Genomic DNA, 56892 nt, shown 5'->3' with positions numbered 1-56892 from the left:
CACCCGCACGGTCTTCGGCAAGGCGGAGGTGGTGCTGCTGCGCGTGACGGATGACACGTTCCGCGTCGAATGCTGGCGCTCCTTTGCGGACTATGTGTTCGGTTTGCTGGACGAGGGTTCGCGGGACGCTTGAGGCGCGCGCTGAGGCATTCAGAGCGCCCTAAGTCGTTGAAAAGATGGATCCTCGGGCCGAGCCCGAGGATGACGCAGGTTGGGTTTTGCCCCTAGAGCGTCTCCTTGTTAAATAGAAACGTTCTGCCGGAGCAGGTTTCCGTCAGGGCAAAGGCGATTGGCGAAGGGCATACCTAAAGGTACGGTCGAGCCGATCGCCTTTGAGCCTGGCGGAAAAATGCCCGGCCCTTCGGGTTGGTTGAAACGGGCCACCTGCTTGCCCAGACGGCTTGGCCGTATGCTTTGGCTACGGCGCGCGCCCTCCGGACAATCAGTCGATCCCGTTTGAACCAACAGAACTGTTTCTATTTAACAAGGAAACGCTCTAGTCCTGACGAGCAGCCTTTTCCCGTTTTTTCTACTGCCTTGATCCAAGCGCCAGCCGGCAGGCGAGCCCGGCAAAGACCCCTGCCAGCAGATATTGTGGCAGTCTGGGAAAGCGGCGGATACCGGAAAGCCGCTGGCGGATATTGCTGCCGAGAAGGATCACGGTGCCATTCACCAGAAAACCGATGCCGTTCAGGATGGTGGCGAGGATCATCATCTGGAAGACGAGCGCATTGCCATCCGGATTGATGAATTGCGGGAAGAGCGCCAGGACGAAAAGCGCCATTTTCGGGTTGAGGATGTTGGTGGCGAGACCTTCCAGAAAAATCCGTCTAGATGACAGCCGTTTCAAGCTTGCTGTCGGCGAAAAGCCTGAGCCCTGTGAGCGCAAGGTTTTGACAGCAAGATAGAAGAGGTAGGCGCAACCTGCCCAGCGGACGATCTCATAGGCGACCGGCACCGTCAGAAACAATTGCGAGAGGCCCAAGGCCGCGGCAATCGCGTGGCAATAGGTCCCGGCGGCTATTCCGGCATAGGTCAGAAAACCTGCGGAGCGGCCCTGGCTGACACTGCGCGAGGCAATCAGCAGCATATCGGGACCGGGTGTTGCCGTCAGCACCAGGGCTGCGGCGGCAAAGAGCATGAGGGTGGGGAATTCCGGCATGGTATTTTCCTTTTGAAAATGAGGCCGGAATTCCGATCTATCATGGGCGACGCAGATAGCAAGCGTTGTTGTGCCGCTAAGCCGACTTCGCCTGTGCCCGCATGAAGCCCACCGTTGCTGCCCAGAGAACGACGCCGATCAGGAGCAGCACTGCCGCAATCGAATATTGCACCGGATCGCGTCCGGTCCATGGGCCGACGAGGAAGAAGCAGCTGATGGCGCCCAGCACCGGCAGGATGGTTGGTGTGCGGAAGTGCTTGTGCGCCACCTTGTCCTTACGCAGCACCAGCACCGCGACATTGACGATGGTGAAGACGCCGAGCAAAAGGAGAGCCGTTGTACCACCGAGAGCCGGAATGCCACCGGCAAAGGCGATGAGACCAACCGCGATCAGCGAGGTGAAGATGATCGCCACAAAGGGTGTGCGGCGGCCGGAATGGACCTTGCCGAGCGCTGGTGGAAGCACGCCTTCGCGGCTCATGCCATAGATCAGGCGGCTTGCCATCATCATGTTGATCAGGGCGGAATTGGCGACCGCGAACATGGTGACGACGGCGAAGATGCCGATCGGGAAGTTTGGCGCACCCGCCTGCACCACTTTCAACAGCGGCGTTTCGCCTTCGCCGAGCTCGGCAGCGGGGACGAGGGTGATGGCGGAAATGGCAACCAGAATATAGATGACGCCGGTGATGACGAGGCCGCCGAGCAGCACTTTCGGGAAGATGCGGGCGGGCTGCTTGCACTCTTCCGCCATGTTGACGGAATCCTCGAAGCCGACCATGGCGAAGAAGGCAAGCGTCGTTGCGGCCACCACCGACCAGATGACGCCATGCTCGCCCGCCGGCTGGAAGGTCCAGGCGCGCGACACATCGCCCTGACCATTGCCGATCGCCCAGAAACCGATGCCGATGATCAGCAGCAGGCCCGTCAGTTCGACGACGGTCAGTACCACATTCATCTTCACGCTTTCACCGACGCCGCGGAAATTGATCAGCGCGACGGCCACTATGAAAGCAATGGCAATGCCGGTCACGCCAAAGCCGCCGAAATCAAAGCCGGTGACGGTGGCGAAGTTGGCGGCGAAGGCGCGGGAGGCTGTCGAGGCGGAGGTGACACCGGACGACATGACGGTGAAGGCGACGAGGAAGGTGATGAAGTGAACGCCGAAGGCCTTGTGCGTATAAAGCGCAGCTCCTGCAGCGCGTGGATATTTCGTCACCAGTTCGAGATAGCTGCAGGCGGTCAGCAGCGCGACGCCAAAGGCAATGAGGAAGGGCAACCAGACGACCCCGCCAACTTCGGCCGCGACCTGCCCGGTCAGTGCGTAAATGCCGGTCCCGAGGATATCGCCGACGATGAAGAGAAGAAGCAGCCCCGGCCCCATGACGCGTTTGAGCTCCGTGCTTTGCTCGCCTGCATCATCCGGTTGCGTGACGTTGTGCGCCATATGGAGTTCCCCCGAACAATAATGGCGGTAACGCAAGGAAAGGCGTGAGAGTTCCGGGGCCCTAAGAACAAATCACTTCAAGTGCTTATGCTCGGCATGGTCGGCGCACAGGTGTGGTGGCCGCATAACGCAACTGCAGCTACAAGATGAACCGCGGCTTGTTTCGGTCCCTCCATCGGCTACCAGCTGAAGCGCTCATTTCACCCATCCGCGCCATTCCACCCAGCGACCGTGAAAGTCCGCTCGGCCGATCTCCTGCTTCTCACCCGTGGGCCAGATTTGCAAGGTGAGGGCTGCACCTCGCTGTTGGCCGTCGCCTTCCATCTGGAGGCGGGCGAGAGGGGCATCTGTCGTTGCGCGGGCTCCGGCCTCGGCGATCAGCGCTTCACCCTTCTGTTTGAGGGCGTCGGGGAAATATTGCCAGGCGACGGAGTGGAAGACGATGTGGGCCGCACCTGTTTTTGGGGTTTCCAGCCGCTTTGCCAGCCAGTCGATGGCGTCTGCCTTTTCCACCTGTAAGCGGTTTTCCGCAGCGATGCTGAGCGCATTTTGCGTGCGCTCAAGCCGGTCTTTCTGGTCGGCCCAGATATAGGAGAGCTGGCGCAGGCGGTCGTCGGGCGACGAAGGGTTCAAGGGGTTGAGGTCGCAGCCGGCGCGGTCGAGGACGGTGAAACTGCTCGGGGCCGATGGCACCGTACCGCGCCATTCGGGAGAGAGGACAACGGCGCTTTCCGGTCCCCATTCCGTTTCGCCGAGGCGGTAACGATAGCGGTCGAGCTGGAGATTGAGGCCGACGCTTGCGCCGACTTCGGAGAGGATCAGCGGTTTGCCGATGCGCTCTGCGACGATGAAGAGGCCGGGCAGCAGGGCGGCGGAACGGCGGACTTCGTTGGTCTGGGGTGGCGATGTCAGACGCTCGAGGATGAAGGCCTCGTGCTGCTGGAACGCTTCCTGAACGGCGGGCCAGAGGGCGTTGTCGGGGAGTTCGGTGAGCGGGCTTATTCTTTCTGAGAGCACCAGCGCATGCAGCGCGCCTGCGATGCGCAGCGGCACGGAATCGTCACTGGGGCCGGGTGGGCCGGGCCAGGTGAGGAGGGTATGGGCGATGGCGCCCTGGGTGGTTTCCAGCTTTTCGGAGAGCAGCCGGCACAGCCTTGCGGTAAAGGGTGAGCCCAGGCCGTCGCAGGCGTCTGCCTGGGTCAGGAACGCCGCTCGAACGATTGCTTCGGGCATGACTTCTCCGTTGAACGTGTTGGTCAGTCTTCCGGCCTGTCCTTCGGGTCGAACTGGGAAATGGTGATCCAGCGGGCGGTGAGTGCAGGCTTCTTTTCGTTTTCGATCTCGACCGCCACGTCATAGGTCATCATCAGCATGGCGCCGCCGCGAAAGCGGGCCTCGGCCAGGGTGAAGCGCCCACGCACACGCGCGCCGCTCTTGACCGGCGAGACGAAGTTGATTTTCTCGAAGCCGTAATTGATGCCCATGGTCTGCTCACGGATATTCGGCAGGGCACTGTAATTCATGGCAGAGAGCAGCGAGAGTGTCAGGAAGCCATGGGCAATCGTGCCGCCGAAGGGGCTTTCAGCCTTGGCGCGTTCCGGGTCTGTGTGGATGAACTGGTCATCCAGCGTTGCCCGGGCAAAGGCATCGATCATGGCCTGGTCGACGGTGATCCAGTCCGACACGCCCACTTCCGTGCCGACCAAACCCTTTACCTCAGCAAGCGATACGTCTTTCACGGCAACTCTTTCTTTTAAAAATCGAATTCCGTTATAGGACGGCCTTGAGGCGGCAATCAATCACCAAGATAGAAGACGACGGAGCGGGGCGGCAGCCAGGCGGGCACGCCGAAATCAACGCCGAGCGGCTTCCAGCCGTCACCCTTGAGGGTGAAGGGAATGGCGCTGCGGCTGCGGTTGAAGAGGGTGGCGAGGCGCACCGTCTTGCCGGTCTCTCTGTCAAGCGTCTTCAGCACCATGGCGAAGGTCGTGGCATCGGCGCGGTTCCAGTCCTCGTCGCGCATGGGGTCGCCCAAGGGGGAGAGCCATTCGATCTCGCCGCTTTCGGGCGAGAAGAAACTGCTTTCGCTGAAGGCTGCGAAGCGCTGGCGAAGCTTCGCCAGAAAGGCAGTGTGATCAATCAGGTCCGGCGACATCGCCGCCCAATCCACCCAGGTGATCTCGTTATCCTGGGCATAGGCATTGTTGTTGCCACGCTGGCTGCGCCCGCCTTCGTCACCCGCCGTCAGCATCACCGTGCCGCGCGTCACGAAGAGGGTGGCGAGCAGCGCCTTGATGTCCGCGACGCGGGCGGCGTTGACTGAGGCGTCGTCGGTCAGGCCTTCGACGCCGTTGTTCCAGGAGTGGTTGTCATTGTGCCCGTCGCGGTTCTCCTCGCCATTTGCCTCGTTGTGCTTGTGGGCGTGGGAGACGAGATCGAAAAGCGTGAAGCCGTCATGGGCGGCGATGAAGTTGACGCTGCGGGTTTCCATTTGCCCGTTGCGCGAAAAGAGCGGGGCGGAACCGGCCAGCGCATCGGCAAGCGCCCCCATTGTGTGATCGTCACCTCGCCAATAACGCCGGATATTGTCACGGGCCCGATCGTTCCATTCGAGGAAGGAGGGGGGAAAGTTGCCGAGCTGGTAGCCGCCGGGGCCGATATCCCAGGGTTCGGCGATCAATATGCGATCGGCAAGAAGCGGGTCCTCGTGCATCTGGCGCAAGGTTTCACTTTGCGGATCGAAGCCCTGCGCCGTGCGGCCAAGCACGGGAGCGAGATCGAAGCGGAAGCCGTCGATGCCCGCATGGGTGACGAAATGGCGGAGCGTTTCGATGACGAGATGGCGGACCTGTGGGTGATCGCAGGCGAGCGTATTGCCGGTGCCGGTGTCGTTGATCAGCGTGCCGGGATCGTTCGGCAGAGGGCGATAATAGGTCAGGTTGTCGAGGCCGCGTAGCGACAGCGTCGAGCCGAAGCGGTCGCTCTCTCCGGTATGGTTGAAGACGAGATCGAGGATGGTGCCGATGCCTGCCTCGTGCAGTTTGGCGACCGTATTACGCAGTTCCGCTATGCCGCCGGGGCAAAGCCGCGGGTCGAGCGCCATGAAGCCGACGGGATTGTAACCCCAGCCATTGGTGAGACCGAGCGGCGGTAGGTGCCGCTCGTCAATCCAGGCGGTGATCGGCATGAGTTCGACGGCGCTGACGCCGATCTTTTGCAGATGCGCAATGATGGCGGGATGGGCAAGCGCTGCGACCGTGCCGCGGATCGCTTCCGGCACCTCAGGATGCAGCATGGTGAAGGGCTTGACCGCGACTTCGTAGATGAGGCCGGTGCGGGTGAAGCGGGGTGGTTCCGGCGTGACGGGCATGTCGTTGGAGACGATCGCCTTGGGCATGACGGCGGCGGTGTCTTCGCCAAAGGTGAAGAGGCTTTTGTGGTTCTGGAACGGACGATCGATCGTGGTTGCGTAAGGATCGAGCAGCAGCTTGGCCGGGTCGAACCAGAGGCCCTGATCCGGGGTATAGGTGCCGTGGGCGCGGTAGCCGTAGCGGGTGCCGATTGGGGCCTGTGGGACGGTGAGACGGTGGATGCCGTCTTCGCCCCGTTGCATGGGGAGGCGGGCGGTTTCGGTGTTGCCTGTCGCGTCGTAGAGGCAGAGCTCGATCTTGGTGGCGTGCTGGGAGTAGACGGAGAACTCGGTGCCTGCGGTTAAGGGGACTGCACCTTGGGGGAAAGCGGCTTGGTTTGGCATGGGCTGGTCCCTTTGGTGGTTTGTGGGTGGGGGCTTGCGCCGCGGTCTTGTTGGTGGGGCAGTTGCGTCGGGGCTGATTCTTTAGGACCCCCTCTGTCCTGCCGGACATCTCCCCCTCAAGGGGGGAGATCGGGTTGGGGTTGGCCACTCGCTTTTCTCGCTACCTCCGTGAGGAGGTTTCTTCACTCACCAAGCTCGATATGAGGCGGGAGCTTGCCTTTGGCCGATCTCCCCCCTTGAGGGGGAGATGCCCGGCAGGGCAGAGGGGGGCGGCCACCCGCAAAAGGGAGGCGGACTATAACCCACCCCGCCAGCCGCAGATCAGGTAATCACCGTCGGCGCGTCGCGGCCCGTATGCTTCTTGATCCCGGCAATCGTATCCGCCGCGGCAATCAGGTCGGCAAGCGCTTCCTGGGTTTCGATATTGTGGCGGGCCGCATCCGGTTCATAGCGCTCGACATAGAGGCGCAGCGTGGCGCCCGAGGTGCCGGTGCCGGAGAGGCGCAGCACGATGCGGGAGCCGCCGGTGAAGAGGATGCGGATGCCCTGGTTCTTGCTGACCGACTGATCGACCGGATCGTGATAGGCGAAATCGTCGGCCTTTTCGACCTTCAGATTGCCATAGGTGGTGCCGGGAAGCGTCGCGAGCTTTTCGCGCAGCGTTGCAACCAGCGTGTTGGCGGCGTCGCTGTCGACTTCTTCATAGTCGTGGCGCGAATAGTAGTTGCGGCCATATTCGGCCCAATGCTTGGTGACGATGTCCTTGACGCTTTCCTTGCGGGCAGCGACGATGTTCAGCCAGAAGAGCACGGCCCAGAGACCGTCCTTCTCGCGCACATGGTTGGAGCCGGTGCCGAAGCTTTCCTCGCCGCAGACGGTGACCTTGCCCGCATCGAGCAGGTTGCCGAAGAACTTCCAGCCGGTTGGCGTTTCATACATGCCGATGCCGAGCTTTTCCGCCACGCGGTCTGCGGCAGCACTCGTCGGCATGGAGCGGGCGATGCCGGAAATGCCGGAGGCATAGCCCGGTGCGAGCTTGGCGTTGGCGGCGATGATCGCAAGCGAGTCCGACGGTGTGACGAACATGCCCTTGCCGACGACCATGTTGCGGTCGCCATCGCCATCGGAGGCGGCGCCAAAATCCGGGCCTTCCGGGCTCATCACGTCGTCATAGAGTTCCTTGGCGTGAACGAGGTTCGGGTCCGGGTGATGGCCGCCGAAGTCCGGCAGCGGCACGGAGTTGCGGACAGAGCCTGCCGGTGCGCCAAGACGCTTTTCGATGATTTCGACCGCATAGGGGCCGGTCACCGCGCTCATGGAATCGACCACAACCTTGAAGCCGCCAGCGATCAGATCGCGGATCGCGCCGAAATCGAAGAGTTCTTCCATCAGCGTGGCATAATCGGCCACCGGATCGATGACTTCCACCTGCATGCCGGCAACGTCGCTGGTGCCGATCCGGTCGAGATCGATATCGGCGACCTCGGCGATGCGGTAGGTCTCGATGGACTTGGTGCGGGCAAAGATGGCGTCGGTGATCTTTTCAGGGGCCGGGCCGCCATTGCCGATATTGTACTTGATGCCGAAATCTTCGTTCGGGCCGCCGGGATTGTGGCTGGCCGAGAGCACGATGCCGCCGAAGGCTTTGTATTTGCGGATGATGTTGGACGCGGCAGGCGTGGAGAGAATGCCGCCCTGGCCGACCAGAACCTTGCCGAAGCCTGCGGCTGCGGCCATCTTGATCGCCTTCTGGATGACCTCGCGGTTGTAATAGCGGCCATCGCCTCCGATCACCAGCGTCTCACCGGCAAAGCCTTCGAGACTGTCGAAGATCGACTGGATGAAGTTTTCCGCGTAGTTCTCCTGCGCGAAAACCGGCACTTTCTTTCGAAGGCCGGAGGTTCCGGGTTTCTGATCCTGAAATGGCGTGGTCTGGACGGTCTTGATCGACATTCAATGGCCTTTCGACGTAAGTTGGGTGTAAAGCGCGGCGTAAAGTCCTGCGCTCTTTTCCCAGGAAACATCCGATTTCATCCCCTGCTTCTGCAATTGCGTCCACAGTTTCGGGTCTCGGTAATATCGCATAGTGCGGCGGAGCGCCTGGCGCAGCCCGTCCTCGGTGACGGACGAGAACTGGACGCCGGTCGCGACCTTCGCGGAAACAGCAGCGTGATTGGCATCGATCACGGTATCGTTCAAGCCCCCGTTGCGCGCAACGACGGGAATGCAGCCATAGCGCAGCGCATAAAGCTGGGTCAGGCCGCAGGGCTCGAAGCGGGAGGGAATGATGATGGCGTCGCATCCGGCCTGCATGAGGTGCGAGAGCGGCTCATTATAGCCAACGGCGACGCCGACGCGTCCCGGATGGCGGGTGGCCGCCGCCATCAGTGCGCCTTCCAGCGCGATTTCGCCTGCACCGAGCACCACTAGACGACCGCCCATCTCGACGATGTCATCGGCGACTTCGGCAATCAGGTCGATGCCCTTTTGCCAGGTGAGGCGGGAGATGACGCAGAAGAGCGGGCCGCTATCGTGGTCCACGCGGAAATGGTTGGCAACGGCGGCCTTGTTGATGGCGCGCAGTTTGAGGTTGGCGGCTGAGTAATTTTCCTGGATCAGGTGGTCGATCGCCGGATCCCAAACCTCGGCATCGATGCCATTGACGATGCCATGCAGCACATGGGCGCGGCTGCGGATCACGCCATCGAGCCCCATGCCGTAATCCGGGGTCAGGATTTCCTCGGCATAGGACGGGCTGACGGTGCTGAGCGCCGTCGCCGTCTGCAAGCCACCCTTCAGGAAGCTGATATCGTTATAATATTCGATGCTCTCGGTGGAGAAAGCGTGTGCGGGCAGGCGCAGTTCGGAGAAGATATTGGCGCCGAACTGACCCTGAAAGGCAATATTATGGATTGTCAGCAGGCTTGGAATTTCCGGCGTCTCTGCATAGCGCATATAGACCGGTGCCATGGCGGCCTGCCAATCATGTGCATGAAGAAGATCCGGTTGCCAGCCCTGCAGCTTGCCTGCGGCGATTTCGGCAGCGGCAAGAGAAAGGGCCGCGTAACGCTTCCAGTTGTCGGCAAAATCCTTGCCGGTGGAATCGAGATAGGGCCCGGAGGGGCGGTCGTAGAGCGAGGGAATGTCGAGGATCAGGAGGTCCAGACCCTCATGCTCGCCTGCCAGAATATCGGCATGTTCGCCCAGAAGATCGGGAAATTCCCCGACCTTATGCGCATCCTTGACCGTGGATTTAACGGCGGGGTAGCCGGGGATCAGCGAGCGGGTGTGCACACCGCATGCTTTCAGCGCGATGGGAAGCGCGCCGGAAACATCTGCAAGACCGCCGGTTTTGATCAGCGGATAGATTTCGGATGTGACCGAAAGAACATTCATGAGGCTCACAGGTCCAGCTTGTCGATCATCGATTGCGTTATCAGGCAGATGCCGTTGTCCGTGCGGCGGAAGCGCTTGGCATCGAGTTCCGGGTCTTCGCCGACGATCAGCCCTTCCGGGATGACGACGCCGTGGTCGATGACGACGTTGCTCAGCTGCGCGTGACGACCGATCTTTACACTCGGCAACACGACGGCATTCTCAAGGCGCGAATAGGAATTTGCGCGCACCCCGGTAAACAGCAGGCTTCGGTTCAACGAGGCACCGGAGATGATGCAGTCGCCCGAGACGACGGAGGAGACCGCCGAACCTCTGCGGTTTTCATCGTCATGGACGAATTTCGCCGGTGGCGTGATCTCGGCATAGGTCCAGATCGGCCAGGACTTGTCGTAGATGTCCAGATCCGGAACGATATCTGTGAGGTCGATATTGGCCTGCCAATAGGCATCGATGGTGCCGACATCGCGCCAGTAGGGCCCGTGTTCGAAATCGGAGCGGACGCAGGAGGAGGCGAAGCGGTGGGCGACGGCCTTACCGTGTTCGACGATATAGGGAATGATGTCCTTGCCGAAATCGCGGCTGGAATTGGGGTCGCTGGCATCGCGGCGCAGGCATTCCATCAGGAACTTGGTGTGGAAGACGTAGATGCCCATGGAGGCAAGGGCAAAGTCTTCATTGCCCGGAATGCCCGGAGGATCGGCGGGCTTTTCTATGAAGGCGATGATCTCGTCCTTTTCGTTGACATGCATGACGCCGAAGCCGGTCGCTTCCATGCGCGGGACTTCCAGGCAGCCGATCGTCACATCCGCGCCGGAATCCACATGCTGTTGCAGCATGTATTCATAATCCATCTTGTAGATATGGTCGCCGGCGAGGATCACCATATACTCAGGATTGTGGCCCTCGATGATGTCGATGTTCTGATAGACGGCATCTGCGGTGCCTTCATACCATTGCGTTTCCGAAACGCGCTGGGAGGCGGGCAGAATATCGAAGCTTTCGTTACGCTCGGGACGGAAGAAGTCCCAGCCGCGTTGCAGGTGGCGGATCAGCGAATGCGCCTTGTACTGCGTGGCGACACCGATGCGGCGAATGCCGGAGTTCAGCGCGTTCGAGAGCGCGAAATCGATGATGCGCGCCTTGCCGCCGAAATAGACCGCAGGCTTTGCCCGGCGGTCGGTCAGTTCCTTCAGGCGGCTGCCGCGCCCGCCTGCGAGGACGTAAGCCATTGCATCACGTGCCAGAGGCTGAATTCTCTTTTCACTCATCGCTCGAGTCCTCCCATAAAGTACCACTGTTCCCTGTGTCTTACACGTGCAGGAAGTTTTTAAGGTTTCCACCACGTCTTCATTCTTGTCGGCCTCACGTCCCTGCGACGGGAAGCGAAATCAGTTCTCTAACTCCAGCATGATGACGGCGAGCGGCGGAAGTGTCAGCGTCGCACCGATGTTGCCACCGGCATCCACTGCCTGAACGCGCCCGCCATTGCCCTTGCCGGTGCCGCCATAGATCTCGGCATCGGTGTTGAGAATTTCGCGCCAGCGTCCGGCAGCCGGAAGTGGCACGTAAAAATTCTCGCGATAGACCGGCGTCAGGTTGGAGATCACCGCCACCGGCTTTTCGCCCGGTGTACGGCGCAGCCATGCCAGCACGGAATTGTCGTGATCGTCGGCCATCAGCCATTCGAAGCCTTCCGGCTCGCAGTCGCGCGCATGAAGAGCGGCCTTGGAGCGGTAGGTGAAGTTGAGATCGCGCACCAGGCGGCGCATGCCCTCATGCATGTGATATTGCAGCAGGTTCCAGTCGAGCGAGACCTTCTCGCTCCATTCGCTCCACTGGGCAAATTCCTGGCCCATGAACAGCAGCTTCTTGCCGGGATAGCCCCACATGAAGGCGTAATAGGCGCGGAGATTGGCGAATTTCTGCCAGTCGTCGCCCGGCATCTTGGCAATCATCGAGCCTTTGCCATGCACCACTTCGTCATGCGAGATCGGCAGCACGAAATTCTCGGTAAAGGCATAGAGCAGACCGAAGGTCAGTTCCTGATGGTGGAACTTGCGATGCACGGGTTCGCGGGCAAAATAGCTCAGTGTGTCGTGCATGAAGCCCATGTTCCACTTGAAGCCGAAGCCAAGTCCGCCTTCATGCACGGGCTGGGAGACCTTTGGCCAGGAGGTGGATTCTTCCGCAATGGTCATGACGCCCGGATGGTTGCCATAGACCAGCGTGTTCATCTTCTGCAGGAAGCGCACCGATTCCAGGTTCTCGCGTCCGCCATATTCATTGGGGATCCACTCGCCTTCCTTGCGGGAATAATCGAGATAGAGCATGGAGGCCACCGCATCGACGCGCAGGCCATCGAGATGGAATTTCTCCGCCCAGTAGAGCGCGTTGTTGATGAGGTAGGACATGACCTCGACGCGACCGAAATTGTAGATCGCGGTGTTCCAATCCGGGTGGAAGCCCTGGCGCGGATCGGCATGCTCATAGAGCGCGGTGCCGTCGAACCATTTCAAGCCATGCTCGTCGGTCGGGAAGTGGGCAGGCACCCAATCGAGGAGGACGCCGATGCCGACCTTGTGGGCGCCATTGACGAAGCGGGCAAAGCCTTCCGGCTCACCGAAGCGGGCGGTCGGCGCATAAAGGCCGGTGGTCTGGTAGCCCCATGAGGGGTCGTAGGGGTGTTCGGTGATGGGCAGGAATTCGATATGGGTGAAGCCCATGTCGGCGCAATAGGGGATGAGCTGGGCCGCCAGTTCGTCCCAGGTCAGCATGGAGCCGTCCTGATGCTTGCGCCAGGAGGCCGCGTGGACCTCATAGATGCTGATCGGCTGGCGACGCTGGTCGATGCTGGCCCAATGCTTGCGGTGCGCCTCGTCTTCCCATTGCTGCACGAGTTCCGGCGTGGTGACGGAGGCATTCTTCGGGCGAAGCTCGGCGCGGCGCGCATAAGGGTCGGCCTTCAGCGGCAGAAGCTCGCCATGGGCGCCGATGATTTCGAATTTGTAGGCGCAGCCGGCATAGACATCGGGTGCGAAGATTTCCCAGATGCCGGTGTCCTTGCGAAAGCGCATGACATGGCGGCGGCCATCCCAATTGTTGAAATCGCCGACGACGGAAACACGGCGCGCATTCGGCGCCCAGACGGCGAAATGGAAACCTTCGACGCCTTCAAGCTTCAGGGGATGTGCGCCCATCTTGTCGAAGAGGCGCAGATGCGACCCTTCGCGCACCAGATAATCGTCCATCGGACCCAGAACCGGGCCGAAACTATAGGGGTCGGTGACGGCCCATTCGGCATCATCGCGAAGCGCGCGATACCGCACGGGCTGGCGTTTGGAAATCGTGATCGGACCTTCGAAGAAGCCGTCGGCGTCGACGCGGGTCAATTCGCCTGCAACGTTTCCGTCTAAAGTCATCACCGTCACTTCGTCGGCGCCTGGGATAAAGCAGCGCGCCACAAGACCGCCCGGCGTCTGGTGGACGCCGAGCACTGCAAAAGGATTGGAATGCAAACCGCTCTTGATTGCCTCGATTTCGGCCGTGGGTATGGGATTGAAGGTTTTATCTTCGGCCGAATTGAGCGGTTTTTTCATCAGGCTCTCCAGATTTCGGTGGCGTATTGGCGGATCGTCCGGTCGGACGAGAACCAGCCCATGCGCGCAGTATTGCGAACGGTTTTTTCATACCAGCTGGAGGGGTTGCTCCAGATGGTGTCGACATCGCGCTGGGCTTGCGCATAGGCATCGAAATCGGCGGCAACCATGAACCAGTCATTGTTGTAGAGACCGTCCATTAGTCCGGTGAAGCGCGAGCGATCATCCGGCGAGAAGACACCGGATGCGATCGATGACACAGCCTGGGACAGTTCGACCGAATTTTCGATGATGGCGCGGGGGTTGTGGCCTTCGGCCCGGGCTTTCGCGACTTCATCGGCGGTCTTGCCGAAGATGACGATATTGTCTTCGCCGACATGCTCGAGCATCTCGACATTGGCGCCGTCGAGGGTACCGATGGTGAGCGCGCCATTGAGTGCGAATTTCATGTTGCCGGTGCCGGATGCTTCCATGCCCGCGGTGGAAATCTGCTCCGAGAGGTCGGCCGCGGGAACCATGATTTCCGCCAGCGAAACATTGTAATTCGGAACAAATACCACTTTCAGAAGCCCACGCACTGCCGGATCGTTATTGATGACGCGGGCGATATCGTTGGCGAGCTTAATGATAAGCTTGGCGTTGTGATAACTCGGCGCGGCCTTACCGGCAAAGAACTTAACGCGTGGAACCCAATCGAGTTCCGGGTGAGAACGAATTTGGTCGTATAGAGCAACCGCCTCGATCAGATTGAGGAGTTGGCGCTTATATTCGTGAATGCGCTTGATCTGGATATCGAAGAGCGCGGACGGGTCGACGCGGATGCCCATGCGCTGCGCGATGGTGCTGGCAAGGCGCACCTTGTTCTGCCGCTTGATCTCGGCAAACTTGTCGCGGAAGCTGGAATCTTCGGCGAAACGGTCGAGATCGAGAAGTTTCTCGGCATCGTCCATGAAAGCGTCGCCAATCGCGTCGCGGATCAGGCTTGTCAGGCCTGGGTTGCACTGCATCAGCCAGCGGCGGGGGGTAATGCCGTTGGTCTTGTTGTTGATGCGGCTTGGAAACAGCATGTGCAGGTCGGAGAAGACCGTTTCCTTCATCAACTCGGTATGAAGTGCCGACACGCCGTTGATGGAGTGCGAGCCGATAAAGGCGAGGTTGCCCATGCGCACCCGGCGCTCGCCGCCTTCGTCGATCAGCGAAATCGAGCGGATCTGACCGTCCGTCAGCTTCTTTTCCTTGCGAGCGAAGATCAGGGTGTTGGCATTGATCGCGTAGATGATCTGCATGTGGCGCGGGAGAAGCCGCTCGAGCAGCGGCACCGGCCAGCTTTCTAGCGCCTCGGGCAAAAGCGTGTGGTTGGTGTAGGAGAAGGTGCCGCGCGTGATCGTCCAGGCCTGTTCGAAATCCAGGCCATGCACGTCGCACAGAAGGCGCATCAGCTCGGCGATGGAGATGGCCGGATGCGTATCGTTGAGCTGGATGGAGACCTTGTCCGGTAGATTGGTGAAATCCGGATATTGCTGCAGGTGACGGCGCAGAATGTCCTGAAGCGAGGCGGACGAGAAGAAATATTCCTGGCGCAGGCGCAGTTCCTGGCCGGCCGGGTTGGCATCCGCCGGGTAGAGGACGCGGGTCAGTGCTTCGGCCTTGTTGCTTTCGCGCAGCGCGCCGATGTGGTCGCCGGCATTGAAGGCGTCGAGCAGGATCGGGTCGATCGGCTGGGCCGACCAGAGGCGCAGCGTATTGACGCGGGTGCCGCGCCAGCCGACGACGGGCGTATCATAGGCCATGGCAATCATGCGCTCGGCAGGCTTCCAGAGGAAGCGCTGCGGCTCTTCATAGCCACCGATCGTGTCCACCGAGCCGCCGAAGCCGATTTCATAGGCGCTTTCGCGCCGCTCGAATTCCCAGGGGTTGCCATGGGCAAGCCAGGTCTCTGGTAGTTCCACTTGCCAGCCATCGGCCATCTGCTGGCGGAACAGGCCATGGACATAACGGATGCCATAGCCATAGGCGGCGATATCGACAGTGGCCATGGATTCCATGAAGCAGGCGGCGAGACGGCCAAGGCCGCCATTGCCAAGGGCTGCATCCGGCTCCAACGCGGCGATCACGTCGAACTCGACGCCAAGCGAGGTCAGCGCCTGGCGGATTTCTTCCATGAGTTCGAGATTGGAAATCGCGTCGCGCATCAGCCGGCCGATGAGGAATTCCAGCGACAGATAATAGACCCGCTTGGAATCGTTCTGATAGGCCTTGCGGGTGGATTCCATCCACTTGTCGATGATGCGGTCGCGAACGACGAGAATGGTGGCCGTCAACCAGTCATGTGGCTTTGCCACCTTTACATCCTTGCCGATGCGGTAGGTCAGGCGCTCGATGATTTCGGAGGCAAGCACATCCGGTTCGGAACTGCGCGGGGCGGGGCGAGGAAGATCGTTGGTGGCGAGTTTATTGATCATGGGTCGTCAGCACCTTGATGGGAGGAGAGGGCCTGATGTCGTCTGTCGATCAAAGCGCGTTGCGATCCTTGGGAGCGGTTCGTCACGCTTTCGATCCTTTCATTGTCACATGTCGCGATCGCAAATTGCCCTGCGGTTACACGACATGCTGCACTGCTTCGATTGCAGTTTATGCATCGATAAGCGGCTGTGGCAACAGCCCTTTTTGCAAGAGAAGCGATTGCCTAGAAAGGGGCCAGAGCGGTGGCAAAAACGCTCTTGGAAAAGGCAAAAAGCGCGCAGCTTTCGCCACGCGCTTTGCAAATTTATCGAGTGGATCGGATGTCAGTTCGTCAGGCGGGTGGGGACACTCGCGGCCTTGCGGGCGATCTCGCCGAAGGCTGAGACGATCTCTTCCATATTATCCGGCTCGAAGTAATTGTCCGGGCTGCTGGCACAATATTTCAGCAGAGACTTGCCCTTGTCCGGTGCCATGAAGGCCACGGTGAAGATCTTGATGCCATCGGCCTTGATCGAAGAGCAAATGGAACGCACCTGTCCGTCGATGGTCGAGCTGCTCATTTCACCATCGGTCATCAACAAGATATAGCGCTCAAACATCTTGTTACCCTTGCTGTCATGCTGCGAGCGCTCGTTCGGATTGGCGCTCTTGAGCGCATCGAAGGCGATCGTCAATGAAGGGTAGGCGTTGGTGCCTCCCGTTGGTACCTGAGGAATGGAGTCGACATAGTTCTTGGCGGCCGAGGTGCCCCAGTCGAGCTTCTGAGCAGGGAAGGTCTCCGAATTATAAGCTACGGCGCCGGTGCGGATGAGTTCCGATTCCGGGTGGGCTTTCTCTTTATAGGACGGATCCGCCTTGTTGAGCGTGTCCACCAGATAGGAGACGGCTGCCTGCAGCGACGCCATCTTCTTGACGTAGCAGGGCGTGGTGAAGGCCACTTTCGGCCAGGATTTTTCCGTATAATTGTCGCAGTACTTCTTTGACTTATCGAGTGTATCGGTGATGAAGGACATAGAGCCGGAGCGATCGAGGATCAGATAGAGGGAGAGAGCAGCACCCTTGCTGAAGCTGCTTTCGGCCGTGCTGCTGACGGAGATCGTGACGGTATCGACACCGATGAAGCCGATCAGCGGATTGAGAGGCACCTGACGGCTGACCGAGCCGGAAATCTTGAAGCTTGTCCCCTTTTTATTGTCGTTACGGCTCGCAGTCACATCGATTTTGGCTTTGTCTTCCTCTGAGTCTTTGTCATCCTTGCCCTTCATATAATCTTCGACAAACTTCTTGACCTCGTCCGCATACTCCTGATCGGTCTTGCGACCCTCATCAAGACGAGCATGTGTTGCTGCTGCGAGCGTAGCGCTGTCGAGCGCGGTCTGCATGTCGTTTCTCACCTGCATGACGCGTGTTGCTTCCATGCCGGCACCGGCCGCACCGAAGAGCAGCGGCAGGCCAAGTGCTGTCAGAATTGCGAAATTACCACGCTTGTCGGCGAGTAAAGTTTTAAATGCCCGTGCAATCATCGTTCGGCCATCCCCCAGACTACCGCCTTGATCTATAAAGGCACAGCCTTACTGCCGCTTTATTGATGCTTCCCTAATTCAGTGAATTTGGTTTGAGTTAAAAAGGCATTTTATCTGAAAATAATTATGATTTTGACGCTTTTTGCCTGCAGTTTTTCTGTTTCATGAAACTCTTGATTGCAGATCTTGTAGCGTTTACCCCTTTGCGAGGAAACGTTACAAGCGGATCCTAAGGGCGATCAACTGACCGGAACGACGTCGACCGCCTGCGTGATCTTCTGGTTGCCGTAATTTTTCAACACGCCGATGACAGGCGCCACATCGGCATAGTCGCGGCCGTAGCCGACGACGATGTGGTCGCCGCCGGCAACGATGTCGTTGGTGGGGTCGAGCTCGATATAGCCGTCCGCTTCGCCGCACCACACGCGCACCCAGGCATGCATGGCGTCGGCGCCCTCCAGCCGCTCCTTGCCGGGTGGGGGAATGGTGCGCAGGAAGCCGCTGACATAGCCGGCCGGAATGCCGAGGCTGCGCAGTGCCGAAATCATGATGTGGGAGAAATCCTGGCAGACCCCGCGCTTCAGCTTGAAGGCCTGACCCGGTGTCGTATCCACCGTCATGCCGGGCTTTGCCGTCTCGCGGGCATAGGCCGCAATCGCCGAATCTTCACTGATGCGCGGACTTGCCGCTGCCAGATGGTGGGGGCACTGCCTCGATAGCGTCCGAACCGCCAGAACTGTCTCTACAGTTCCTCAAGGGTGAGAGTGTTCCACTCACTTCGTCAGACGGACGAACTTGCCATTAGGGGCGCATGTCGTGGTGACGGTGTAGAAAAAGTCCTGACGTGCGAAGCCGCCGCCGTCTTCCCAGGCGTGATTGGTGGTTTTGTCGCAGACGAGAATGGATGAGAGCGGGCTTTCCACCCCTTTAGGAAGCTGCTTTCCTTCCACAAAGAGATAGTAGCTCGTGGACGGTTCGTCCGTGCGCAGGACGAGATTGTATCGCGCGTCTGCCGGGTCGTCGCTCAGACTGCATTTCACGGCTAATCCGACGACAGTTGCTCTTTGCCCTATTGCGCATCCGTCATATTTGATGTCCATCTGAAGCACGAGCTTGGTGTATTTGCCGAGATCGAATGTCTGTGTGGGCCGGACGGTCATGATCCCCTGACCGCCATTGTCATGGGTCGTCGGCTGATAGTCGATCGTTCCCAGAATGGTCTCGACCGTACTTCCCGGTCTTACAACCCGCACCGTGACTTTCTTGTAGTAGTATCCTTGCGATTTATTCGGCTTGAAGTTGATGGTCTTCGGTTTCATGGGAGCGATCGCTTCCGATCTGGTACTGAGATCGATAGTGGCGATCCCCGCCATTTGCATGAAGCTGTTGTCGTGCTTGCTCTCGATCGTCACCTGGATCGTCTGGCCGACCATCTTCACATCGAAACTCGTGCCCGCTCTAAGGCGACCTTTCTCGGCTTCCACGAACTGCCTAGCCGTGGCGATCGAGGCAGCCGAGTTTGTCCCGTCATAGATCGCGCCACCCGCAAGAGCCGCGCTATCGCCAATGTTTTGAATGACTTCCTTCTCCTTGTGAGCCATGGCAAGGTCGATTACGCTGCCCGCCGCATAGAAAAGCGGGATCGCGATGATGGCTGTCATCATCGCGAAATTGCCTTGCCGATTTGCAAGAAGCGCCCTGATCAATCTCATTGCCTAGCCCAACAATCCGTGTCACCGCCTGCGAGTTTACCTCGGCTTCATGGACAATCAGGTAATGGGGATTGCCGGATTTTAAGTAAATTGCGCGCAATGGGCTGGTTGCGCGAGGATATCTACCCTTTAAAGCGTGTCGCGATCTCTTAGATTCGCGCTTTAAGCTTGAGGTCGTTGTTTTGTCGCATGCCGTTATCGCAAAACCGGTGACCACTTTTGCACGACATGCTTGTCTTATGACTATTCTTTCTTCTTGTGAGAAAAAGAAGCGCCGGCTCGGGTAGGGACCCTTGCCGGCGATGGGGGATGGATCGAAGACACGCGGGCCACCATTTTGAATACCGGGCCGAGCTAAAGTTTGATCACCCCCATCTTTCCAATCGTCCTGAACGGATAGCTTTAGCGTTCGTTACCGCCTCATGCCTTAACCGGAACGACGTCGACCGCTTGCGTGATCTTCTGGTTGCCGTAGCTTTTCAACACGCCGATGACGGGGGCGACATCGGCATAGTCGCGGCCGTAGCCGACGACGATGTGGTCGCCGCCGGCAACGATGTCGTTGGTGGGGTCGAGCTCGATATAGCCGTCCGCTTCGCCGCACCACACGCGCACCCAGGCATGCATGGCGTCTGCGCCCTCCAGCCGCTCCTTGCCGGGTGGGGGAATGGTGCGCAGGAAGCCGCTGACATAGCCGGCCGGAATGCCGAGGCTGCGCAGTGCCGAAATCATGATGTGGGAGAAATCCTGGCAGACCCCGCGCTTCAGCTTGAAGGCCTGGCCCGGTGTCGTATCCACCGTCGTGGCTTCGCCATCATATTTGAAATCCTTGTAGATGCGCTTGCACAGCGCGAAGGCGATTTCGCGCACCGTCATGCCGGGCTTTGCCGTCTCGCGGGCATAGGCCGCAATCGCCGCATCTTCACCGATGCGCGGACTTGCCCCTGCCAGATGGTGGGGGGCCTGCGGGTCGAGCGAGTTGATGCTGGAAAGCTCGGCCTGGAGCTTATCGAGTTGCGGGGAGAGATCGGCCGTCAGCGACGGGCTATCCACCTGAACACGGGCCTGCATGCGGATGTCGAGCTTGTCATGCGGAGCTCTGAGATAGATCGAGGTGGCGCTCTGGTGAAAGAAATCGTTGAAGACGGTGCGCTCTTCGGGCACCGGCGAGACGGTGAGAGCGGAGGCGACGAGCCTCTGTCTGTCTGGAATCGAGAGTGGGGTGACACGGATGATGTGGCGTGCGCCGGACGCCAGCGTGTCGTAGAGATAGCCCATATGCAGCGAGAGATCGTAAAGCATCGACTATCCGAGATAGGTTTGCGCGAGAATATCGGAAAGCCGTTCGAGATCCTTCTCCAACTGGCGGAAGACATCGCCGGAGAGATTTTCCGAGGTCATGACCGCCAGGGTGGAATGAATGCGCATCGCCTCCCGGTAGAAAGGCGACATCTGGCCGTTGACGAAGGCGTTGGGCAATTGCTCCACCTCGGCACGGATTTCATTCAGCTGGAAGAGGATGGAGCGCGGGTTGAGCGGATCGAGCGCCAGAAGATCCATGACGGTCAGTGCGGCGGTATTCACATTGTAACGGCGCCGGTGGGTCATGACGCTGTCGCCGATTTCGAGCAGCATGTCGAAGGAGCCATCCGGCGCGTCGGGCCCGCCCATATGGGCCAGGAGCCGCGTCATGTGCAGGCCGCGCTCCAGATAGCGACCGATGGCCAGGAAGCGCCAGCCGGTGAAGCGATACATGTTTTCATGCACCAGACCGGCAAAGCCCGCGACCTTGCGCAACAGAATGGTCATGGCATGGGTGGCGTCATCACCTGCATGAATCTTGCTCTGGAAGCGGCGCGCGGTCTTTGCCAGATCGTTCAGCGCCAGCCAGCCATCCGGCGAGAAACGGTCGCGAATGTTGCTGGCGGAATAGATGGAGCTGTTGATATTGGCGATCAGGCTGGAAGGGATGGCCTCTTCCACGTCGATATCGACGGTTTCCAGATAGTCCGTGACATGGGCGAGCAGCGGCTGCTTCGGATCGGCGGATTCGGCATAGCGTGCATGCCAGGCGCGCAGGATCCGCAGCGCCCCTTCGGACCGCTCGATATAACGGCCAAGCCAGAAGAGATTATCAGCCGCACGGCTTGGCAAGCTGCCCGGCATATTGCGGATGAAGTTTTCCTCCGGCGGCAGAAGCGTGGTGCGCTCCACCGGCTTGTCGCTGACGATCCAGACGTCGGCCGCGCGGCCACCAGCCTGCATGGCGATGGCGGCGACATCGTTGCTGCGACCGATGCGGGCAAAGCCGCCCGGCATCACCTGCCAGCCATCCTGGGTTCTGGCGACGAAGACGCGAAGGCTCATGGGCCGTGGCACCAGCTTGCCGTCGACGAAAGCGGGCGTGGTGGAAAGTGTCACGACTTCCTGACCGACGAGCTTGTGGCCGTCGGTTGCCAACCAGTCGCTGATCGAATCCTTGGCGGTTTCGCGCAAGGTGGAGCCGAGCACAGACTGGCCGTTATCGTCGAAGAAGGGCAGCCGCGAATAGGCGGGGCCGATGACCATGCGCTCTATATTGCGGGCCACCTGCTCACGCTCGGTCGGCTGACCGCACCACCATGTGGCGATCGATGGCATGGCAAGATCTTCGCCAAGGATATGGCGACAGATGGCGGGCATGAAGGCGAGCAGAGCGCGGGTTTCAAGAATGCCGCTGCCGAGCGCATTGACCATGTTGAGCGAACCGGCGCGCAGCGCCTGCACCATGCCGGGCGTTCCGATATGGGAGTTCTGGTCGAGTTCCAGCGGATCGGCATAGGATGCATCGAGACGCCGCCACAAGACGCCGACGGGTTTGAGACCGGCAACGGTGCGCACCATGACGCGGTTATTGACGACCGTCAGGTCTTCGCCTTCCAGCAGCATGAAGCCGAGATAGCGGGCGATATAGGCATGTTCGAAATAGGTTTCGCTGGCAGGGCCAGGCGTCAGGACCGCGATGCGGTCATCCACATGCTGCCGGTGCGATTGCAACGTATCGCGAAACGCGCCGAAGAAGGAGGCGAGGCGATGGACATGTGCCTCGGCATAGATATCGGAAAAGGCACGCGTGGTCGCCACGCGGTTTTCCAGTGCGAAGCCCGCGCCGGAGGGAGCCTGCGCACGGTCTGCCAGAACCCACCAGTTGCCATCCGGCCCGCGTCCGATCTCGAAGGAGCAGAAGTGCAGGTAATGGCCGCTCGCGGGTTTGACGCCCACCATGGGGCGCAGAAACTCCGGGTTGGAGGCAATCAGCGCTGGCGGCACGTATCCCTGCTGCACCAGGCGGCCTTCGCCATAGATATCGGCGACCACCGCTTCGAGAAGATTGGCGCGCTGGATCAGACCCTTGGAGACGACTTGCCATTCAGCATCGTCGATCAGCACCGGCACGTGAGAGATCGGCCAGTTGCGTTCGCTGCTGCCGCCGCCGCTTTGCGCGCTGTAATCGCGGTAGAAGACGCCAGCATCGCGCAGATAACGGTCGGTACGCGAGAAGCGGTCGTGCAACTCGCGCTCGTCCATGCGCGAAAGCGCATTGACGAAGGGCTGCCAGACGGGACGGATATGTCCATCTATGTCGAGCATTTCATCGGCAACACCCGGCAGCGCGCGATAAGCCAGCATGGAGCCCATGCCGGTTTCTCCGGTCTTGCGTTCCGTTGCCGGTGTCTTCGCCACCTTATACTCCTTGCGGGCGTCGCAGATCGAGTGTCAACGGAAATTCCGGCGACACGGCTTCTGGCCACAGTGTGAACTGGCCGCCCGTATGGCCCCACGGCTCGAAACGGGCAAGACGCCGCGCTTCCGCCTCGTTTCCATTGACGGGAAAGGTGTCATAGTTTCGCCCGCCCGGATGGGCAACATGATAGATGCAGCCGCCGATCGAACGGTTCGACCATGTATCATAAATATCAAATGTCAAAGGCGTGTTGACCGGCAAGGCAGGATGCAGGCCGGCCGCTGGCTGCCACGCCTTGAAGCGCACGCCCGCGACCGAGACGCCGGAGGTTTCCGTTTGCTTCAACGGCACGGCGCGGCCATTGCAGGAGACGGTATAGCGGCTGGGATTGGTCGTTTCGAGGCGAACCTGAAGGCGCTCGACGGAGGAATCCACATAGCGCACCGTGCCGCCAATGGCGCCCTGTTCGCCCATCACATGCCATGGCTCAAGCGCCTGGCGCAGTTCAAGCTTCGAGCCCTCATATTCCACCTCGCCGAAGAAGGGGAAGCGGAATTCAAGCTGGGCGGCAAACCATTCCGGTTTCAGATCGAAGCCGTGCTGGCGAAGATCGGCCAGAACATCGAGGAAATCCGCCCAGACATAATGCGGCAGCATGAAGCGGTCGGCAAGGCTCGTGCCCCAACGGACGAACTTGCCGCCGATCGGGTTCTGCCAGAAGCGGGCGATCAGCGCGCGCACCAGCAGTTGTTGGGCAAGCGACATACGCGCATTCGGCGGCATCTCGAAGCCGCGGAACTCCACAAGACCAAGGCGACCCGTCGGGCCATCCGGCGAGAACAGCTTGTCGATGCAGATTTCGGAGCGGTGGGTGTTGCCGGTGACATCGACGAGCAGATTGCGGAACAGGCGATCGACCAGCCAGGGCAAGGGGGGCGCGCCTTCGCCCGGAGCCGGCACCTGCGCCATGGCGATTTCCAGCTCGTACATGCTGTCATGACGCGCCTCGTCGATACGCGGCGCCTGGCTGGTGGGGCCAATGAAGAGACCGGAGAAGAGATAGGAGAGCGAGGGGTGGCGCTGCCAATGCAGCACGAGGCTCTTCAGCAGATCGGGACGACGCAGGAACGGGCTGTCATTGGGGTTTGCCCCGCCGACGACCACATGGTTGCCGCCGCCGGTGCCGGTGTGGCGACCGTCGATCATGAACTTGTCGGCGCCCAACCGCGACTGGCGGGCATCCTCATAGATAGCGGTGGTAATATCGACGCATTCCTTCCAGCTTGCGGCCGGATGGATGTTGACCTCGATGACGCCAGGATCGGGGGCGACGCGAATGACGTTCATCCGCTCGTCATGCGGCGGCGCATAGCCTTCGATATGGACGGGCAGGCCGAGATCGGTGGCGGCAGCCTCGGCGGATGCGATGAGATCGAGATAATCCTCGATGCGTTCGACCGGCGGCATGAAGACGCAGAGCCTGCCATCGCGTGCTTCGACGGAAAGCGCGGTGCGCACCGTGCCGGCAATATCGCTGATCACTTGCTCGTTGCGGCCGGGATTGGGCGCATCGCCCGCCTGGAACGAGGCTTCCGGCATACTGCGTGCCGAAGGCGATGGGGCATGGGCCGAAGGCGGCAAGGCATCCGGCAGCGGGCCGCGCGGGATGGAGGGATCTGCCTCGTGAATATAAGGGAAGGCCGACGGCGGAATATAGGGGAGCGTTCCAAGCGGCAGGCGGTAACCGACGGCGCTATCGCCCGGCACCAGGAAGATCTTGCCGCGCCGTGTCTTCCACCGCTCGCTGACCCAGCGCCTCTGACCGGAGCTTTGTGCGTTCCATGCCTGGACGGGCAGAATATAGCCGGTCGGTTCCGTCAGGCCGCGTTCGAAGACGCGGGCGATGCGGTTGCGCTCTTCCGGGTCCTTGAGTTTGGAGTTGGACGGATCGACATTGTCGGGAAGGTTGGCTTCCTTGATCAGCCATTCCGCCGGATCTTCATAGGCCGGCAACACCAGATCGGGCTCTATGCCGAGATGGCCGGCAATGGAGGTGAGAAGCCGATTGGCATCCGGGGAGCTGACGCCGGTATCGTGCCCTTCCTGGGCCACCAGATCTGCATTGCGCCAGACCGGCTTGCCATCTTTGCGCCAATAGAGCGAGAAGGTCCAGCGCGGCAGGCTCTCGCCCGGATACCACTTGCCCTGACCGTAATGCAGGAAGCCATTCGGCGCGAAGCGCTCACGCAGCTTGCGAATCAGAATATCGGCCTTCTGCCGCTTGGTGGGCCCGACCGCACCGGTGTTCCATTCTTCGGATTCGAAATCGTCGATGGAAACGAAAGTCGGCTCGCCGCCCATGGTGAGGCGCACGTCCTGCGCCTTCAGCACCCGATCCACCGTCTCACCCAGCGCATCCAGCTGTTCCCAGCTTTCATCCGAAAAGGGCTTGGTGATGCGCGGATGTTCGGCAACACGGGAGACCTTCATGTCGAAGGCGAATTCCGTATTGGCCTGGCCGAAATAACCGCCGGAAATAGGCGCTGCGTTGCGATAATGCGGTGTGGCGGACAACGGAATATGGCTTTCGCCGGTCAGAAGCCCCGATGTCGGGTCGAAACCGACCCATCCGGCACCCGGCAGATAGACCTCCGCCCAGGCGTGAAGATCGGTGAAATCCACCTCCGTGCCGGACGGACCGTCCAGCGCCTTCAGATCCGGTGCCAGCTGGATGAGGTAGCCGGAGACGAAGCGTGCGGCAAGGCCAAGGCGGCGCAGCACCTGGACCAGCAGCCAGCTGGTATCGCGGCAGGAGCCCTTTCCAGAAGCGAGCGTTTCTTCCGGCGTCTGCACGCCCGGCTCCATGCGGATGACATAGCCGATTTCCTGCTGAAGCCGTGCATTGATGCCGACCACCATATCGACCGTCGTCTGGCCCGGGGTCTTGTCGATGGTGGCCATCAGCGCATCGAACAGCGGTCCCGTTTCCTCCGGCGTCCTGTAGATCGAAAGATCGTCCTTCAGCGTGTCCGGATAATCGAAAGGCCATTTGGTGGCGCTTTCCTCGACGAAGAAATCGAAGGGATTATAGACCGTCATATCCGCAACGAGATCGACCTCGATCTTGAACTCGGTGACCGGATCGGGAAAGACGAATCGGGCCTGGAAGTTGCCGTAGGGATCCTGCTGCAGATTGACGAAATGATTGGCGGGCGTGACCTTCAGCGAGTGGCTGATGACCTTGGTGCGCGAATGCGGCGCCGGTTTCAGTCTGATAATCTGGGGTCCAAGGCGGACCGGCCGGTCATATTTGTAATGCGTCAGATGATAGATGCTCGCCTTGATCGACATGTATAACCTTATTTACCGGCATTTGCGGATTGTTCCGCCCCCTCTGTTGCATCGACTTTGTGCAATGCACGCGAATAAAGCAAGGAACATTTCGGCGCTGTCGCGCATTCGTCGCCGCGGGATCTGAAAGGGCGCGTCAGGGGTGTCCGTGGGGTTATGTGGACAAGTATCGGCTTAGTGATATTGCTGTCATCGCAAGGGCGGAGACTTCATCTCTGTCAGCCTGCGCGATTCTACGATTTTAGAAAGTGGCAATGAGTTGAAAACGCAAGGAAATTCTCCGGAGGAGATGGCTGCTTACGCGCGCTTCGATCTCAATTTCAGAGCGCAGATGCGGATGATGGGCAGTGCCTTCTGGACATCTCCGGTGCGAGGACGGCTGATCCTTCTGGCCTGCGGCCTACTGACCATTATCCTTGTCACAGCCTATGGCCAGGTGAGGCTGAACGAATGGAACGCGCCCTTTTATAATTCGCTCGAGCGGCGCGATCTCGGTGCCTTCCTCCATCAGTTGGAAGTCTTCACCATCATCGCCGGGTGCCTGCTGCTTCTCAACGTCTTCCAGACATGGCTGAACCAGATGACGGCGCTGAGCATGCGCGAGGGGCTGGCCAAGGACATGGTGGAGCAGTGGCTGAAGCCCGGCCGCGCCGCCAAGCTTGCAAGCTTCGGCACCATTTCCATCAACCCCGATCAGCGCCTGCATGAGGATGTGCGCAACCTGGCCGAAAGCAGCACGGCACTTGCCATTGGTCTCGTCAACGCCACCATTATTCTCGTCAGCTTCATTGGCGTTCTCTGGGGGCTCTCGGCCGGCTTTGCCATCGAGATCGGCGGCAAGATGGTGGCGATTCCGGGCTATATGGTTTGGGCGGCACTTCTCTATGCGGGATCGGCCTCGCTGCTTTCCAACATTGTCGGCTACCGGCTGGTGCCGCTCAACGCCGAGCGCTATTCTAAAGAAGCGGAGCTGCGCTTCTCATTGATGCGGGCGAGCGAAAATCTGACGGCCATCACCCTTTCGCGCGGCGAGAAGAACGAGCGGCACCGCATCCGCCAGGATATCGACGCGGTGCTTGCCGTGATTCGGGGGCTCGCCATGGGGCTGACGCATCTGACCTGGGTGTCTGCCGGTTACGGCTGGCTTGCCATCGTCGCGCCGATCCTGATCGCGGCGCCCGTCTACTTCTCCGGCAACCTGACCTTCGGCGGGCTGATGATGGCGGTGGGCGCCTTCAACCAGGTGAATACGGCGCTGCGCTGGTATATCGAAAATTTCGGCCCGATTGCCAGCTGGAAGGCGACGCTGCAACGCGTGTCGATCTTCCGCAACGCCCTGATCCAGATGGACAGCATCGAGCGGCACGAGAACGCCATCGAGCTCGATCGCTCCGCAACCGAGATCGTGCGGCTGTCATCCGTGGAAATCAGCCCGGAAGCCGGGGGCAAGGATATGACGCGCAGTTTCAAGCTGCGTGAGGCCCCTGTCGAGATCACCGTTGGCGAGAGGGTGATGATCGACGCAGAGCATGGTGTGAACCGGCGGCTGTTCTTTGCGGCGATTGCCGGGCTGTGGCCTTGGGGAAGCGGCAAGATCACCATGCCGCCGCGCGAGGAGACGCTGTTCATTGCCCAGCACGGCTATATGCCGGCGGCGCCATTGCGCGAAATTCTCTCCTATCCGCGTGCGCCGCAGAAATTCACCGAAGAAGAGTTTCTGGCCGCCATGGAAGCCTGCGGCCTTGGCCACATCATTCCGCGGATGAACGACAATATTCGCTGGGACCAGAAGTTCGATTCCGACGAACAGGCCTGTATTCGGGTCGCCAATGCGCTGCTGTTGAAGCCGCGCTGGCTTTTCATCGACGATCTGCTGGAAGGTCTGGAGAAGCACACCATCGACCGGCTGGTGGAGGTGCTGAGCGGCATGAAGGATACTGCCGTGGTCTATATCGGCCGCTCGGACGCGGTGATGCAGGTGCTGTCACCGCGCGTTCTGCATCTAGATCTGGTTACGACCGCGCGAGCTGAATAGAGCGCATGTCTTCCATGACGACCGGGGAGCGGGTTTCGATCCGCCCTCCATTCGGTGTCTGTGTTTCGAAGCGAAGCATGAAAGGTGCCGTCACCGCAATCGACACGATGGCCAGCAACGCGACCACGATCAGGCGGTCGTAATGCCTCTGTTTGATGTCATTCCCACTCCAGTCATATGCCATTTTCGAGCCTCGCCCTGCATCTGGAAGTATATGAAATTAACCTAATGAATTAAGAAGCTGAGCCGTTATAGTTAATGAAACCTTAGCGAAGCTTGGTAAATTGTCGTGTTTTGGTTTTTGACTGTATTTTAATGTGAATTATTGTTGGTGTGGGCGGACTTCGAACGCCGTTTCCTGATTTTGGGCGACATGCTGGAAATGAAGACCAGCCAAGACGAAATCGCTCTTTTCCAATGGTCAGCGAATAGGCTATCGCGACACCGGGAGGCGCGCGATCAAGAGGTTTATGCTGATGAACAACCAACCGCCCCCCGATATGGAACTGACCCTGCGCACGCTGGCCATGCCGGCCGACGCCAACCCTGCCGGGGATATTTTCGGCGGCTGGGTGATGTCGCAGATGGACCTTGCCGCCTTCGTGCGCGCCAATGACGTGGCGGGCGGCCGCACCGTGACGGTTGCCGTCAACGAGATCGTCTTTAAGAAGCCGGTGAAGATCGGCGATACGCTGTGCGTCTATACCCGCATCGAGAAGGTGGGTCGCACATCGATCACGCTGAAGATCGAAGCCTGGACGCGCCACTATTCGCAGCAATCCCGCGACAAGGTGACGGAGGCCGTGTTCATCATGGTGGCGGTGGATGATGCGGGGAACCCGCGGCCGGTGAAGGGGTGAGGGGGCGTCACACTCTCCTCCGTCATTCTCGGCCCAGAGCCGAGAATTCATTTCCTTGAGAGCCCGTCGTGCGGGTGGCGCAGCGCCGGATTGCTGTTAAGTCTTTGAAAAGGTGGATCCTCGGGTCAAGCCCGAGGATGACGGCAGTGGGTGGGGCAGAGACGACGCGCAATAGGCCAGCTCGTAGATGAGGCCCAGATTGTGTCGCGTCTTCTGGCGTGCCGCGGTTCCACCGAGAGCGCCCGTTACCCGGCCCGCATCGTGAATAACGATATGGCTTAGAATTTTACGCCGAGGCCGAGGCGGACGCCGTGTTGGTCGATATCGGAGTTCAGCAGCGGGCCGGCGTTGTAGTCGTAATTCTGGTCGCCGAAATTGGTGTAGCGATATTCGACGCGGCCGAAGATCATGTCGGTGAAGGCGTAATCGACGCCAGCGCCGACGGTGAAGCCGTTGAAGGTTTCCTTTTCGGTGCCAGCACCGGGGACCGTCATATAGCCGCGGCCGATCGCCCAGCCTGCCGTGCCGTAAACCATCGCCCGGTCAACCGCATAGCCGACCTTGGCGCGGACCGAACCCTGCCAATCAAATCCATATTGATAGAAGTCCGGCGCGAGAACCGTGAGCTTGCCATCGCCCCAATTGCCTTCGAAATCACCTTCAATGCCTGCGACCCAGTTGTTGGAGAACTGGTAGTTATAGCCTGCGAAGCCGCCTGCCATGCCGGTGTTGAAATCGGCACTCACCGTGCCGGACGGTGCGATGCCGAGGATGTCCTGTTTGTTCCAGCCATATCCAACCTGAATACCTGCGTCAAAGCCGGTCCAGGAAAAGGCCGGGTTTTCAATCGCCACCGGTGCTGCGGGAACGTCCGAGACCGCATCCGCAGCAATTGCAGAGGTTGCGGCAAGAACAAAAGCGGCGGCGGCAAAGACAGTGGTTTTCATCGGAAGTATCCTGGGCTTTAATGCCGCTATCGATAGCGTATTGGCGGCGAAATGCTGTAGCCCCGGAGCAACAATCGGGACATCTTGCGCGGCTGCGACCCGGAGCGACATCCTGGCTCTTGGCTCTTGGCTCTTGGCTCTTGGCTCTTGGCTCTTGGCTCTTGGCTCTTGGCTCTTGGCTCTTGGCTCTTGGCTCTTGGCTCTTGGCTCTTGGCTCCTGGCTCGCTTCCGCGAGAGTATCTGTGTCGCGGGGATGTTGGCCCGTGCTTGGTAAGGCTGCCTATGCCCGTGACTGGATGCCCTGCTGCGTGTGGTTCAGGGTGTTGTAAAGGCCGGTGCCGTGCCGCAGGCGGCGTTGCTCTGCCATCTCGTGCCGCGCATCATGTTCCTTGCGGTCTTCCTCGCGTTCGGCAAAAGGGCGGATATCGAAATCGTCGGCGATGGACATGCCCTTTTTGGCCGTGACGTCATAGAGATCGACGCCGATCACCGTGCAGTTTTCGGAGGTGGTCTCGTCGATCAGGGCCTGGATCTCCTGCGCCTTGTAGACGCGCACCGGCATTTCCAGAAGAACCGTATCGCCATCGTGCCAGCGGGTGACGATGAGCAATATTTCGTCTCTTCCAATAATGTCGTCAGGCACGGTCATGGGAGATTATCCTCGTCTTCGCTGCCTTCCCGGGGCCGGGTTACTCCGTTTGGGTCGTCAATTGCGTGCCCGAACGCAGATCGATTTCTACTATGATACTAGTATCACGGTCAACAAGAAAACTAGTATAAATGAGAACAAAGAAAGAATCAGTTTTAATGCTAGGCTGGCTGTGAGGGATGGTGGCTGTCAAGCGGCGCAGTTGACCCGCTTGGTCGGGGAGAGCGTTTGCCCGCTTGGGTTACATATTGATGATCGAGCGGCGGACGCGGCCGACGATGATGGGGTCGTTGTCCGGGAAGATCGGTTCATGCTGCGGGTTGGTGGAGACGGGCTCGAAGCGCATGGGGCCGGAGCGATAGCGCTTGTAGGTGGCGTTGCCTTCCACGTCCGAGATGACGTAGCAGCCATTGGGAACGAGGTTGCGGTCGTTGCGATCGACGAAGATGATGGAGTCGGGCGGAGAGATCCTGTCCATGGAATCACCGCTGACTTTCAAGGCAATCCAGTCCCCTGAGGCCGGTAAATCCGCCACGCGGATGAGGCCGAGGGCTTCATCGGCAATATCGTCGCGGATCATGGCGCCAGCGCTGACCCAGGCGAGATAGGGCACGATCAGGGTGGGAACGCCCTCCGCATCCGGCGTGTAGGATGGGTCGAGCTCATGGATGCCGACGCCCAGCGCCTGGGCAAGGGCGGGAAGCTCGGTGGTCTTTTCAGTCAAGCCGGTCTCGAGCTGCGAGATGAGCTGCTGGCTCACACCCGACAGTTCCGCAACTTTCGCCTGCGAAAGATTTTTGATCTTCCTGATCGATTTCAGATTTTCGCCAATAATTCCCATGGCTTAGTTTTTACCAGAACGCTTGTGGAAAAGCACACAAGGAAACTAGTTGACGGACGTCAGAATTTTTACTAGTTTTCTTGTATGGATAGATTTCGTCATCACACCGAATGGGCCGCTGAGGCCGGTGGCTTTCGGGCCAGGCTTGCAGGGGCAAGGGGTTGCTTCGAGCAGCCCGTTTCCTGGCGGCAATCCGAGGCCGGGCAGGGTGGCGCGGCACAAGCGGTTGCGGTTGAAACGGCGTTTGTCTTGCGAATGGCGGGGGATGGGTTTGTCCCTCGTCTGGACCTGCGCCCCGATGTCTTTGGTGAGCGGCAGGCAGCGGAGCGGAGGAGCGATGTGTCCTTCGCCGCGCTGGCTGCTCCCGGCATCGGGGCGGGGCAAAGGCGGCTTTTGACCTTGAAGGAGGATCTCTTCGCATGAGTTCTGTCCGTATCGAAGCATCTTCGCAGGCGCGCCGCGCCGCGTTTCAGACAAGCTATATCGGCTGCCGCGAATGCCGGCGTCCGCTGTCTATCGAACACCAGATCGAGCGGTTCTGCGATGCTTGCGGAGCGGTGACGCCGGTCGAAATCCGGGAAGGAAAGAAGGATGACTGATGTTCTGGAAAAGCCCGGCTTTGGCGTGGCGCGCTGGAAGGCGGTGGCCGAGTATCGAAGCCGAGCCGGTATCGTCGATGTCGAGCACGCGATCGAGGAGCTGGACGAGCTTCACGATCTGATCGAGCGCGGGCCGGACTGGAACACGCTGGTCAAGATCACCGTGACCTTTGCCCGCCCGGTTTCCGGGCTGCTGACAATCGAGGAGGCAGCGCGGCTATGACCAACGGCACCAGCAGCATGCTGCCCGTAGCGACGGATGACGATGAGGATACAAGCTTCGATTTCGAGGCTTTCGAAGCCGAGCTTCTTTGCGAGGTAGACCGCATCAATGGCGAGCGACTGGCGGCCTGATGGGCGATGGGTCGCCGCATGACTGAGGTCCACGTTTCGGTGGTTCTGCCGCCGGATCGAAGATTTTGATCGCTCCTCCTCCCTGGCGATCAAAAACGGGCTGGCGGCTTGTCCTCCCCGGGCCGTCAGCCCAACCCACCCTTCCTCGAAGCCTTTGCCGTCCCAAGGGGACGGTTGGACGTGCTTGTCGGGATACAACCCTGGACGGAAGCGCTGAGCTTTCGGCCTCACAGCTCTCGACCGCGCTTTGAAGCGCGGCGGAACTCACCATTGCCAAGACCAAGCCTCATGTCTGCGCCTGCGCGTCAGACGGCAGGCGAACTTTGCCGCCTGATGGCGAGGAAGCGGGAACACGCATGAGCAAGGCACTGACACTTTTTCGCTCCGGCTATGACACAGCCGAGATCGCCTACATTCTGGGGCGCACGGAAGCGGATGTTTACAACGAGCTTGCGCGGCTTCGCGAAGAGAGCCGGGCGGCGAATGTGGCGGTGATCAAGTATCATCCCGGCAAAGATGCCTGGGGCACGCCGCCGATGCGCGCGGAGAATGCCAATGGCTAATCTGCCTTTCATGCCGTTCTGGACCGATGCCTATCTCGCCGACACGGTGCATCTGACCACCGAGCAGCATGGCGCCTATCTGCTGCTGCTCTTCCAGGCGTGGCGTTCACCCGATTGTTCGCTCGCCGATGACGACGAGTTGCTGGCGCTGCAGGCCAAGGTTTCGCCGGCCAAGTGGCGGGCGATGAAGCCGGTGGTGATGGCGTTCTGGAAGCTCGACAAGCGGCGGAAGAAATGGGTGCAGAAGCGCCTGCGGATCGAGCGCGAAAAGGCCATGGAGCGCAAGGCGAAAGCCAGAGATAGCGCCGTAACCCGCTGGAAAGGCAAAGAAAAGACCGATGCGAAGGCATTGCGACCGCAGAGCGAAGGCTCTGCTTCCAGAGTCACACCCATAGAAGAAAAATCTGGCGATTTTTCCAAAGGCGCTCGCGCGCCGAAAAAATCATCCCGCGATTTGTTGATGGAGGCGTTTCAGGATGTTTGACCTCATTGCTAAGGATCAGTTCGACCGGCTGCCGGAGCGGTACCGTGAGCGTGCACGGCAGATTGCCCTGCGGGTGCAGGAGATCGACCGGCTGCTTGCGCCCGGTTCGCCGGAGACCATTCGCGATACGGCGCTTCGGCTGATCGGCCAGTTTCGCCCGCAGCCGGGCATGGATGTGGCGGCGTTTGGCCGCGAGTTTCGCGGGGTCTGCGCCGATCTGCCGGAATGGGCAGTGTGCGAGGCGGCCAATGACTTCATTGCCGGGCGGATTGCCAACCACACCGGCCAGTTCGTGCCGACCTGTGCGGAGTTCGGCAAGCAGGCCAGAGCCATCATCGCGCCTTTTCATGCCGAACGCTATGCGCTGCGCATTGAAGCCTCGCGGCTGTTCGACCGTGCGGCGGATGAGAAAAGGCGAGCGATGATTGCCATCGAGCGGGCTGATCCGGCGGTGAAGGCGCGGGTGCGAGCGATTGTGGCGGAGGCGCGTGCAGGGGCGCCGGCGAGGGTCGGGTTCCTGCATGGCTCTCTCGACCCGCAGGTGCAGGCGACGCTGGATGCGATGAAGAGGACGCCGCAGCACCCATCGAAAATTTCAAAGACCCGCATCGGCAAGGACGACAGACGATGAGCTATCCGCAAACCGAACTGACTATGACCCTGATCCAGACGAGCCGCGTGGACGGATTTTTGCGCCTCGTCAGCCCGCTGGAATACCGGGCGCGCGACAGCATGGCGGATGCGGCGCGCCACCTTCTTCAGAAATACCCCGACGCCACGCTGCATCTGGTGCGCAGCGATGTGCGGGCGCGCTGGCTGGTGAGAATCCGGATGGAGATGGTGGTGCATTTTCGCGATGCGCTGGGCAAGACCTACCCGCAGATCGCCCGTTTCATGCGCCGCGACCACACCTCCATTCTGCATCTCTACCGAAAGGCGAAGGCACAAGCTTTGGAGGGCGGGGCGTGACCGGCGCAATTCCACAGGCGATCCACCAGGCAAAGGCGGCGGCATCGGAACGCAAGAAGCGAGAAACGGCGATCCACCGCATTCTCGACCAGTATCAGCAAGGCCGCGGTGCATCGGCCTGCATGGACGACATCAAGCGCATTCTGGCGCGCAATTAACAACGGAAAAAGGACCAGCAGCATGACCAGCAAGGCGGAAAAACTGAAGCAGAAGCGCGGACGGCGTAAGGTGATCAATGTGGCGCGTGAGCCCAATGGGCGTATCTCAAGATCCGGCCGCGCCCACGCGCCGGCAGACAGCGTGGCGCTGAAGGCGCGGGCAAGCCGCATGGGCGTGACGGTCGAAGAAGCGCGTGATCCGCGAGCGGCAACCTATATCGGCACGCTGAACATGCTCGGCAAACGCGATGGCCTGAGCGACGACCAGTATGAGGGCGCGGTGCGGTTTCTGGAACTGCGCCAATCCTACATGATGGCGATCAAGGCGCCGGATGGCGAACGCGACAGAAGCGAGCGCAGCACGCCGAGCCAGACGATCAGCGAGGATTACGAGAAATGGTGCAAGGCGGTGATTGCCCGCTATGACGGCTGCCGCAAGACCATCCAGACCGCACAGAACGAGCTTCGTCAAAATCTCTGGGCGGCGCTGGATTTCTGCGTGATCAAGGGCGAGCGGCACCACCATATGCTGGGGGATCTTCGCGTGGTGTGTAATGTGTTGGCACGGTTTTTTGGGGTTTGATGTGGGAGACGTCTGCGGTGATGGCGCCGCGACGGTTCCCGACAGTCTCGGGCGTGGCCCGAGACTGCGATGTAATTGGCTCATGGATGGTCGGGTCGAGCCCGACCATGACGGCGGAGAGGTTTGAGGCTCACGGCTCCATGCGACGCTGCTTCGACTCGACCGCCGTTCACGAGGTCGAAGTCGGGGTCAGCGTGCCTTGGACGATTGTTTTTCTTCAACCAACTCGTCGCCTGGATCAGGCTCCGCGTCCGGTGCGCGATCAAGGATCGATAGCGCGGCATCCACATCGCCGCGTGCTGCACGTTTTTGCAGACTGAGAATCGCGCGGCGGTGGCCGATACCATCGGCGATGAAAGCCGATAGCAGCTGGTTGAGCGAAACATTGTCTTCCGCTGCCGCCTGCTTTGCCTCTTCCATGACATGGTCTGCCAATCTGAGAGGGTAGGTGCTCATGTTGATTGTCTCCTTCTCGTCAATTCCGCCGCAAAATCTCCAGCTCTCATAACCGATATGCCGAACGCCTTGACCGCGGGATGGTCGAAATGCCGGTCACTACTGACAATATAGGTCGCGCCAGCTGCCAAAGCGCATTCTATATAAATATCGTCGTTCGCATCCGGCAGGAATGGTCTGAAGCGAAACCAGGGTGACACGAGTTGCGCCTGGCTGAAGATCGCATCCAGCAGCATGTCGATTTCGTGTGGGCGGATCCAAGGCTCTTGCCCGAGAATGCCCTCACGCTTCAGAACATCCTCGTATTCCAAAGCGACGGCAGGTGACACTGCAAAGGGAACGCCGCCCTTCAACATTTCCCTTATAAGCCAATGCGATGCGCCTCTGGACGAGCGTAGCGCTGCAAGCAGGACATTCGCATCAACAACGATCATTACGGGATTATGATATCTTATATGATATCATGTCAAGGGTGGTTGGAATACGCCATATTGTGACAGGTGGCTTTGCTCTATGAGGAAAGAGCGGCATTTTAAAATATATAGTTTCAACGATTTAGACGGTTTTTCTGGTTTCGAAGATTTTATCGTTTGACTTTTCTACCCGAAACAGCGATAAGTGACATGTCTTCATATTCGAAGAATTGTATTTGGAAGCGGCCTTCGGGTCGCTTTTTGCGATTCTGGGCCACGTGTATCGATAGGCGGCTTTTGCCGCGAAGCCTCTTTGCTCCTGCTTTCGTTTTGGATCTTGCTTTTTAGCCAGTTAGCTCAGCGTTGCCGGTGTGTTGCTGAGGTTGCTTCTGCGGCACGGCCTGAAAATCTAAGCCTCGATACACAACGCAGTAGACCGCTGGCACGGAATGACCCCCATGACAAAACCACGGCCATTGACCCCGAGGCAGCAGGCCTTCGTTGAGGAATATCTGGTCGATCTGAACGCCAGCCAAGCCGCGATCCGGGCGGGGTATAGTTGCAAGACGGCGAAAGTGCTCGGATCAATACTTCTGAAGAAGGTTCAGGTGATGGAAGCAGTGGAGCAGGCCAAGCGAGAGCGTTCCGAACGCACGCAAATCCACGCCGACTGGTTGCTGTCGCGGCTGGCCGAAGAGGCGTTGGCGGATATTGCCGATCTTTATGATGAGAATGGCGGGCTGAAGCCGGTCGATCAGTGGCCGTTGATCTGGCGGCAGGGGCTGGTGGCGGCGGTTGAGGTCAAGGAACTGTTCGAAGGGCGCGGCGAGAGCCGCGAGGCGATCGGTCGGGTGTCTCAGGTGAAGCTCAGCGATCGGATCAAGCGGCTGGAGCTGATCGGCAAGCATATCGATGTGCAGGCGTTTCGGGAGAAGGTCGAGGTCGAGGTTAGCGGGTCGCTGGCTGAGCGGTTGGCGCGGGCGAAGGCGCGGGTTTTGGACTGACGGGTTTTGTTGCTGCGGTTGACGGTGCCGGTCGGTCGGGGTGTTGGTGGGTGGCGTCTGCGTCGAGATGCATTGTCTGCGGCTCCGTTGCACGACGCTTTTTGACTTTCTGGCCTCGTGACCTTGGATAGGGTCTTGAACGACAGTTGAGAACAGCCCTTTGGCCGAAGGCGGAAAACCTCTCGGAGTCATCCTCGCCCTTGAGGCGAGGATCCATCTTTTCACGCGGTCAAGAGTGCGGCTGATGGATCCTCGGGTCGAGCCCGAGGATGACGAAGGAGGAGAGGTTTGACCTCATCGCAACGTCGTGCGGACGTGATAAGTGACAGAGTGAACGGCTGAATGGCTGTGTTTCCAGCTAAACCGCCGGGCGTCCTATTGGACGCACAAAGGACGCTTTGCCTTTTTTGAATCTAGCGATGCTGTCGCGGATTATCTGCGCCGTGTGATCGGAAAGATCGCGACCCGCTTCAATCGGACGAGTGCGCGCCGCGTGTGGCATTCAATTCCAGACAGTGCAGGCTTTGCCGGGAGATTGTTCATGGGCAATGCCAGGCAGGCGAGCAAGGGCCGTGTGGATGCCGATCTCGATGCGGAGATCATCGAGGCGGCGGCGCGGTTTCAGTTTGATCCGCAGGCCTGGGCGCGGTTTGCCTGGGATTGGGGTGAGGGCGAGCTTGAGGGCATTGCGGGGCCGCGGGATTGGCAGGCGGATATCAATGATGAGATCCGTCAGCATCTGAACAGCGAGAACCGCTATCAGCCTTTGCAGATTGCGGTGGCGAGTGGGCATGGCATTGGGAAATCGGCGCAGATGGGGATGATGGCCAATTGGGCGATGTCCTGTTTTGCCGATTGCAAGATTGTCGTGACGGCCAATACCGAGACGCAGCTGCGCACCAAGACATCGCCGGAAGTGGGCAAGTGGTTCCGCTCCTCGATCACCAGCCACTGGTTCGAGACGCAGGCCATGTCGATCAAGTCGCGCGATCGCGGGCATGCCGATTTGTGGCGGCTGGATTTCGTGGCCTGGTCTGCCAACAATACCGAGGCTTTTGCCGGTCTGCACAACAAGGACCGGATCATCGTTCTGATGTTCGACGAGGCGTCGAAGATTACCGACAGTGTCTGGGAAGTGGCCGAAGGCGCGCTGACCGACGAAAACACCATCATCATCTGGATCGTCTTCGGCAATCCGACGCAGAATACCGGGCGGTTTCGCGAGTGTTTCCGCCGGCATCGCCGGCGCTGGATCAGGCGGCAGATCGACAGCCGCTCGGTGCCCGGCACCAACAAGAAGAAACTTGCCGAATGGGTCAGCGACTACGGCGAGGACAGCGATTTCGTCAAAGTGCGAGTGCGTGGCATGTTTCCATCGACATCGGCAAAGCAGTTCATCTCCACCGAAGATGTGGACGCTGCCCAGAAGGTGCATCTGCGCAAGGAGCAATATGATTTCGCGCCGAAGATTATCGGCGTCGATCCGGCCTGGACCGGTGACGACGAGCTGGTGATCTATCTGCGCCAGGGGCTCTATGCCCGGCTTTTGATGACAATGCCGAAGAATGACAACGACATTCTGGTGGCAAACCATGTGGCGCGCTTCGAGGACGAATTGCAGGCCGATGCGGTGTTCATCGACCTTGGTCACGGTACCGGCATCTATTCCGCCGGCGTGACGCTGGGGCGTACATGGCAGCTCGTCAGCTTTGCCGAAAAGAGCATCGATCGCGGCTGTCTCAACAAGCGTGCCGAAATGTGGAAGGGCATGCGCGACTGGCTGAAACAGGGCGGCGCGCTCGATGCGCGCGACGACATTCTCTATCACGACCTGATCGGGCCTGAGCTTGTGGCCCGCGTGGATGGCAAGCTGCAGATCGAGAGCAAGGAAGACATGAAGGCGCGGGGGCTTCCTTCTCCCAACCGTGCGGATGCGCTTGGACTGACCTTTGCCCGGCCTGTCGTTCCTAAGGGGCGGGGGGATGAGCGGTATAATCATAGCCGGGAGACCGGGTATGGTGGTGATGGGGATGGGTATAATCCGTTTGGGTGAGGGATGCGCCATCTGATGCGCTGTGATGTCCGGCGGTAGGAATGATGGAGGCGACCCCTTTTACGTTCTGGATCTGCCGTTCACCCCCCTCTGCCCTGCCGGGCATCTCCCCCCTCAAGGGTGGAGATCGGCAAAAGGCGCTCTTCGCGTTTCACATCTGACCGTAGTTTGAGCCAAGACGGTGCAACAGTCCGATCTCCCCACTTGAGGGGGAGATGCCCGGCAGGGCAGAGGGGGGGTCTTCTACCCAACTCATTGTTTCCATGAAATTTAAGCCGAACAGCCTGCGGTGCGGGCTGGCTCTGTCTGTCTTCAATTCGAGGTTTTGCGATGTGTGTTTTCAAGTCTCCCAAGGTGGCGAAGCCGGAGGATCCGAAGTTGCCGATCGAGTATGCGGCGCAGCGTGAGCCGGACAGTCAGACGGTGAATGGAGCCGGGCGGCGGGTGCGGGATCGGTTGCGGGCTGCGACATCGACCATGCTGACCGGGGTTCAGGGTGTGGGTGCGCTGGATAGCAGCGGCAAGAAAAACCTGTTGGGAGGCTGATATGGCCGATACGATCCGCGAACGGCATGAGCGGCGCCTGAAGGCGTTGCAGAAGGAGCGCAACCCCTATGAAGCGCAGTGGCAGGAGCTGAACGATTTCATCGTTCCCGGCCGTTACCGCAAGGGGGATGCCCGTGACCCGAAGGGGATCAACGGCAACAAGAAGATCATCGACAACTCGCCGAAGCTTGCGCATCGCGTGGCGCAATCGGGCATGCAGGCGGGGCTGACATCTCCCACGCGGCCCTGGATGCGCTACAGCATTGCCGACAAGGACCTGCGCGAGTTCGGGCCTGTCAAAGACTATCTTTATGAGGCGACACGCCGGGCGCGCGAGCGGCTGGCCGTCTCGAATATATATAATTGTCTTCATTCCGGTTATGGCGACGAGCTTCTGTTCGGGCAATTCTGCCTGATCCTGACGCGCGCCGGGCGCCGCCTGCACGGCATCTTGCCGCCGGTCGGGCAATATTGGCTGGCGCAGAGCCAGTATGGCATGCGGGTGGATACCTGTTACCGGCGCGTGTGGATGACGGTGGAGCAGATTGTCGGGCGCTGGGTGGCAAAGCCCAATTCCCGCGAGATGGACTGGTCCAACGTCTCCTCCACCATCAAGAACCTGTGGGACCGGGGCAATTACGACGAGGTGGTGGAGGTGTTCAACGCCATCGAGCCGCGTTCCGCCCGCGATCCCGCCCGCCCGACGAAGGCCAACAAGCCCTTCATGTCCAACTATTGGGAAGCGGGCCAGGACCGCGACAAGATGCTGGAGGTGAGCGGCTTCGACCGCAATCCGCTGATTGCGCCGCGCTGGGATGTGGTGGGCGAAGATGTCTATGCTGCCACATGCCCCGGTATGGATGCGCTGCCGGATGTGAAGATGCTGCAGACCGAACAGCGCTGGAAGGGCATGGGTATCGAGCACCAGGTGCGCCCGCCGCTGGTGGCGCCAACGTCACTGCGCAACAAGCGCAACTCTTCGCTGCCTGGTACCGTGACTTTCGTGGACGAGCAGAGTGTCGGAACCGCCGCTTATCGCCGCGCCTTCGAGGTGAATGTGCCACTTGGTGATCTGGCCGCCGATATCGATGAGGCGAAGCGCCGGGTGGACCGGGCCTTTTACGCCGATCTGTTCATGGCGATCAGCACCATGGAGGGGGTTCAGCCGCGCAACCAGTTCGAGCTGACGCAGCGCAAGGAAGAGCAGCTTCAGCAGCTGGGACCGACGGTGGAGCGACAGCATCACGAGCTGATCCAGCCCTTGGCCGACTGGGTGTTCTACCAGCTGGACGATGACGACGAGCTGCCGGACGCGCCGCAGGATCTGCAGGGCGAGGAGCTGAATGTCGACAATATCTCGACGCTCTACCAGGCGCAGCTTGCGGTTTCGACCGGCTCTATCGAGCGGATGGTGAGTTTCGTCGGCAATCTTGCCGGTGCGCGACCTGACGCCGTGGACAAGCTCGATGTCGACCAGGCGATCGACGAGTATGGCGATGCGATCGGTGTGGTGTCCACCATCGTGCGCTCCGACGACAAGGTGAAGGCGATCCGCGACGAGCGGGTGCAACAGCAACAGGCGGCGCAGGCGACGGAAGCCGCCGCCAAGCTGGCGCCTGCACTGAAGGATGGTGCGCAGGCGGCACAGGCGCTTTCCGCCACCGACGATAATGGCGGGCCGGTGGAACTGCTGCGCAAGCTTGGGATTGCCGGATGACAGCCAAAACAGTGCAGGAACAGGCGCTCGATCTCGCAACCGAGTTCGTGCTGGCGGAGCCGCGTGCGCGCGAATTTCTCTGGTGGGTGCTTTGCCAGTGCAACGTCTATGGCGCGCCGCATGTGGTGAATGGCGAGACCGGCATTCACATCGGTCGCCGGATCATCGGCGTCACCATCATCGACCAGCTGAACCAGATCAAACCCACCGCCTATGCCGAGATGATGATCGAGGCCCACAGACGCGCGGAAAAGCGCAAGAGGGAAGAGCATGCTGAGACAGTGGATGAATAACGCCGCCTTTGCGCCGGAAGGCCATACAGATTGGGGCGTGAGCCCCGATGCCGGCGGCAATGCCAACGCCAATGAGAGTGCCGATGCGCCGCTTCTGAACGGGGCGGCGGAGCCGCTTGTCGCCGGCCAGAATGGAGCAGGTCGAGAGGGCAGCGCGGGAGAGGGCGACAAGCCTGCCTCCGAGCCGGACGACGCCGCCGATCTCGTGCCGGAGAATGGCGAGTACGACATCAAGCTCGATGGCGGCATTGAACTCGACCGGGCGCTGCTGGACCGCGCTTCTCCGGTGATGAAGGAGCTTGGCCTGACGAATGGCCAGGCGAGCCGTCTGGCCGGCGTGATCGCCGAGCAGCGCAAGCTTGAATATGACGCGCTGAGCGAGCGCCACCAGAAGATTACCTCCGACTGGCAGCAGGAAATCCGTGCCGACCGGGACTTTGGCGGCGACAATCTCGCGACCAGCCTCAACAACGCAAACCGCGTGATCGCGACGTTTGGAGACGATGCTCTCCGCCGCGATCTCGTCGAAATCGGGATTGGCAACCATCCCGGACTTTTCCGGCTATTGGCCCGTGTCGGCAACGCTCTCAGTGATGACAAGCCCGCATCGTCGGAAACCGCAGCAGCCCCTCCAACCTCGCCCGAACAGGCGATGTACGGAGCGACAACATCAACGACACGAGGTTAACACATGGCCACTATCGGCAATATGTATCCCACCCTTTCCGACCTGAAGAAGCAGGGCTGGGGCGACGACATTTCCACCATCATCGACATGCTGGTGCAGTTCAACGCGATGTATGAAGACGCGCCGATCTTCGAATGCAACATGGGCTCGTCGCATCTGACGACGGTGCGCACCGGCCTTCCCGTTCCCACCTGGCGCAAGCTCTACAAGGGCGTTCTGCCGACCAAGGGCACGACGGCGCAGGTGAAGGACGCGACCGGCATGCTGGAAGACTGGTCCGAAGTCGACGCCAAGCTGGTCGAAATCGCCAAGAACCCGGCTCGTTTCCGGCTCAATGAAGCCAAGGCCCATATTGCGGGCATGGCGAACATGCTGGGCTCGACCGTCTATTACGGCGATATCGACGTGAACCCGGAGCGCTTTACCGGCCTGCATGCCCGCTTCAATTCCAAATCCGCCGCCAATGGCCGCCAGATCGTCGATGCCGGCGGCACGGGCTCGGACAACACCTCCATCTGGTTCGTGACCTGGGGTGAGGATTCCGTGCACCTGCTTTATCCGGAAGGATCGAAGGCCGGTCTGCAGCGCGACGACAAGGGCAAGACCACCAAGGAACTGCCGGATGGCTCGCTCTATGACGTGTATCGCGAGAAGTTCCAGCAGGATATCGGCCTTTCGGTGCGCGACTGGCGCGGTGTTGCGCGTATCGCCAATATCGACGTTTCTGATCTGCGCGCCAACCCCACGGCGGGCGGTGCCGATCTCATCAACCTGATGATCGACGGCTATTACGCGCTGCAGAACCCGAACCAGCCAAACGGCAAGACGGTGATCTATGCCAGCAAGACGGTGCAGACCTTCCTGCACAAGCAGGCGATGAACCGCACCAATGTGAACCTGACGCTCGACCAGAGCCAGGGCAAGCCGATCGTCTCCTTCCTGGGCGTGCCGATCCGCCGCGACGACAATATTCTCGAAACAGAAGGGCAGATCGTCTGAGGACGGTCTGGAACAGGTGACACTCCATGATTTTTGACGCACAGAATCTCTTCTCGGATGCGCAGGCGATCACCGCCTCGACCGTATCCACCAATGTCATCGACTTCGGCGCATCGGGCAAACCCGTGGGTGCCGCTGCCGCAATCCGCAAGGATCTTGGCCGCGGCAAGAAGGTCGATCTTCGCCTGCAGATGGTGGAGACAGCACTTGCCTCCGGTGCGGCGACGCTGACCGTCGATCTGCAGACCGACGACAATGAGGCGTTCTCCTCGCCGCGTGTGGCCTGGACATCCGGCGCGATCCCCAAGGCGTCGCTTGTGGCTGGCTATGTGTTTCCGCTGGAGTTCTTTCCACGCGGTGCGGATGAGCGCTTTGCCCGTCTTGCCTATACGGTTGCGACCGGCCCGTTGACGGCAGGCAAGATCACCGCCGGTGTGGTGGCCGCCTCGGAGGACAATAATTATGACTAAGACCGTGATGGCGACCCGGGCCGGTGTCTACGGGCATTTTCGTGATGAGGGCGCGGTTTTCGAGATCGCGACAGAGGCGCATTTCTCGCCCTTCTGGATGAGCGAGATTTCGCCGGAAGAGGCACTGGCGCTGCAAGTGGCGGCACGCAAGCGTGCGGAGGATCAGCGCCAGGGGATCGGCACCGCCCATGTCGACAATGCCGAGATCGAGGCTCTTCGGGCCGAGATTGCGCAGAAGGACGCCGAAATCGAGCGGCTGACGCGCAATGCGCCCGTTGCTTCTGCCGAGAAGACCGCGGCGGAGGTGGTAAAGATGGCGAGCGATCCGGGCGTCGAGTTCATGACCTTCAAGGCGGCGGCGCGCAGGCTTCTGGGCGAGGCGACGCCTTCGACCAAGGCGGAGATTATTGCCGCACTTGAGGACAAGGTGAGCCAGGGTTGATCCCTGTCGATCAAACTTATGACGCTGAACCCGGCTCAATCCAGAGCCGGGTTTTCTATTTTGGAGAAGCGAATGTCATCCGTTACCAGCATCTGCAACATTGCGCTGTCCAATATCGGCAAGAAGACCATTTCCGACATAGACGAGCCATCGACCGAGGCGCGCACCTGCAAGCTTCATTATGCGCTGACGCGCGACCGGTTGCTGCAATCCTATGAATGGGAATTTGCCAAGACCATGGTCGATCTGGCGGAAGTTGCCAATCCGCGGCCTGAGCGCTGGCGCCATGCCTATGCGCGGCCGCAAAATTGTCTGAAGCCGCTGCGCATCGTGCCGGCCGTGCTTTTGCCAGGCGATAGCGACGACGTCGCCTATCATGCGACCGAAGGGCTGATCTTTTGCGATCAGTCTCCGGCGAAGCTGGAATTCGTGCGGCAGTTCGATGACCCGGCGCGCTATCCGCCGCTGTTTGAAGAAGCGTTGAGCTGGGCGCTGTCGGCCAAGATCGCTATTCCGCTGACATCCGACCAGTCCACCCGCAAGGATGCCTACCAGATTGCGGCCTCGTCTTTCGAGGCGGCGAAGGAGGCGGATGCAGATGAGAATCGATCGAGCTGGACCGACAGTTCCACACTGATGACGGCACGAGGCTGAGACCATGGCAATTTTGCGCGTGATGCAGCCGGCCTTTACCTCCGGCGAGTTGAGCCCGGCGCTGTGGGCGCGGGTCGATGTGGAAAAATACCGGTCAGGGCTGAAGGTGGCGAAGAACATTTTCATTCATCCGCATGGCGGGGCCTCCAATCGCAGCGGGCTGGAATTCGTTGGCCGGACGCGAGGCTCCGGCTTTGCCATTCTGCTGCCCTTCATCTTCGATGCGGAGACGGATCAGACCTACAATCTGGAATTTTCTCACCTTAAGATGCGTGTCTACCGCGCCGGAAGTCCGGTGCTGGAAGCGGCAAAGGGGATTACCGGCGTTTCGGTTGCGGCAAAGGGTGTGGTGACGTGCGCAGCGCATGGTTTTGCCGATGGCGATGAGGTGTTCATTGCCGGACTTTCGGGCATTAGCGCGCTGAACAACCGCAATTTCATCATCCGCAATGTGACGACCAATACGTATCAGCTGGAAGATCTGCTGGGGGTGGCTGTCTCCACGCTTGGGATGCCGGCTTATGCGGGTGGCGGCACGGCGCGGCGGGTCTACGAGATCGCCTCGCCTTATACGGCGGAAGAGTTGCGGCGGGTGGTTTTCGCCCAGGAAAACGACGTGATGTATCTGACGCACCAGGCGCATCCGCCGATGAAGCTTTCACGGCTTGGCGATGCCAACTGGATGTTCTCGTCGCTGACCTTCGTGCCGCAGATTGCCAAGCCCACGGGGGTGACTGGCAATGCGGTGTTCAAAAGGAAAGGTGGGGCAACCGCAAACGTGTCCTATCGGATTACATCGGTCAGCGCCTCGGGGGCGGAGAGCGCGCCGTCTGCCACGGTGACGGTCAACGTGCAGTATGAGAACGAGGATGGCCGGCGCATCCGGTTGACGTGGAACGCCGCGACTGGTGCCAGCCTCTACAGGGTGTACCGCACCGACAGCGGCGACGGCTTGCTGGCGGAGACGCCAGTTCTCGAAGCCGAATTCGGCCAGACGGAAAATAGCGGCAGCGGCAAGCAACCTCCAGCAAGCTCTGCCGCTGGCGCGCCGCCGGTGCCGACGGGCGTGACTGGATCGATCGTCTACGGCAAGGAGATGAAATATGTGGTGGCGGCCATCTCCGATGAGACGGGGGAAGAAAGCCTGCCATCAGAGCCTGCGACGCTGCGCAACGACATGGTCTATCGCGGCAACCGCAATCTGCTGTTCTGGACGGCGACGCCGGGGGCCGGAAGCTATGCGGTCTATCGTTTGGACAATGGCCGCTATGGCTATATCGGCAAGACCGAGACGACGAGCTTTACCGATGAGAATATCACGCCGGATCTGGCGAGCGGTCCGCAGGAGGGGAACAATCCTTTCAACAGTGTTGGGAATTATCCGGCCTGCGTGAATTTCTACGAGCAGCGCCTTGCCATGGGCGGCACGGCGAATGTGCCGGCGGGTTTGTGGCTTGGGCAGTCTGCGAACTATGAGAACTTCGGCGCGGCCTCGCCGGTGAAGGCGAGTGACGCCATCACGCTGCGCATCCGTTCCAAGGAGAAGAACCAGATCCGGGCGATCAGCGAGTCTCGCGGCATGGCGGTCTTCACCACTGCGAATGAGTTCAACGTGGCTGGCAGTGGCGAAGAGATCATGACGCCGACCAATATGGTGGTGAAGAAGCAGAGCAACCGCGGGTCATCCTGGTTGCAGCCGATTGCGGTGGGCGATGTGATGCTGTTTGCGCTGGCGCGGGGCGGGGTCATTCGCGACTATTCCTATGAATTTTCCAACGACAACTTCACCGGCAAGGATCTGACGATCATGTCGCGCCATCTGTTCGAGGGGCGGCAGGTGGTCTCCTGGGCCTTTGCGCAATCGCCTTACTCGATCGTCTGGGTGGTGCTGGACAATGGTATGTGCGTGAGCCTGACCTATATGCGCGAGCATGAGGTGTGGGCCTGGACGCGACACGAGACGGATGGCGTGTTCGAGGCGGTAAATGTGGTGGCCGAAGGTGATGAGGACGCGGTCTACTTCGTCATTCGCCGGACGGTGGATGGCAAGCCGCAGCGCTACATCGAGCGCATGCATTCGCGCCTCTTTGCGGTGTCGGCGGATGCGTTCTTCGTCGATAGCGGGCTTTCCTATGAGGGTTCAGCCACGAAGACGATGCGCGGGCTTTACCACCTTGAAGGCAAGACGCTGGTGGCGCTGGCGGATGGCAATGTGGTGCGCGATCTGGTGGTGACGAATGGCACGGTGACGTTGCCGATTGCCGCTTCCAAGGTGCATGTGGGCCTGCCCTACGAAGCGGAGTTGAGGACGCTCGATATCGATCTCGGCAATGTGGGCGAGCTTGGCACGGTGCAGGCCAGAAACAAGGCGATCGCCAATATTACGCTTAGGGTGGAAAAGACCCGTGGCATCTGGGCCGGGCCCGCAGACGATGCGCTGGTGGAGCTGAAGCAGCGTGAGTTCGAGAACTGGAGCGAGGCGATCCGCCTTGCGACCGGCGATGTGGAGCTGACGCCGACGGCGGACTGGACGAAGGGTGGGACGATGATCATCAAGCAGTTCGATCCGCTGCCGATGACGGTTCTCGCCATCATGCCGGATCTCAGGGTGGCATCGTGACGGTTCGCGTGATCGAAGCGCGGCCCGAGCATGTGGATGTGATTGCGCCACGGATGCGCGAAGCCGACCGCGAGGAGGTGTTCGCCGCCGTGGGACGCGGACCGGCCTCTGCGCTTTTGCACTCGCTGGAGCGATCCGATTTTGCCCACACCGTGCTGTTTGACGATGTGCCGGAGCTGATGTTCGGCTGCGGCACGACGAATATGCTGACCCGGACCGGTGCGCCGTGGCTGCTGGGGACCGATGCGCTGGAGCGGCATGCGCGCGACTTTCTGCGGGGCTCTCTCCACTGGGTGGCCGAGATGCGGCAGCGCTACCAACTGCTGCAGAATGTGGTGGATGACCGGAACACGGTTTCCAAACGCTGGCTGCAATGGCTGGGCTTCACGCTTTCCGAGCCGCAGCCCTTTGGCTATGAGCAGCGCCCTTTTCGTATTTTTGAGATGAAGGCTTGAGGCATGTGTGATTTTGGTCTGATCCTTGGCGCCGCCTCGACCGTGATCGGTGCGGCTGGCGCAAAACAGGAGGCGGAGGCAAATGCCGCCGCATCCGAATATAACGCGAAAGTCACGGACATGAATGTGCGGCTTTCCGAAAGGCGGGCGCGTGACGCGCTGGACCGCGGCAAGCTGGAAGAGCAGAAAAAGCGCCAGGAGACGGCGCAGATTACCGGCCAGCAAAGGGCAGCGATGGCCGCCAATGGCGTGGACCTGACATTCGGCTCCCCGCTCGATCTGTTGGTCGATACTGCAACGCTTGGCGAGATCGACGCGCTGACCATTCGCCGCAATGCCGCAAACGAGGCCTATGACTTCGACGTGGCGGCGGCCAATGGTAGGGCGGAGGCGAGCCTTGCGCGGGCGAATGCCAAGAACACCCGAAAGGGCGGCAACCTGAAAGCGCTTGGCACGCTGCTGACCGGAGCGAGCAAGACGTTTGGCGATAGTCCGTTGTTCAAGCCGAAATCGGGGAAATGAGTTTTTTCGGCATCGGGATTCGCTAACGCGTCCAACCGTCATGGTTTTTTGGCGAAGGGGTCCTGCTGCTTTGCTTCATCTCGGCTTTTGCGAAGCGTTTCTTCGGTCTTGTCCTGGCAGGCGCGCATTTCGTAGAATGCCGTGGCTGCACCTTCAAGCGGAAGGTTTGCAACCTCCTTGTCGGCGTAGGTGATACGCAACTGACTGCTTTTCTGGGCTTCCACGATGAACTTGCCCCCCAGTTTCCCGATTGCCAGATCCTGCGATGTCTCGCTGACCGATGCGATTGCTTCCACCTCCAAGGGCTTCTTTGAATCGAAGGTGAAAAGCAGCGGGTAGACCTTTTCGTCTTCCAATGATTTCCACTTCTCGTTCCTCAACAGAAGATAGAACCTCGGAAACTCCGTAGCGAGGTCCATGCCAAAATGCAGGATCGTATCGCCCTTGGAGCGAAGCGCCACATAGCAGCCAAAATTGCGATCGGGCTCCACGGCCACCGACCAGTTACCAAAGTTTCCCCATTCAACAGGAGCAGCATTGGCTCCGAACGGCATGTAGAGAAGGCATGCGGCGAGGAGGGTGCGTTTCAGGAGCCTATCCATGTCTTTTGCCTGATCATGCTGGATGGTTATCGTTCCGGATACGGTTGTGACAGCTCTGTTCGACCATCGCTCTTATCGACTGCACATCGAGGCTACTGTTACCTCGATCACGGTTTAAAGGGGTCGTCCGAGGCTTGCGTGGAAGATTTTCTGGCGAAGGGATCGGACGTGTCGGGCTTTGTTCTGGAGATTTTGAAGAATTCGTCGGTCGTCTTCTGACAGGCATCCATTTCTTCTATAGCCTCTTCGACGCCACTTAGGGAAAGGTGGGCTATCTCCTTCTTCTCATAGAACATCTTGACGGCTTTGCTGGACTTGAACCCGTCGAGAAAGTCCTGCAAACTCGATTTCATCATGAGTCTACGGTTGGTTCCTTGAACGTAGGCTGTAGTCTCTACATCCCAGTTGATGCCCTCATCGAACTCGAAGTTGACGGAATAGACTTTCTTGTGGACCAGCGATTTCCATTTTTCATTCCCAACAGAGAGAAAAAAGCCTGGCTTTCCCTTTTTGAAATAGCGCCAAAACATCAGGTCATGACCGGTTTCAAACGCAGACATGACGACACACGTATTGTCGAGGTTCGGTTGCATCTGAACCCTCCAGGTCCCGAATTTGCCCCAAAGGACTGGGTCTTTTATCTCCGGTGCGTCTCGCGCGGCGGCGGCGAAAGGCATGCAGGCCAGGAGGAGGGCGGCGATTGCCTGTTTCATGTTAGGGCCTGCTTCGTAAGGGTCATCAGGAGTAGTGGCGATACTTGCTCATTTGCGCATGAGTTGAGATGTCTGTCGAGTGGTTTTGCTTTGGAAACGGGGTGCGCCTGATGGGTTGCGCAGAGGATGCTTTAGTCCGTTAGATCAATATTGACCGGGCTACTTGGCCGGTCAGATTGTGCTGAGGCCAGCGTCGAGGGGCTGACCTCCCGACCCCGGGGTCGTCCGCAGGCGCATCAGACCTCGACATAAGGGCGAAGACAGCAAGTGTTACAGTTTACGGGGATCGCCTGATGGTTCTAAGGAGGGGGCCCTGGCAAAGGGATCGGCCTCCCTGGACTTCGGTTCTCGGGCGTTCAAAATCTCGTCGGTCTTTTGCTGGCAGGCGTTCATCTCGGTTACTGCCTTGGCGACGCCTGTCAAGGAGAGGTTAGCGATCTGTCTGCCTTCGTAGGAGATCGTGGCGGTGTCGCTGGTCTGGAAGTGTTCGAGGAACATCTCATTATCTGTGGCGATCAAGAGCCTGCGCTGGAAATCATCTTCCACTGTTGCCCATGCGTTCGTCTTCCAGATTCCATGATCGCCAAGCTGAACTTCCAAGGCATATCTCTCATCATCCTTCAGAGATTTCCACCTTGGGTTATTGACGGACAAGTACAGGCCAGAGCCGTCCTTTTGACGAAAGCGTCCAAATCGCATTACGACGCCTTCACCATAGATGCGGGCCACGTAACAAGCATTTCCGCGGGTAGGGTCCATAAAGACGTGCCATCCACCGAAGGTGCCCCAGACGGTGGAGTCTTTCGGGGGCGCGTCCTCTGCGACAGCAACAAATGGCGCGAGGACGACAAGAAAAGCGGCAATTGTCTGTTTCATGCGGGACTTGTTGATCAGAACCAGGTTGAAGGTCATTCATTTGCGCACGGGTTGAAATGTCTGTCCAGGCGTTTCGCCGTGTCGGTGAGATCGTGCTCGGTGCACCGCCGCCATTGACGCTAAGCTGGTTCATGGTTTGGGCGCGAATGGGTCATCCGTTGCGCTTGTTGCCGGCGGCTTGGCAAAAGGATCCTCCGTGGTGCTCTCCGCTGGAGGCTTGGCGAATGGATCATCCGGTGTCTCAGTCTCTGGCGTCTTGGCGAATGGATTACCAAACTCTTCCGGCGAGCTTTTAAGGTCTTCTGTAACCATTGCCAAGCAGTCAAGCATTGGCAGAAATCGCCTCGGCAGCGCGATCGAACTTCAATGCAATGGCCGCTCCGCTCACAGGTTTGACGTGAAGCACCTTATTCTTTGCGAACTCTTCGAAAAGTTGAGTATCCTGCGGCACCACAATAAATAGCATGTGGCTATCGTCCATGAAATCGGCTTTCGCCTTTATGGGCGCCGATGAACCGAACTGAAGACGCACATCGAGGTTCCTGTTGGGTTTAAGTACAGTCCATTTGTTGTGTGTGACCGAGAAGTAAACGCCTCGCGCTTCTTCCAGGGGTAAGACGCCGAGGGTGATGGAGGCGTCTGTGCCAAACGACCTGTACAGCGAGCAACCGTGCGTCGCTCGACGGTCATTGAAAACGGACCATTCGCCGACCTGTCCCCACAATTCGGTCTCTGCACGTGTGGTGGTTGGTGAGCATGCGAGGAATGCGAGTGCAATGGCCGTTTGCGCGGTTCTGAGCAAAACCGCTTTCTCAGACAATATCGATTGAAAAATCACTGGTTTCTCATTGGTGGCGGCATTTGTCTACCTAGTCTGCATTGCTTCTATCATCGAGTTCGAAAGCTGCCGCTTGTCCTCAGCGGTGGCGCAGTCCATCGCCGTTACAGCTCGCGCGGACGGTCCACTGCTCCGACAGGAGATTTTTTGGCGAAAGGTTCAGCCTCTTCAGGCTTCGGGTTTAGTTTCTTCAAAACCTCGTCGGTCTTCTTCTGGCAGGCGTTCATCTCGCTCACGGCCTTGGTGACGCCTTTTAGCGACAGGTTGATGATTTCCTTGTCATCATAGTAAACTTTGGCTGTGTCGCTTGTCTCGAACTCTTCGAGGAACTTTTCATCTGCACCGGAGACCAAGAGCGAGCGCGTTACATCGTCGTCCTCCACGACTCCCATAGCGCTTGCGGACCAAGGATCATTATCCCCAAACTGAAGGTCGATGAGATACTCTTGCCCATGCTTGAGCGACTTCCACTTTGGATTGTTGACCGAAAAATACAGGCCGGAGTTGCCCTGCTTGCTGTAGCGCCCAAACCGAAGCACGACGTCCGCCTCGTACACACGACCCAAATAACAAGCATTGCCGGCGGTCGTATCGACACGAACGCCCCATTCACCGAATGTGCCCCACAGGATGGTATCCTTCGAGAAGGCGTCCTCTGCTGAAGCTGCAAAAGGCATGCAGGCCAGAAGAAGGGCGGCGGTTGCCAGTTTCATGTGCGGGCCTGCTGTTCGGGTGCGGTATTGGGTTGAGACCTGGATATTTGCGCAGGAGTTGAAAAGGCTGTCGAGTCGTTTCTTCGAGCTAAAGCGTCTCGCGATCTTTCAGATTCGCTCATACGCTTTAGATCTTTGTTTTTGTCGCATGTCGTTATCGCAAAACCGGTGACCACTTTTGCGCGACATGCTTAGGCGTGTGTTCTCACAGGTGAGAATGCGCAGACCTGCCGCGGGTGAGGGCTCGGCCATTGGCTGCGACCTGCTCTGACAAAATCACGAGATTAGATGTTGCCAGGCGTTCTTCGGGGCGCCTTTTTTATGGAGTGAGCCATGGCTGAGGTTCCGGTCAAACAATATTTTCGCCAGGCTGCCGTGCCTGTTTATCAGGGCAGCGTTGTCCCGCGGCCGATCCTCCAGCAGCCACTGACGGTGAAGGCAACGGAGAATGATTTTGGTGCGCAGGTGGGCAAGGGCATGCAGTCTCTTGGCGAAGGGCTTGGCAAAATGGCCGAGGCTGCCAGCAAGCTGCGCGACCTTCAGGCCGACACCACCGCCAAGGACAGCAAGACCGCCTTCGAGTGGGCAAAGCTTGCGTTGGAGCATGGCGAAAACGGCTATCTCAACACAAGCGGCCAAGGCGCTGTCGAAGGCTATCCCGGCTATGAAGAGGCGCTTGCCAAGCTTCAAAAGACCTTTGAACCGAAAGACCCACTGGCGGCGGGACGATATGAGGCGATGGTCGCTCCTGTGGTGACGACCAGCCTGGAAGCCGCCATCAAGCACAAGGCGCAGGGGCAGAAGGAGTGGGTGGGCAAGGCGGCTGAAGGCAGGCTTTCTCTTGCCAAGGACCAGGCGATCGCCGGGTACAACAAGCCCGAGCAGATCAATTCCGCCGTGGCCTCCGGCGTCAATGAAATTTACAGTCTCGGTAAGCTGAACGGCTGGACGCCGGAGGTGATAGTGGCCAAGGCCATGGACTTCATAACGGGACTTCACACCGGGGTCGCCATGACGATGGCCGGAAAGCCTGGTGGGGCGACCGCGGCGATGGAGTATCTGAAGGCCAACAGTGCCCAGGTGGACCCGAACGCGCGGGCGGACCTGGAGAACAAGATCAGGCCCTTGGCCATCGACGAGAAGGGCAAACAGATTGCCCTGGAGATCGTTTCGGAGAAACGGACACCCGCCGGTGCGGCTGACGATGTTGTGACGGGCGCTGTGGATAAGACCCCGTCCAGCAAGGAAGAGACTGGTGCTGGTAAGGATGCGGGCACGCGAGGCGATGCCAATGCCGGTCAGAATCCAACCGCTGATGTCGACAAGGATACGGTTGTCGGAACGGACAGGAGCAATCCTCCCGAGGGTGCGGACGCGAAGGCCCAGCCGGGTCAGACATCCACAGGTGGCGTGAACCGTGCCGCGGAGGAAGAACCGCACCGCGGCGGACCAACGCGGGCGAAAGCGTTTCTCGTTTCAATCTCGGCAAAGCCTGATCGACCTGACGACGCGCTCCCACTCGAAAACGCATTTGCGGAAAATACCAAGGCCTTAATCGAGGATGCGCCGAAGAACATTCGTAATGGGTTGGGGGTGAGCTTTGTAGACCCGAAATCACGCGCCTCTGTTGCCTCAGCGTCTTCCGTTTCAAGTGGGCGCAGCATCCAGTTGACCTATGAGGGGCGGCCGCTGGATCAGGCTCCGGCTCAGGTTCTCGACTGGCTTCACGAGAATGCCGAACAATATGGTCTGCGGTTTCTCTATGAGACCGCTCCATCCTCCACCGCGCCAGAGGCGTTCGGACGTGGCGGCAGCACTCTTGTTGCGGCGCAGGATGGGGTTGCGGCGCGCAGTCAAATGCTGCCCTTTTCGCAGGCGATGGCAAAGGTGCGCCTGATTGAAGACCCAGAGTTGCGGTCTTCGACGCTTCGATATGTGAACGGGATGTTCCGGGAAAGTGGCAGAGCCGAGAGTGCGGCTGCCAACGCTGCGAAGATGCAGATGTGCCGGATGATCATGGACAACATGCCGTTGTCCCAGATCCCGCTCGACCTGAAACTCGCGGCCGGGCCAGATACTGTCGATGGCGTCAAGCAGCGCGAGGCGCAGGGCGACAGGATAAAAGCCGATCCCGATCTCTACAATCAGCTCTCAATCATGAGTGCGAGCAATCCCCGTCAGTTTCTGAAGATGGACCTTACCGGGCCGGAGATCATCAACAGGCTTTCTCGGGAACAATGGAAGGGTCTGGCGGACAAGCAAGGCTCCATCAGGGCCGATGAGACGAAGGCCGACCGCGATGGGACATTCTACAAACAGGCATTCCAGGAAGCCGCGTTGACGCTGGAGGAGGCGGGGATCAATACACCCCGCCAGACGCTACGCTATAATGCGCGGTTGCAGCGCGAGATCGATCAGTGGGTGGAGCGCAAGGGCGAATATCCGAATTTTGCCGACAGGCAGTCGATGATCAACATGCTGGTCATGGAAGTCATCTACACGGAAAAACGTGCGCGCCTTTCACCCATGAGGCTGATCGACGACGGTGAAGATCAAGTGGGCAGCGGCAATATGTTCGACAATGACGACAGGCCGGAAGGATCTGACGTCAGGCTTACGGCGCGCTATGGCAAGATCCCGCCAAACGAACGGGCGCGGCTTTTCAAGGTGCTGATGAAGAAGAACGGCAAGGCGCCGTCACGAGCCGAGATCGAAGCGGAGTACAGCGTCGAGGCGATGGAAACCATTGGGGTGGATTGATGCTGTTCTTGCCAGGTTCGTGCCCTATCGTTGAGGCGGTGCCTCTAAGCTTCAAACACCTGTGAGCGCCATTTCCCTAGGGCGAATGGCGCTGTGACTGTTTGAACCGGCACGTGGCGCCTTTGGACGGTCAGATTCGGATCTTCAGCCGGAGCTTTCAGTTCATTTTTCCCACAACCGCGAGCGCTTCAAAAATGACGCAAGCGATGACCGCTGAAAGCGCGCCTTTCCAAGGATTATTTGAACGTCGTCGGATGAAATAGACGATCGAGCCAACGATCGCGCCTGCTGCGAATGTGGGGAGCATTCCTCCGACCCACTCTCCCAAAATCCGGCCAGGCCTTTGAGACAATCGAGACGGATCCCAATCAAGCGGTGCCGTGACCAGCGCAGCGACGACCGTCGTGCAGAGTGCTGCGAAAAACATCTTTTTCAAGCGAGACCCCCATGTCCCCAGAAGAAAATCGAGACAGGACCCGTGCACAGGCGGGGTCTTCTGTCAAGCAGACGGCGTATGAGATGGGGAGTGATCCGGAGCTCCTTGAATATGTTCGTGTAGGCGACATTCCGTTTTTCTTGAGCGGACGCAGGTCTGTCATCGATTTGCAAAGCAAGCTGACGGCTCAAGAATCGGCTCAGAAGCAGATTGAACTTATTTTAGAGCAAAATCCTAGGCTCCATGAGGCACTGAAAGCGCCTGGACACGCAGGCCTAACCGTAAAAGATTTGGCAAGTCTCGCGCTTTTTGAGCAAGCGCTACAGCGTGTCCAACAAGAAGATGCCTACGACAGTTCGCTTAAGAAAACCTCAGTTTCTGAGCCGCTGCCACAATCAGTTACGACTGCTCCTTCGCTTCAGCGCCAAGAAAATAAAGAAAACGAAACAGATGAGGTGAAAAATCTATCTCGGTGGGAGCGTTTAACCACGGCTTTCCAGCAGGGCGATGATGAGGCAACTGTACAGGGGAACGAGTACTTTCAGGATCTATCAATCGCGTTGGAATCAAGCGCGCTTAACAGGCTATTCGACGATGCAGGTCGAAAACTCGACGAAAGCCTCCTAACGAACGACGACGGAACGCCGAACCTTTTTGGTCGATTCACAAACTATGTGCGAAAGAACGCTTCGGCGGGGGATCAATTCCCACGCGAACAAGTCGGTGGCGCAGACGTCACGATTGAACAGCGAGTAGCCGCCATAAAAAAACGCGGGTACAGCCCGTTATACTACAGCTCAAAAGATCGCCTCGCAAAGATGGAAAAGGACGGGTTCAAAGTCAAATCCTATGATGATGTCGATGGTTTTGATTCAGCGCTAATGTACATTGGGGAAAATGTGGCGAAGGAGACGCCGAAGATTTTGACGTCGATGGCGTCAGGTCTCTTCAGCATCATCTTTACCACTGCCGACAACGCTGCATCCGTCAACAAAGAGTTGAAAGAAAAGTTGCCGGACATGCCTCTGGAAAGACGAGTGGCCGTAGCAACTGGCGTTGGAGGGTTGTTGACCGCGTGGGACAATGTCCCGTTTCTACTTGGGAAATTCGCAAAGGGTGGCAAGCTAGGAGCCACCGACATCGTCTTGGACGCTGCGAAGCCTACGACGTTACGCAGGATAGGGGGGGTTGTTGGGGGGACGATTAAAAGCGGAGCGGAAGGTGGCGCCAACGAATTGATCAAAGAAGGCGTTACTATGGGAGGCCCTGCTGCTCTAGGCGCCCGGTACGAGGACAAAGAGGCTTCCGACCGCCTGATTAACAAGTTGCTCAGCGGTGCCGTGGTTGGGGGCGGTGAACACATTTTCAAAGGCGCGACCGAAAGTCTATTACGTGCAGCAAGACGGTGGAGGTCTGAACGGTTCAAAGCGTCAGAGGCCGCTGACACGAAAA

Annotated in this window: 54 protein-coding genes and 1 pseudogene (2 of these 55 only partly in view); 28 read left to right on the top strand and 27 right to left on the bottom strand. The window is 59.4% G+C overall.

Going from position 1 to position 56892, the window contains the following annotated elements; translation table 11 throughout:
• Positions 1–133, top strand: the 3' portion of a protein-coding gene (locus QE435_RS11940; RefSeq protein ID WP_349041505.1) for a sarcosine oxidase subunit gamma. It extends 416 nt beyond the left edge of the window; only the last 133 of its 549 coding nucleotides appear in the window; its start codon lies beyond the left edge, outside the window; it ends in the stop codon at positions 131–133.
• Positions 134–529: 396 nt separating this feature from the next.
• On the opposite strand, the gene QE435_RS11935 is transcribed toward QE435_RS11940, so the two are convergent.
• The 16 genes and pseudogenes from QE435_RS11935 to QE435_RS11860 form a co-directional block, all read right to left on the bottom strand.
• A complete protein-coding gene (locus QE435_RS11935) occupies positions 530–1162 on the bottom strand; it encodes a LysE family translocator (RefSeq protein WP_349041504.1) in 633 nt (210 codons plus the stop codon).
• Positions 1163–1238: 76 nt separating this feature from the next.
• Positions 1239–2609: an APC family permease gene (locus tag QE435_RS11930; RefSeq protein WP_349041503.1), complete on the bottom strand. Its 1371-nt coding sequence runs from the start codon at positions 2607–2609 to the stop codon at positions 1239–1241.
• A gap of 195 nt (positions 2610–2804) precedes the next feature.
• Positions 2805–3842: a DUF2332 family protein gene (locus QE435_RS11925; RefSeq protein WP_349041502.1), complete on the bottom strand. Its 1038-nt coding sequence runs from the start codon at positions 3840–3842 to the stop codon at positions 2805–2807.
• 23 nt (positions 3843–3865) lie between these two features.
• A complete protein-coding gene (locus QE435_RS11920) occupies positions 3866–4348 on the bottom strand; it encodes a MaoC family dehydratase (protein ID WP_349041501.1) in 483 nt (160 codons plus the stop codon).
• 56 nt (positions 4349–4404) lie between these two features.
• Positions 4405–6363 (bottom strand): glycogen debranching protein GlgX, encoded by a 1959-nt coding sequence (gene glgX / locus QE435_RS11915; protein WP_349041500.1) that lies wholly within the window; start codon positions 6361–6363, stop codon positions 4405–4407.
• 321 nt (positions 6364–6684) lie between these two features.
• On the bottom strand, positions 6685–8316 hold the full coding sequence (locus QE435_RS11910; RefSeq protein WP_306934368.1) for an alpha-D-glucose phosphate-specific phosphoglucomutase: 1632 nt from the start codon (positions 8314–8316) through the stop codon (positions 6685–6687).
• Entirely contained in the window at positions 8317–9759 is a 1443-nt protein-coding gene (gene glgA, locus QE435_RS11905) for a glycogen synthase GlgA (RefSeq protein WP_309771743.1), read from the bottom strand.
• 5 nt (positions 9760–9764) lie between these two features.
• Entirely contained in the window at positions 9765–11027 is a 1263-nt protein-coding gene (gene glgC / locus QE435_RS11900) for a glucose-1-phosphate adenylyltransferase (protein WP_306934366.1), read from the bottom strand.
• 120 nt (positions 11028–11147) lie between these two features.
• Complete coding sequence (gene glgB, locus QE435_RS11895; protein WP_349041499.1) at positions 11148–13355, bottom strand: 1,4-alpha-glucan branching protein GlgB; 2208 nt, start codon at positions 13353–13355, stop codon at positions 11148–11150.
• Positions 13355–15817, bottom strand: a complete 2463-nt coding sequence (locus QE435_RS11890) for a glycogen/starch/alpha-glucan phosphorylase (protein WP_306934364.1) — start codon at positions 15815–15817, stop codon at positions 13355–13357. Before QE435_RS11890 ends, glgB begins: the two co-directional genes overlap by 1 nt.
• A 324-nt stretch (positions 15818–16141) precedes the next feature.
• Complete coding sequence (locus tag QE435_RS11885) at positions 16142–17341, bottom strand: TadE/TadG family type IV pilus assembly protein (RefSeq protein ID WP_349041498.1); 1200 nt, start codon at positions 17339–17341, stop codon at positions 16142–16144.
• A 239-nt stretch (positions 17342–17580) separates the two neighbouring features.
• Positions 17581–18069: pseudogene (locus QE435_RS11880) on the bottom strand (transglutaminase family protein); the annotation flags it as partial.
• A gap of 45 nt (positions 18070–18114) precedes the next feature.
• Positions 18115–19005 (bottom strand): pilus assembly protein TadG-related protein, encoded by an 891-nt coding sequence (locus QE435_RS11875; RefSeq protein WP_349041497.1) that lies wholly within the window; start codon positions 19003–19005, stop codon positions 18115–18117.
• Positions 19006–19473: 468 nt separating this feature from the next.
• A complete protein-coding gene (locus QE435_RS11870) occupies positions 19474–20355 on the bottom strand; it encodes a transglutaminase family protein (protein WP_349041496.1) in 882 nt (293 codons plus the stop codon).
• 3 nt (positions 20356–20358) lie between these two features.
• Positions 20359–22731, bottom strand: coding sequence for a circularly permuted type 2 ATP-grasp protein (locus QE435_RS11865; RefSeq protein ID WP_349042846.1), 2373 nt, complete (start codon positions 22729–22731; stop codon positions 20359–20361).
• A 46-nt stretch (positions 22732–22777) separates the two neighbouring features.
• Positions 22778–26128, bottom strand: coding sequence for a transglutaminase family protein (locus QE435_RS11860; RefSeq protein ID WP_309771738.1), 3351 nt, complete (start codon positions 26126–26128; stop codon positions 22778–22780).
• A 289-nt stretch (positions 26129–26417) separates the two neighbouring features.
• Here QE435_RS11860 and QE435_RS11855 point away from each other — a divergent pair, with 289 nt between their 5' ends.
• On the top strand, positions 26418–28163 hold the full coding sequence (locus QE435_RS11855; protein ID WP_306934360.1) for an ABC transporter ATP-binding protein/permease: 1746 nt from the start codon (positions 26418–26420) through the stop codon (positions 28161–28163).
• Here the strand turns inward: QE435_RS11855 and QE435_RS11850 are convergent.
• A complete protein-coding gene (locus QE435_RS11850) occupies positions 28141–28347 on the bottom strand; it encodes a hypothetical protein (protein ID WP_309771737.1) in 207 nt (68 codons plus the stop codon). The genes QE435_RS11855 and QE435_RS11850 overlap by 23 nt on opposite strands.
• Before the next feature lie 292 nt (positions 28348–28639).
• Here QE435_RS11850 and QE435_RS11845 point away from each other — a divergent pair, with 292 nt between their 5' ends.
• Entirely contained in the window at positions 28640–29023 is a 384-nt protein-coding gene (locus QE435_RS11845; RefSeq protein WP_306934358.1) for an acyl-CoA thioesterase, read from the top strand.
• Positions 29024–29301: 278 nt separating this feature from the next.
• Here the strand turns inward: QE435_RS11845 and QE435_RS11840 are convergent, their stop codons facing one another.
• The 3 genes from QE435_RS11840 to QE435_RS11830 form a co-directional block, all read right to left on the bottom strand.
• The gene (locus QE435_RS11840; protein ID WP_309771735.1) at positions 29302–29970 is read right to left on the bottom strand and encodes a porin family protein; all 669 of its coding nucleotides are present in this window, start codon (positions 29968–29970) and stop codon (positions 29302–29304) included.
• A gap of 280 nt (positions 29971–30250) precedes the next feature.
• On the bottom strand, positions 30251–30619 hold the full coding sequence (locus QE435_RS11835) for a hypothetical protein (RefSeq protein ID WP_349041495.1): 369 nt from the start codon (positions 30617–30619) through the stop codon (positions 30251–30253).
• 241 nt (positions 30620–30860) lie between these two features.
• The gene (locus QE435_RS11830) at positions 30861–31460 is read right to left on the bottom strand and encodes a LexA family transcriptional regulator (RefSeq protein WP_306934355.1); all 600 of its coding nucleotides are present in this window, start codon (positions 31458–31460) and stop codon (positions 30861–30863) included.
• Between the two features lie 84 nt (positions 31461–31544).
• On the opposite strand from QE435_RS11830, the gene QE435_RS11825 reads away from it, so the two are divergent.
• The 10 genes from QE435_RS11825 to QE435_RS11780 all read left to right on the top strand — a co-directional run bounded on the left by QE435_RS11825 (position 31545) and on the right by QE435_RS11780 (position 35170).
• The gene (locus QE435_RS11825) at positions 31545–31883 is read left to right on the top strand and encodes a hypothetical protein (RefSeq protein WP_349041494.1); all 339 of its coding nucleotides are present in this window, start codon (positions 31545–31547) and stop codon (positions 31881–31883) included.
• The gene (locus tag QE435_RS11820) at positions 31880–32059 is read left to right on the top strand and encodes a hypothetical protein (protein ID WP_306934353.1); all 180 of its coding nucleotides are present in this window, start codon (positions 31880–31882) and stop codon (positions 32057–32059) included. The genes QE435_RS11825 and QE435_RS11820 overlap by 4 nt, the downstream gene beginning before the upstream one ends.
• Positions 32052–32282 (top strand): hypothetical protein, encoded by a 231-nt coding sequence (locus tag QE435_RS11815; RefSeq protein ID WP_349041493.1) that lies wholly within the window; start codon positions 32052–32054, stop codon positions 32280–32282. Before QE435_RS11820 ends, QE435_RS11815 begins: the two co-directional genes overlap by 8 nt.
• Positions 32279–32413, top strand: a complete 135-nt coding sequence (locus QE435_RS11810; RefSeq protein ID WP_349041492.1) for a hypothetical protein — start codon at positions 32279–32281, stop codon at positions 32411–32413. Before QE435_RS11815 ends, QE435_RS11810 begins: the two co-directional genes overlap by 4 nt.
• Positions 32414–32769: 356 nt before the next feature.
• Positions 32770–32976 carry a hypothetical protein gene (locus QE435_RS11805; protein ID WP_296101212.1) on the top strand — a complete coding sequence of 69 codons (207 nt, stop codon included), beginning with the start codon at positions 32770–32772 and terminating at the stop codon, positions 32974–32976.
• On the top strand, positions 32969–33460 hold the full coding sequence (locus tag QE435_RS11800) for a DUF1376 domain-containing protein (RefSeq protein ID WP_349041491.1): 492 nt from the start codon (positions 32969–32971) through the stop codon (positions 33458–33460). Before QE435_RS11805 ends, QE435_RS11800 begins: the two co-directional genes overlap by 8 nt.
• Entirely contained in the window at positions 33453–34091 is a 639-nt protein-coding gene (locus QE435_RS11795) for a hypothetical protein (RefSeq protein WP_349041490.1), read from the top strand. Before QE435_RS11800 ends, QE435_RS11795 begins: the two co-directional genes overlap by 8 nt.
• Positions 34088–34429, top strand: coding sequence for a hypothetical protein (locus QE435_RS11790; protein WP_349041489.1), 342 nt, complete (start codon positions 34088–34090; stop codon positions 34427–34429). The genes QE435_RS11795 and QE435_RS11790 overlap by 4 nt, the downstream gene beginning before the upstream one ends.
• Positions 34426–34587, top strand: a complete 162-nt coding sequence (locus QE435_RS11785; RefSeq protein ID WP_349041488.1) for a hypothetical protein — start codon at positions 34426–34428, stop codon at positions 34585–34587. The genes QE435_RS11790 and QE435_RS11785 overlap by 4 nt, the downstream gene beginning before the upstream one ends.
• A gap of 22 nt (positions 34588–34609) precedes the next feature.
• Positions 34610–35170: a hypothetical protein gene (locus QE435_RS11780; RefSeq protein ID WP_306934345.1), complete on the top strand. Its 561-nt coding sequence runs from the start codon at positions 34610–34612 to the stop codon at positions 35168–35170.
• Between the two features lie 189 nt (positions 35171–35359).
• Here QE435_RS11780 and QE435_RS11775 read toward each other — a convergent pair whose 3' ends face one another.
• Together QE435_RS11775 and QE435_RS11770 are read right to left on the bottom strand one after the other, a co-directional pair.
• The gene (locus QE435_RS11775; RefSeq protein WP_349041487.1) at positions 35360–35626 is read right to left on the bottom strand and encodes a hypothetical protein; all 267 of its coding nucleotides are present in this window, start codon (positions 35624–35626) and stop codon (positions 35360–35362) included.
• Positions 35623–36060 (bottom strand): PIN domain-containing protein, encoded by a 438-nt coding sequence (locus QE435_RS11770; RefSeq protein WP_349041486.1) that lies wholly within the window; start codon positions 36058–36060, stop codon positions 35623–35625. The genes QE435_RS11775 and QE435_RS11770 overlap by 4 nt, the downstream gene beginning before the upstream one ends.
• A gap of 437 nt (positions 36061–36497) precedes the next feature.
• On the opposite strand from QE435_RS11770, the gene QE435_RS11765 reads away from it, so the two are divergent.
• From QE435_RS11765 to QE435_RS11705, 13 genes are all read left to right on the top strand, one after another.
• Positions 36498–37043 (top strand): terminase small subunit, encoded by a 546-nt coding sequence (locus tag QE435_RS11765; protein WP_349041485.1) that lies wholly within the window; start codon positions 36498–36500, stop codon positions 37041–37043.
• Positions 37044–37584: 541 nt separating this feature from the next.
• A complete protein-coding gene (locus QE435_RS11760; RefSeq protein ID WP_349041484.1) occupies positions 37585–39096 on the top strand; it encodes a terminase in 1512 nt (503 codons plus the stop codon).
• Between the two features lie 330 nt (positions 39097–39426).
• The gene (locus QE435_RS11755; RefSeq protein ID WP_306934341.1) at positions 39427–39642 is read left to right on the top strand and encodes a hypothetical protein; all 216 of its coding nucleotides are present in this window, start codon (positions 39427–39429) and stop codon (positions 39640–39642) included.
• A gap of 1 nt (position 39643) precedes the next feature.
• Positions 39644–41359 (top strand): portal protein, encoded by a 1716-nt coding sequence (locus QE435_RS11750; RefSeq protein ID WP_349041483.1) that lies wholly within the window; start codon positions 39644–39646, stop codon positions 41357–41359.
• Entirely contained in the window at positions 41356–41652 is a 297-nt protein-coding gene (locus tag QE435_RS11745; protein ID WP_130978343.1) for a hypothetical protein, read from the top strand. The genes QE435_RS11750 and QE435_RS11745 overlap by 4 nt, the downstream gene beginning before the upstream one ends.
• Positions 41630–42340 (top strand): hypothetical protein, encoded by a 711-nt coding sequence (locus QE435_RS11740; RefSeq protein ID WP_349041482.1) that lies wholly within the window; start codon positions 41630–41632, stop codon positions 42338–42340. Before QE435_RS11745 ends, QE435_RS11740 begins: the two co-directional genes overlap by 23 nt.
• A 3-nt stretch (positions 42341–42343) precedes the next feature.
• A complete protein-coding gene (locus QE435_RS11735; RefSeq protein WP_112953542.1) occupies positions 42344–43339 on the top strand; it encodes a major capsid protein in 996 nt (331 codons plus the stop codon).
• A 26-nt stretch (positions 43340–43365) separates the two neighbouring features.
• On the top strand, positions 43366–43809 hold the full coding sequence (locus QE435_RS11730; RefSeq protein ID WP_349041481.1) for a Bbp16 family capsid cement protein: 444 nt from the start codon (positions 43366–43368) through the stop codon (positions 43807–43809).
• Positions 43802–44251 (top strand): hypothetical protein, encoded by a 450-nt coding sequence (locus tag QE435_RS11725; protein WP_349041480.1) that lies wholly within the window; start codon positions 43802–43804, stop codon positions 44249–44251. The genes QE435_RS11730 and QE435_RS11725 overlap by 8 nt, the downstream gene beginning before the upstream one ends.
• Before the next feature lie 72 nt (positions 44252–44323).
• On the top strand, positions 44324–44905 hold the full coding sequence (locus tag QE435_RS11720) for a hypothetical protein (protein ID WP_113225154.1): 582 nt from the start codon (positions 44324–44326) through the stop codon (positions 44903–44905).
• A gap of 4 nt (positions 44906–44909) precedes the next feature.
• Entirely contained in the window at positions 44910–47525 is a 2616-nt protein-coding gene (locus QE435_RS11715) for a hypothetical protein (RefSeq protein WP_349041479.1), read from the top strand.
• On the top strand, positions 47522–47980 hold the full coding sequence (locus tag QE435_RS11710) for a hypothetical protein (protein ID WP_349041478.1): 459 nt from the start codon (positions 47522–47524) through the stop codon (positions 47978–47980). Before QE435_RS11715 ends, QE435_RS11710 begins: the two co-directional genes overlap by 4 nt.
• Before the next feature lie 3 nt (positions 47981–47983).
• The gene (locus tag QE435_RS11705) at positions 47984–48502 is read left to right on the top strand and encodes a hypothetical protein (RefSeq protein ID WP_349041477.1); all 519 of its coding nucleotides are present in this window, start codon (positions 47984–47986) and stop codon (positions 48500–48502) included.
• A gap of 38 nt (positions 48503–48540) precedes the next feature.
• On the opposite strand, the gene QE435_RS11700 is transcribed toward QE435_RS11705, so the two are convergent.
• The 5 genes from QE435_RS11700 to QE435_RS11680 all read right to left on the bottom strand — a co-directional run bounded on the left by QE435_RS11700 (position 48541) and on the right by QE435_RS11680 (position 52244).
• Positions 48541–49104 carry a hypothetical protein gene (locus tag QE435_RS11700; protein ID WP_306934327.1) on the bottom strand — a complete coding sequence of 188 codons (564 nt, stop codon included), beginning with the start codon at positions 49102–49104 and terminating at the stop codon, positions 48541–48543.
• Between the two features lie 107 nt (positions 49105–49211).
• The gene (locus QE435_RS11695; protein ID WP_306934325.1) at positions 49212–49817 is read right to left on the bottom strand and encodes a hypothetical protein; all 606 of its coding nucleotides are present in this window, start codon (positions 49815–49817) and stop codon (positions 49212–49214) included.
• Between the two features lie 270 nt (positions 49818–50087).
• Positions 50088–50729, bottom strand: a complete 642-nt coding sequence (locus QE435_RS11690; protein ID WP_306934324.1) for a hypothetical protein — start codon at positions 50727–50729, stop codon at positions 50088–50090.
• A 286-nt stretch (positions 50730–51015) separates the two neighbouring features.
• Positions 51016–51531, bottom strand: coding sequence for a hypothetical protein (locus tag QE435_RS11685; protein ID WP_349041476.1), 516 nt, complete (start codon positions 51529–51531; stop codon positions 51016–51018).
• A 104-nt stretch (positions 51532–51635) separates the two neighbouring features.
• Entirely contained in the window at positions 51636–52244 is a 609-nt protein-coding gene (locus tag QE435_RS11680) for a hypothetical protein (protein ID WP_349041475.1), read from the bottom strand.
• A gap of 333 nt (positions 52245–52577) precedes the next feature.
• Between QE435_RS11680 and QE435_RS11675 the strand changes: the two genes are divergently transcribed.
• Positions 52578–55004 carry a hypothetical protein gene (locus tag QE435_RS11675; protein ID WP_349041474.1) on the top strand — a complete coding sequence of 809 codons (2427 nt, stop codon included), beginning with the start codon at positions 52578–52580 and terminating at the stop codon, positions 55002–55004.
• Positions 55005–55451: 447 nt separating this feature from the next.
• Positions 55452–56892 carry the 5' portion of a hypothetical protein gene (locus QE435_RS11670; protein ID WP_349041473.1) on the top strand. The gene runs 1022 nt beyond the window's last position, so only the first 1441 of its 2463 coding nucleotides appear in the window; the start codon lies at positions 55452–55454; the stop codon falls past the right edge of the window.

The sequence above is a fragment of the Agrobacterium sp. SORGH_AS 787 genome, assembly GCF_030819035.1.
GTDB classification, from domain to species: domain Bacteria; phylum Pseudomonadota; class Alphaproteobacteria; order Rhizobiales; family Rhizobiaceae; genus Agrobacterium; species Agrobacterium larrymoorei_B.
This window is presented reverse-complemented; position numbering and strand designations above follow the sequence as displayed.

Coding starts and splice junctions, on each gene's coding strand:
- QE435_RS11820 (WP_306934353.1), top strand. CDS start 31,880: ATGAGTTCTGTCCGTATCGAAGCATCTTCGCAGGCGCGCCGCGCCGCG.
- QE435_RS11935 (WP_349041504.1), bottom strand. CDS start 1,162: ATGCCGGAATTCCCCACCCTCATGCTCTTTGCCGCCGCAGCCCTGGTG.
- QE435_RS11850 (WP_309771737.1), bottom strand. CDS start 28,347: ATGGCATATGACTGGAGTGGGAATGACATCAAACAGAGGCATTACGAC.
- QE435_RS11795 (WP_349041490.1), top strand. CDS start 33,453: ATGTTTGACCTCATTGCTAAGGATCAGTTCGACCGGCTGCCGGAGCGG.
- QE435_RS11925 (WP_349041502.1), bottom strand. CDS start 3,842: ATGCCCGAAGCAATCGTTCGAGCGGCGTTCCTGACCCAGGCAGACGCC.
- QE435_RS11770 (WP_349041486.1), bottom strand. CDS start 36,060: ATGATCGTTGTTGATGCGAATGTCCTGCTTGCAGCGCTACGCTCGTCC.
- QE435_RS11760 (WP_349041484.1), top strand. CDS start 37,585: ATGGGCAATGCCAGGCAGGCGAGCAAGGGCCGTGTGGATGCCGATCTC.
- glgB (WP_349041499.1), bottom strand. CDS start 13,355: ATGAAAAAACCGCTCAATTCGGCCGAAGATAAAACCTTCAATCCCATA.
- QE435_RS11745 (WP_130978343.1), top strand. CDS start 41,356: ATGACAGCCAAAACAGTGCAGGAACAGGCGCTCGATCTCGCAACCGAG.
- QE435_RS11695 (WP_306934325.1), bottom strand. CDS start 49,817: ATGAAACAGGCAATCGCCGCCCTCCTCCTGGCCTGCATGCCTTTCGCC.
- QE435_RS11890 (WP_306934364.1), bottom strand. CDS start 15,817: ATGATCAATAAACTCGCCACCAACGATCTTCCTCGCCCCGCCCCGCGC.
- QE435_RS11910 (WP_306934368.1), bottom strand. CDS start 8,316: ATGTCGATCAAGACCGTCCAGACCACGCCATTTCAGGATCAGAAACCC.
- QE435_RS11740 (WP_349041482.1), top strand. CDS start 41,630: ATGCTGAGACAGTGGATGAATAACGCCGCCTTTGCGCCGGAAGGCCAT.
- QE435_RS11750 (WP_349041483.1), top strand. CDS start 39,644: ATGGCCGATACGATCCGCGAACGGCATGAGCGGCGCCTGAAGGCGTTG.
- QE435_RS11865 (WP_349042846.1), bottom strand. CDS start 22,731: ATGGGCTCCATGCTGGCTTATCGCGCGCTGCCGGGTGTTGCCGATGAA.
- QE435_RS11845 (WP_306934358.1), top strand. CDS start 28,640: ATGAACAACCAACCGCCCCCCGATATGGAACTGACCCTGCGCACGCTG.
- QE435_RS11790 (WP_349041489.1), top strand. CDS start 34,088: ATGAGCTATCCGCAAACCGAACTGACTATGACCCTGATCCAGACGAGC.
- glgC (WP_306934366.1), bottom strand. CDS start 11,027: ATGAGTGAAAAGAGAATTCAGCCTCTGGCACGTGATGCAATGGCTTAC.
- QE435_RS11815 (WP_349041493.1), top strand. CDS start 32,052: ATGACTGATGTTCTGGAAAAGCCCGGCTTTGGCGTGGCGCGCTGGAAG.
- QE435_RS11800 (WP_349041491.1), top strand. CDS start 32,969: ATGGCTAATCTGCCTTTCATGCCGTTCTGGACCGATGCCTATCTCGCC.
- QE435_RS11810 (WP_349041492.1), top strand. CDS start 32,279: ATGACCAACGGCACCAGCAGCATGCTGCCCGTAGCGACGGATGACGAT.
- QE435_RS11690 (WP_306934324.1), bottom strand. CDS start 50,729: ATGACCTTCAACCTGGTTCTGATCAACAAGTCCCGCATGAAACAGACA.
- QE435_RS11870 (WP_349041496.1), bottom strand. CDS start 20,355: ATGCTTTACGATCTCTCGCTGCATATGGGCTATCTCTACGACACGCTG.
- QE435_RS11720 (WP_113225154.1), top strand. CDS start 44,324: ATGTCATCCGTTACCAGCATCTGCAACATTGCGCTGTCCAATATCGGC.
- QE435_RS11725 (WP_349041480.1), top strand. CDS start 43,802: ATGACTAAGACCGTGATGGCGACCCGGGCCGGTGTCTACGGGCATTTT.
- QE435_RS11860 (WP_309771738.1), bottom strand. CDS start 26,128: ATGTCGATCAAGGCGAGCATCTATCATCTGACGCATTACAAATATGAC.
- QE435_RS11775 (WP_349041487.1), bottom strand. CDS start 35,626: ATGAGCACCTACCCTCTCAGATTGGCAGACCATGTCATGGAAGAGGCA.
- QE435_RS11780 (WP_306934345.1), top strand. CDS start 34,610: ATGACCAGCAAGGCGGAAAAACTGAAGCAGAAGCGCGGACGGCGTAAG.
- QE435_RS11930 (WP_349041503.1), bottom strand. CDS start 2,609: ATGGCGCACAACGTCACGCAACCGGATGATGCAGGCGAGCAAAGCACG.
- QE435_RS11705 (WP_349041477.1), top strand. CDS start 47,984: ATGTGTGATTTTGGTCTGATCCTTGGCGCCGCCTCGACCGTGATCGGT.
- QE435_RS11715 (WP_349041479.1), top strand. CDS start 44,910: ATGGCAATTTTGCGCGTGATGCAGCCGGCCTTTACCTCCGGCGAGTTG.
- QE435_RS11855 (WP_306934360.1), top strand. CDS start 26,418: ATGGCTGCTTACGCGCGCTTCGATCTCAATTTCAGAGCGCAGATGCGG.
- QE435_RS11675 (WP_349041474.1), top strand. CDS start 52,578: ATGGCTGAGGTTCCGGTCAAACAATATTTTCGCCAGGCTGCCGTGCCT.
- QE435_RS11840 (WP_309771735.1), bottom strand. CDS start 29,970: ATGAAAACCACTGTCTTTGCCGCCGCCGCTTTTGTTCTTGCCGCAACC.
- QE435_RS11805 (WP_296101212.1), top strand. CDS start 32,770: ATGAGCAAGGCACTGACACTTTTTCGCTCCGGCTATGACACAGCCGAG.
- QE435_RS11885 (WP_349041498.1), bottom strand. CDS start 17,341: ATGATTGCACGGGCATTTAAAACTTTACTCGCCGACAAGCGTGGTAAT.
- QE435_RS11765 (WP_349041485.1), top strand. CDS start 36,498: ATGACAAAACCACGGCCATTGACCCCGAGGCAGCAGGCCTTCGTTGAG.
- QE435_RS11830 (WP_306934355.1), bottom strand. CDS start 31,460: ATGGGAATTATTGGCGAAAATCTGAAATCGATCAGGAAGATCAAAAAT.
- QE435_RS11735 (WP_112953542.1), top strand. CDS start 42,344: ATGGCCACTATCGGCAATATGTATCCCACCCTTTCCGACCTGAAGAAG.
- glgX (WP_349041500.1), bottom strand. CDS start 6,363: ATGCCAAACCAAGCCGCTTTCCCCCAAGGTGCAGTCCCCTTAACCGCA.
- QE435_RS11680 (WP_349041475.1), bottom strand. CDS start 52,244: ATGAAACTGGCAACCGCCGCCCTTCTTCTGGCCTGCATGCCTTTTGCA.
- QE435_RS11835 (WP_349041495.1), bottom strand. CDS start 30,619: ATGACCGTGCCTGACGACATTATTGGAAGAGACGAAATATTGCTCATC.
- QE435_RS11825 (WP_349041494.1), top strand. CDS start 31,545: ATGGATAGATTTCGTCATCACACCGAATGGGCCGCTGAGGCCGGTGGC.
- QE435_RS11730 (WP_349041481.1), top strand. CDS start 43,366: ATGATTTTTGACGCACAGAATCTCTTCTCGGATGCGCAGGCGATCACC.
- QE435_RS11700 (WP_306934327.1), bottom strand. CDS start 49,104: ATGGATAGGCTCCTGAAACGCACCCTCCTCGCCGCATGCCTTCTCTAC.
- QE435_RS11875 (WP_349041497.1), bottom strand. CDS start 19,005: ATGATGACAGCCATCATCGCGATCCCGCTTTTCTATGCGGCGGGCAGC.
- glgA (WP_309771743.1), bottom strand. CDS start 9,759: ATGAATGTTCTTTCGGTCACATCCGAAATCTATCCGCTGATCAAAACC.
- QE435_RS11755 (WP_306934341.1), top strand. CDS start 39,427: ATGTGTGTTTTCAAGTCTCCCAAGGTGGCGAAGCCGGAGGATCCGAAG.